The sequence below is a fragment of the Burkholderia sp. BCC0397 genome, from assembly GCF_902832865.1.
Lineage (GTDB): Bacteria > Pseudomonadota > Gammaproteobacteria > Burkholderiales > Burkholderiaceae > Burkholderia.
In genome coordinates this window covers 1-56690 of record NZ_CADFDL010000019.1, presented here as the reverse complement: position 1 = coordinate 56690, position 56690 = coordinate 1, and the positions used below count along the sequence as shown (strand labels likewise).

Sequence of the window (56690 nt, the reverse complement as noted above, 5' to 3'; positions counted from 1 at the left end):
AGATCGGGTTGCCGAAGCGCAGCACCATCAGGTTCTGCACGGTTTCCTTGCCGAGATAGTGGTCGATCCGATAGATCTGCGATTCCCCGAAGTGCTTGCCGACCGCGTTGTTGATCGCCTGCGCCGACGCGAGATCGTGGCCCAGCGGCTTTTCGAGGACGACGCGCGAGTGCGCGTCGACGAGATGCGCGGCCGACAGGTTGTCGCAGATCGTCGTGAACAGCTCCGGCGACGTCGACAGGTAGAACACGCGGACCGCGTCGCCGCGCGCCGCTTCGGCGAGCCGCAGGTAGTCGTCCGGCGCGTTCACGTCGATCAGCACGTACTTGAACAGGTCGAGGAAGCGGCTCCACGCGTCGGCGTCGAACGCCTTCTCGTCGATGAACGGGCGCGACTGCTCGTCCATGAACTTGCGATAGCCGTCGATGCCCCAGTCGCGGCGGCCGACGGCGATGATGCGCGTCTCGGGCGGAAGATTGCAGTGCAGGTGCGCCATGTACAGCGCGGGCAACAGCTTGCGGGCGGCCAGGTCGCCACCGCCGCCGAAAATGATCATGTCGACGGGCCGGGCGGCCGCGGTTTGGGAAGGCTGATTCGTCATGGGAGGTTCGCGGTTTGAAACGGTGAACGTGAAACGAACGTCGAGGGCAATCGGGCGCCGGATGGCCGGCGCCGGTACGGCAAAACGCAATAGTGCACCGTTTTGATGGATTGCGTATGCGTTCGCCGGATGTAACAGGGCTTGCATGCCTCCTCTTCGCTCGATTATGATTGAGCACTCACTCATTAAAGGAGTCGAACGTGGCCCGACCGCGCAGTCCCGACAAGCACGAAGCCATCCTTGCCGCGGCCGCACGCGCGCTCGCCGAGGACGGTGCGACCGCGACGACCTCGCGCATCGCGAGGCTCGCCGGCGTGGCGGAAGGCACGGTGTTCACGTACTTCGAGACCAAGGATGCGTTGCTGAACGCGCTGTACCTGAGTCTGAAGGCCGAGCTGCGCGAGGCGATGATGACCGGGTTTCCGGAACATGCGCCGGCCGAGCAGGCCGTGCGGCATGCGTGGAACGGCTATGTATCGTGGGGCGTCGCGAATCCGGACGGCCGGCGCGCGCTGCAGCAGCTTGGCGTGAGCGGGCGCATCGACGACGCGCATCGCGCGGCCGGCGCCGAAGGCTTCGGCGGGATCGGCACGCTGCTGCACGAACAGGTCGCCGCGTCGGGCGCGCTGGACCGCGACGAAGCGCATGCGTTCTGCGCGGCGTTGTTTACGTCGATCGCGGAAACCGCGATGGAGTCGATCGCACGCGATCCGGCGCGGGCCGATGCATACCGGGAAGCGGGGTTTCGCGCGTTGTGGGCCGTGTTGCACGCGGTGTGAGTGAAGGATTGCCGTTGTGGCGGCGCATGCCGCGACGACGGGCAGGGCGTGTCAGGCAGGGCGATGCAGGTCACGAAGGATCGATCCATCGCCCAAATTAATGAGTGAGTAATCATTCATTTTCATCGTTTCACCACGATCAAGGAGTGGAAAATGTCGAAAGTCTGGTTGGTAACGGGGGCCGCACGCGGCCTGGGTCGCGCGATTTCGGAAGCGGTGCTGGCAGCGGGCGACCGGCTGGTGGCCGGGGTGCGCGATCCGGCGCGACTGGCCGATCTGGCCGAACGGTATGGCGACCGGCTGCTGCCGGTCGAGCTCGAAGTCACCGACGAAGCGGCGGCCGCGCAAGCCGTCGCGGCGGCACGCGCCGCGTTCGGTCGCATCGACGTGCTGGTGAACAACGCGGGCTACGGCCATACGGCGCCGTTCGAGCAGATGGGCGCCGACGCTTTCCGCGACCAGATCGAAACGAACCTGTTCGGCGTGATCAATCTGACGCGCGCGGTGCTGCCGACGATGCGCACGCAGCGCGCGGGGCACATCTTCCAGGTGTCGTCGGTCGGCGGGCGGACGTCGACGCCGGGGTTGTCCGCGTATCAGGCCGCGAAGTGGGCGGTCGGCGGATTCAGCGATGTGCTCGCGAAGGAAGTCGCGCCGTTCGGCGTGCGCGTGTGCACGCTCGAACCGGGCGGGATGCGCACCGAATGGGCCGCGCAGGCGAAGCGCGACGTCGACGATCTGCTGCCCGACTATCAGCCGTCGGTCGGCAAGATCCTCGACCTGCTCGGCGCGTATGGCGGCCAGGAGATCGGCGATCCCGCGCGGATCGCGGCACTGATCGTCGACCTGTCGCGCCGCGACGACGTGCCGATGCGCCTGCTGCTCGGCGGCGATGCGCTGTTCGTCTGCGAGCAGGCGGAACGGCAGCGGGCGGAAGAGGCGGCGCGGTGGCGGGACGCCACGCTGTCCACGCAGTTTCCGGACGCGAAGCTGCCGGCCGGGCTGGACGCGCTGAAGGCGGTCGAGTAACGGCGGCCGTCGTCGCGGGCGGCGCGTCCCATGCCGTTCAGTCGTTCGACTGAACGGCATCAGTTCTCGCGTCACTGCGCAATTCGCCGCGCATGTATCGCAGACAGGAAGCCGGTGTCTGCGTCGACACGCGGACGTACTACCGGCCGTCGGGAGCGGCCCTGTACCCGAGCTCGCCGCTGATCAGCCCGGCCTCGTGGCGCAGCGCCGTCGCGACCGGCCCGTCGATCGACGCGTCGAAGCCGCCGGTCGCGCCCAGCGCGGTGATCGCCGCGCACATATGTCCGTTCGCATCGAATAGCGGCGCCGACACGGCGCTGATGCCCTTCAGGTTCGTGTCGCAGACGGTCGCGAGGCCGGACGCGCGGATCTCGCGCTGCAATGTGCCAACCGGATCGCGTCGATCGAGCTGGGCGCGCAACTCGGCCGGCGCCGACGCGAGCTCGTCTTCCGCAAGCTGTCGCACACGGGGCTCGTCGAGCAGCGCGAGGAACAGCCGCCCGGTTGCGGACCATAGCAACGACATCACCGAGCCGGCGCGAACGTTGACCGTGACCGGCAGGCCGGGCTCTTCGAAGCGCATGATCGTCGGCCCGCGGTTGCCCATGATCGCGACGAAGCACGTGACCTCCAGACGCTCGCGCACGCGCACGAGCGACGGTTCGGCGAGCCGTATCGGGTCGGCCATCCGGATCGCCGCGAGCCCGATCGAGATGCACTGGGGCCCGAGCACGTACTGCTGGGTGGCGCGCTCCTGCGTGACGAACGATTCCTCCATCAGGCTCGCCAGATAGCGGTGAACCTTCGCGGGATTCTCGTCGAGCCGCGCCGCGAGCGCGGTCAGCGTAGCGCGGCCGCCGCACGCGGCGAGTTCCTTCAGCACGAGCAGGCCGGTCGAGGCGGACTGGACGCGTTGCCGGCGGTCGCGCTCGGGCGGCGCGGTCTTCTTCGTTCTGGCGATTTTTTCCATAAGCCGGATTCTAGCCGGACGACCGACGGCGCCCGGCCACCAAGGTTTACCCCAGTCGTTTGATTACGCATTGCGTATTAGATTTACGCAAAATCATAGCACGGGAGTGAATCATGTCCGTCACGGAGCGCCACGCGTCATCGTCGAAGTGTCCGTTTCATCCTGCGCCGGCCGCCGCGACCGCGCCGAACGGCTGTCCGGTCAGCGCCGCCGCAGCCGCGTTCGATCCGTTCGACGACGGCTACCAGCAGGATCCGCCCGAGTACGTGCGCTGGGCACGCGAGCAGGAGCCCGTGTTCTACAGCCCCCAACTCGGCTACTGGGTCGTCACGCGCTACGACGACATCAAGGCGATCTTTCGCGACAACCTCACGTTCAGCCCGTCGATCGCATTGGAGAAGATCACGCCCACCGGCCCCGAGGCGAACGCGGTGCTCGCGTCGTACGGCTTTGCGCTGAACCGCACGCTCGTCAACGAGGACGAGCCCGCGCACATGCCGCGCCGCCGCGCGCTGCTCGACCCGTTCACGCCTGACGCGCTGAAGCATCACGAACCGATGGTGCGCCGGCTCGCACGCGAATACGTGGACCGCTTCATCGACGACGGTCGAGCGGATCTGGTCGACCAGATGCTGTGGGAAGTGCCGCTCACCGTCGCGCTGCACTTTCTCGGCGTGCCCGAAGAGGACATGGACACGCTGCGCGAATACTCGATCGCGCACACGATCAACACGTGGGGCCGCCCGAAACCGGAGGAGCAGGTCGCGGTTGCGCATGCGGTCGGCAAGTTCTGGCAGTTCGCGGGCAAGGTGCTCGACAAGATGCGCGAGCATCCGTCCGGGCCCGGCTGGATGCAGTACGGGATCCGCAAGCAGAAGGAACTGCCGGACGTGATCACCGATTCGTATCTGCATTCGATGATGATGGCGGGCATCGTCGCCGCGCACGAGACGACCGCGAACGCGACGGCCAACGCGATGAAGTTGCTGCTGCAGCATCCCGACGCGTGGCGCGACATCTGCGAGGATCCGTCGCTGATCCCGAACGCGGTCGAGGAGTGCCTGCGCCACAACGGCTCGGTCGCCGCATGGCGACGGCTCGCGACGAAGGACGTGACGATCGGCGGCATCGACATTCCGGCGGGCTCGAAGCTGCTGATCGTCACGTCGTCCGCGAATCACGACGAAGCGCGCTTCGCGGACGCCGACTTGTTCGACATCCGCCGCGAGAACGCGAATGATCAGCTGACGTTCGGCTATGGGTCGCATCAGTGCATGGGCAAGAATCTCGCACGCATGGAGATGCAGGTCTTCCTCGACGAGTTCACGCGCCGTCTGCCGCACATGAAGCTTGCCGAGCAGCGCTTCACGTATGTGCCGAACACGTCGTTCCGCGGCCCCGAACATCTGTACGTCGAATGGGATCCGGCGCTGAATCCCGAGCGCCGCGACCCGTCGGTGCTGCGCCCGCGCGCGGCGGTGCGCATCGGCGAGCCGTCGTCGCACGCGGTGAGCCGCGCGGTCACGGTCGAACGCGTGTCGATGTGCGCGGATCGCATCGCCCACATCCGGCTCGTGTCCGCCGACGGCCGCCCGCTGCCGCGCTGGACGCCGGGCTCGCATATCGACGTGATCTGCGGCGATACCGGCATCACGCGCCAGTACTCGCTGTGCGGCGACCCGGCCGAGCGCGACGCGTATGAGATCGCGGTATTGCACGAAGCACAGAGCCGCGGCGGATCGGCGTGGGTGCATGCGAATCTGCGCGCCGGCGATGGGCTGAAGATCCGCGGCGTGCGCAATCATTTCCGCTTCGCAGCCGACACCCACAAGGCAATCTTCGTCGCGGGCGGCATCGGCATTACGCCGATCAGTGCGATGGCGCGCGAAGCGAAGGCGCGCGGCATCGATTACGCCATCCACTACAGCGGCTCGCGACGCGCGTCGATGGCGATGCTGGACACGCTCGCCGCGCTGCATGGGGAGCGTCTGCACGTGTACGTGTCGGAAGAAGGCTCGCGTAACGACTTTCGTGCGCTGTTCGCGCAGCCGGCCGACGACACGCACATCTACGCGTGCGGCCCCGCGCGGATGCTCGATGCGCTCGAAGCGAGCTGCGCGCACTGGCCGCGCGATGCGCTGCGGGTCGAGCATTTCGTGTCGACGAAGGCGGCGCTCGATCCGTCGAAGGAGCGGCCGTTCGAAGTCGAACTGAAGGATTCGGGCATCACGCTGACGGTCTCGGCGAACCAGACCGTGCTCGACGCGTTGCAGCACGCGAACATCGACGTGCAGAGCGACTGCCGCGAAGGGCTGTGCGGATCGTGCGAAGTCCGCGTGCTGGCCGGTCGAGTCGATCATCGCGACAGCGTGCTCACGCGCGCGGAGCGCGACGCGCACGACCGCATGATGACCTGCTGTTCGCGCGCGTGCGGCGGCGAGCGGCTCGTTCTCGAACTCTGAATGCGCGGTGGCGCCGCCGCGCCGCTCGCCCCCCATAAACCACAAAAAAGACCGGAGACATGCGCGATGAAAAAGCGTGCCAACCTGATGTTCGCCTGCACTGTCGGCACCACGCTCGAGTGGTACGACTTCTTCGCGTTCGCCGCGTGTGCGGTGCTCGTGTTCGACAAGCAGTTCTTCGTCGTCGGCAATCCGCTCGCGGCCACGCTGCTCGCGCTCGCGACGTTCGCGGTCGGCTTCGTCGCGCGGCCGCTCGGCGGCATCGTGTTCGGGATGATCGGCGACCGCATCGGCCGCCGCAAGACGCTCGTCGTCAGTCTGCTGATGATGGGCATCAGCACGTTCTGCGTCGGCCTGCTGCCGACCTATGCGTCGATCGGTATCGCGGCGCCGCTGCTGCTCGTGCTGCTGCGGATCGTGCAGGGGATCGCGGTCGGCGGCGAAGCGACCGGGGCGATCCTGATGATCGCCGAATCGATGCCCGCCGCGCAGCGCGGCTTCTGGACCAGCTTCACGATGTTCGCCGGTCCGCTCGCGAATGTGCTGACCGCGTTCGTGATCGGGCTGGTGCAGCGGTTCTACGGCGATACCGCGTTCGTCGACTGGGCGTGGCGGATCCCGTTCTTCGTGTCCGCGCTGCTCGTGATCGTCGGCTTCTGGACGCGCCGGCGCGTCGAGGAATCGGCGGCATTCGCCGAGCTGGCCGCCGCGCATCGGACGGTCGAGCGCGCGTCGCTGCGCGAAACGTGTGCGGGCAACTGGCGGCAGATGGCGCGTGCGTTCTTCGTGAAGGCCGCGGAAAACACGTTCCTGTATCTGTTCTCGACGTTCGCACTCGGACTCGCGACCGGCTATCTGCACTTCAGCCGGCCGCAGGCGCTGTCCGCGCTGATGTGGGCGTCGGCGATCGAGGTCGTCGTCATCCTGATTGCCGCGCACGTGTCGGACCGGGTCGGACGGCGCCCGGTGCTGATCGCCGGCTTGCTCGGCGCGGCGGTCGCCGGTTGTTCGTTGTTCACGTTGTCGCCGGGCAGCGATTATGCGCATCTGCAACTCGCGTTGATCGCGTGCCTGGCCTGCCACGGCATCATTCTCGGACCGATGGCCGCGTACATGGCCGAACTGTTTCCGACGCGTGTGCGCTTTACCGCACTGTCGACCAGCTATCAGCTCGCATCGGTGCTCGGCGGATCGATCGCCCCGATCGTCGGCACGCTGCTCGTCAGCTACACGGGCTCGGCGATCTTCGTCGCGGGTTACGCGATGCTGATGGCGCTTCCCGCGTTCGTCGCGGTGATCGCGTCGCGCGAATCGCGCGGTGAGGACATCGACTCACAGTCGATGTCCGCCGGCCATGCGGTTGTGCGGACGAACGACCGGCCGCGCTCGACGCATGCGTAAGGAATGCTGCCCGCGTCATGCGAGCGAAGAAGCGGGTTGCGTGCGTGCCGGCCCGACCGGTCCGTACTCACCCGGATTAAAAACGCTTACCACGGTGAAAAATTCCGCATAGGAAGCCACGCCGTTCGGCGTGCGCGCGTGCACGTTCGTGGCGTTGGGCGAACGTGTCCGCCGTCAGGCGACGAACGGCTCGCCGACCTGAACCCTGCCTGTGTCGAAGCGGCGATCAGGTGCCGTAGACGTTCTCGCAGAGCGCGACACTCGCCCCCAGCTTCCGGGATAGATCGGCCGCCGCATCCAGTTGCGGTCGATCGAGTTCGCCCGACTCGTGCGCGACGCTGAGGCGAGACGCATGACCTGAAAGCGTCAGCGCCGCCATGAACTTGTCGCCGGCGCAGAAGATCGGCACCGCGAACGCTGCCGTGTGCACGTCGCGCGCACCGGCGGTGAAGAGGGGCAGTGCCGGCGGCTTGTCATAGATCGGTTCGCCGAGTCCCCAGAAACGGATCACCTGGCTGATGGCCGTGTCATCGAGCGGCAGCATCGTTCCCGCGAGCCGCGTTTCACGCAGCCCTTCGGACGGCTCGGCCCGAAACAGGCGAAGCCGCTGCCCGTTGTCGTGCACGTAGTACGATGCGCTTTCTTTCGTCAGCGCGGCCAGCGCGTGTAGCGCCGGTTCAACCACCGTGGACAGATGGAAGGACTGCTCGTACAGCTTGCCGAGGTACAGCACGCGATGTCCGAGCGAATAGTTGCCGGATTGAGCGCGTACGACATAACCCATTCGCTCCAGCGAATGCGTTCCTGCCGGCGAACCCTATTTCGCTGGCGTAGTGCCAGCTGGATTCCCGCGCCGTCGTCGGTCGCGCACCGAGCAGTTTTGTCCGGTCGACGAGTCTGCTTCGATCAGATGCCGCTGCTCGTCAATGGTCTGCCGCATACGAAGCAAACACCTTTTTCAGGTATGCCAAGAATACTTTGACGTTCGGGCTACTACGGCGACTCTCCGGCCAAAGCGCAGTGATAGTGGAGCGCGGTTCGACGAACTCGGTGAGGACCGGCACGAGTTCCCCGCGCCGAACGTACGATGCAGCGACATACGTCGGTGAAATTCCCACGCCTCCACCAGCCGCCATGACAGCCGCCACCGCATCGCTGGTATCGACAACGATGCCCGCATCCGGCATGAGGCTGAGCGGCCCTTCGCTCGTGGCAAAGGTCCAGCGAAAAACTTGTCCCGAACTTTGAAAACGAAAATTCACGCAATCATGATCCACGAGGTCGTCAGGATGTCTGGGAACACCGCGTTTGGCGAGGTAGTCCGGAGACGCATAGGCGCCGATGTAGTGAGGCGAAAGCGCTCGCGAGACCAAACGAGAGCCCGCGAGATCCCCCACGCGAACAGCCACATCGATACCTTCACCGACGAGGTCGACGAAATGATCACCCAGGCGCAGGTCGATCGACAGCTTTGGAAAGCGCTCGCGAAACGCGGGTAGGGCGGGCGCGATGAGATGAACCCCGATGGGGAGCGGCGCGGTCACTTTCAGGATGCCCGCAGGCTCGGATCGCGCCGAGGCAGCAGCCTGTTCGATCGCCTCCATTTCCGACAGCAGGCGCAGCGTGCGTTCATGCAGGTCGCGCCCCTCCTGAGTCAGCGTCAATGGCGGATCGATTCCGAATCGGCTCCGGCTTCTCATCGAGGCGACCCGGGCTGTCGCGGATGTAGTCGGTCCCGGCCGTACCAGCGTTCGCCTGTCTCCCAACGGCGAAACCCAGGGCGTGCGTGACAGCGATCCCTTGCCGTTGTTTATCGCGGCCGCCGAGGCGCTATCTACAGTAGGGATCGGGTTCCTGGAACTGCGCGAGCCTCCGCTGAACGGCAGTTTCGGCGTTGGCTACCTCGATCCACTCGCCGCGAAAATTCGGCCGGCTTTCAAAGGGCCGCTGGTGCTCAACTCGGATTTCGACGCAACTCGAGCTCAGGCAGAACTCGATGCAGGCGTTGGCGACGCTGTTACGTTCGGGCGCCCGTTCATCTCCAATCCGGACTTCCCTCGGCGTCTGGCTGAAGCGATTCCTCTCGCGTCGGACGACCCGGCAACATGGTTCACGCAAGACGCGGAGGGTTACATCGATTACCCGTTCGCGCCGTCGACGTAACCATGCCTTCCTGAAGCGGGCTCGAGATCAGACGGCGCCCGCGGACGTTCTTTTCGCCTGCCAGCCGCATTCCGGCGACAACCACTCGACCACTCGAGATCGCCTTGGCCGCGACGACTGCTTCCGCAGCAAAAGTTACTTCCCTGCAACCGTACGAAAGGAACACGATCATGTCATTCATTACAACGCGAGACGGCGTAGACATTTTCTACAAAGACTGGGGACCCAAGGACGCTCAGCCGATCGTGTTCCATCACGGCTGGCCGCTCTCCGCGGATGACTGGGATGCCCAAATGCTCTTCTTCCTGTCGAACGGGTATCGCGTCATTGCCCACGACCGGCGCGGACACGGGCGCTCGTCGCAGGTCGCTGAAGGTCACGACATGGATCATTACGCAGCGGATGCGTTTGCTCTCGTCGAGACGCTGGACCTCAGGAATGCAGTGCATATCGGCCATTCCACCGGCGGGGGCGAAGTGGCTCGCTATGTTGCAAGGCACGGCGAGCCGGCGGGGCGTGTCGCAAAGGTAATTCTCGTGAGCGCCGTGACGCCGCTGATGCTGAAGACGCAATCGAATCCCGAAGGCCTGCCGCTGGATGTCTTCGACGGGCTACGCAAGGGGCTCGCTGAAAATCGCGCACAGTTCTTCGTAGACGTGCCCGCGGGCCCGTTCTACGGGTTCAACCGTCCGGACGCGATCGTTCATCAGGGCGTGATTCAGAACTGGTGGCGCCAAGGAATGATGGGTAGCGCGCAAGCCCACTACGAGGGTATCAAGGCGTTTTCGGAAACAGACCAGACCGAAGATCTCCAGTTGATCGGCGTGCCGACGCTGGTTCTTCACGGCGAAGATGACCAGATCGTCCCATACAAAGACGCGGCGCTCAAGGCAATCAAACTGTTGAAGAACAGCAAGCTGAAAACCTTCCCGGGCTTCTCCCATGGGATGTTGACCGTCAACGCAGGTGTCTTGAACGCGGAACTGCTGGCATTCGTTCAAGGCTAGGACTGGCGGTACATGGAGCACCTGCTTGTGCTTCATGTACCGCGCCTGCTTGTCACCCCTATCCGACGGAGCCGAGATGACTACCGATGTTTTGGCCGTGGCGTTTCGATTCTTTTCGCTTTGGACTGAGAACCGCATCGACGACGCACTGTCGATGCTTTCTGACGAGGTCCTCTACGATAACGTTCCGTTCCCTGACATCGTTGGACGGGACAATGTTCGCAAATTCCACAGCGACTTCGGGATCGGTACGACGTTCAAGGTCGACTGGACGGTGACCCATATCGCCGCAGTGGGAAACGTTGTCCTCAATGAGCGGATCGACGTCTTTCAACACGAATCAGGAGGAAAAATCACGCTTCCCGTGATGGGTACCCTCACCATCGTCGATGATCGAATCACGGTTTGGCGAGACTACTTTGATCCCGCGGACTTCGATCGGCAGTTGAGCGCAATCAAGAAGTAGTCTTGCACCGCAGCCGCGGATCATGCAATCCATTGCCGAAGCGAGGATCATCTCGGCGCTATTCCCCGGCCGTTTCGAGCCACGCCACTGCGGCTTGTAGACATCGTCGCCAAATTGTACAAGTTCGCCACTCAGTGCACAGCGCCCCTTAGACCGTGATTTCGCGTTGACCCAACGCTGCTCATCATAGCGACAGCGTGTCGAGTCGCTCCACGAGACGAGGACCGTCGTCGCATTCAGTCGCTCGACGGCGACGATGGCCTCGGCGACTTCGCCAATACCGCTTGCCGGGACGCCGGTTCTGTTCGGCTCGCGCGCTGTGACCACATTGCCGCACCTCTGCTCCGGTACACGGGTTCCACCGTCGAGAATGGCAGCAAGCTCCGCGATCATCTGTTCCCAAGGACTGAAGTCGTTCATACCCTGCATCTTCGAAAATGGTGTGAGAGATGCATCCCCTCAACTAGCGGCCGGGATATTGCCGCCACCCGCAGACGGCGCATCGAACAAGCCTCGTCGCAACATTTCAACAATGTGTGGTTTCCACCATATTCATCGGTCAAAGCAGAGCGCAGGTATTCAGATTTTCAGTGATGCGGGAGGTATCCAACCCGGTAGATTGGCGCATAACAGGTATTGTTTTCGATTAAGGACGTTAACGACAGCGTGGAGGATACGACGTCTATTTTTGCTTGAAAATTGGAGTGGGACTCCGATGTGTAATTCCACGATGGAACAAGTCGTGGGTGACCGCTCGCATGTTTGCACAAGGTCTCTGATGAGAGGGATACAGAATGGCCCACGCCAACCCCATCGGCAGCCCGCCGGAAAATTACGCGCGCCACGGGCGGGTACCCAATCAAATCGAAAGCTACCAGCCGGACCAGCGCATCCGTACTAACCCTGATTAAAAACACTTATCACGGTGAAAAATTCCGCATCTTATTGAGCGGATATCGGCTCGCTATAGTGGCTCGCTTTCCCGCACGCCATCGCTCGCGTGCGGCCGATACGCAGACGAACGGCAGGAGCCCCTTGATGACCACCGCTACCCGCTTCACCGAAGTCGAGGATCTGATGCCCGCCGCCGGCGGGCTGCGCGAGATCCGTCACCACATCCATCACCATCCCGAACTCGCGTACGAAGAGCACGACACGGCCGCGCTCGTCGCGGACAAGCTCGAGCAATGGGGCTGGCAGGTGACGCGCGGGGTCGGCAAGACGGGCGTCGTCGGCACGCTGCGGGTGGGCGACGGCGCGCGCAGCATCGGCATTCGCGCCGACATGGATGCGCTGCCGATCGTCGAGGCGACCGGCCTGCCGTATGCGAGCGGTACGCACGGCAAGATGCACGCATGCGGCCACGACGGCCACACGACGATGCTGCTCGGCGCCGCGCAGCATCTCGCGAAGACACGCAACTTCTCGGGCACCGTGCACCTGTATTTCCAGCCGGCGGAAGAGCACGGCGTCGACAGCGGCGCGAAGAAGATGATCGACGACGGCCTGTTCGAGCGCTTCCCGTGCGACGCCGTGTTCGGCATGCACAACCATCCGGGCGCGGCGCCCGGCGTGTTCCTCACGCGGCGCGGCCCGTTCATGTCGGCGGGCGACAAGGCGATCATCACGATCGAGGGCGTCGGCGGCCACGCGGCGCGGCCACACCTGACGGTCGATCCGGTCGTCGTCGCGGCGAGCATCGTGATGGCGCTGCAGACGATCGTCGCGCGCAACGTCGACCCGTCGCAGCCGGCGGTCGTCACGGTCGGCTCGATGCACGCGGGCACCGCGAACAACGTGATTCCGAACGGCGCGCGCCTCGAACTCAGCGTGCGTTCGTTCAGCCCGGACGTGCGCGCGCTGCTCAAGCGCCGCATCACCGAGCTGGCCGAAACGCAGGCCGCGAGCTACGGCGCGACCGCGAACGTCGAGTACATCGAGGGCTATCCGGTCGTCGTCAATACGGATACCGAAACGGATTTCGCCGCGCAGGTCGCACGCGAACTCGTCGGCGATGCGCACGTGGTCGAGCAGACCGACCTGCTGATGGGCAGCGAGGATTTCGCGTTCATGCTGCAGCAGCGGCCGGGCTCGTTCGTGCGGCTCGGCAACGGCGAAGGCGAGGACGGCTGCATGGTGCACAACCCGAAATACGACTTCAACGATCGCAACCTGCCGATCGGTGCGGCGTTCTGGACGCGCCTCGTGGAGCGTTACCTGGGGCAGTGAGCGCGGCGGCGGGGCGACCGGCGGCCGGCGCTTCCGACCGCATTGAGAGGACACACGAACCATGCAGAAAGACCATCTCGCGCTGCACGCTGCATCGACGGGCACCGCCGAAGCTGGCGCGCCCGGTGCACCGGCGGTCACGCGGCGCGGCGCGATCGCCGCGGCCGTGATCGGCAACTGGCTGGAATTCTTCGATTTCACCGTGTACGGCTTCTTCGCGGTGCTGATCGGCAAGCTGTTCTTCCCGTCGAGCGACCCGACCACGTCGCTGCTGCTGTCGGTCGCGACGTTCGCCGCCGGCTTCTTCACGCGGCCGCTCGGCAGCGTCGTGCTCGGCGTCTACGCGGACCGCAAGGGGCGCAAGGCCGCGCTGAACCTGACGATCATGCTGATGGCGCTCGGCACCGGCCTGATCGCGATCGCGCCGACCTATGCGCAGGCCGGCGTGGCCGCGCCGCTGCTCGTCGTATTCGCGCGGTTGCTGCAGGGCTTCTCGCAGGGCGGCGAATTCGGCGCGGCGACGTCGACGCTGCTCGAACAGGGCGGCACGTCGCGCCGCGGTTTCCGCGCGAGCTGGCAGCTCGCGACGCAGGGCGGCGCCGCGCTGATGGGCTCGGGCTTCGCGGCGCTGCTGTCGAACACGATGACGAAGGACGCGCTGGAAAGCTGGGGCTGGCGGCTGCCGTTCCTCGTCGGCGTGCTGATCGCGCCGGTCGGCATGTACCTGCGCCGCCGGCTCGCGGACGACGCGCCCGGTGACCGCCATCACGGCATCGAGCGCGGCGTGCTGCACGCGCTGTTCTCGAAGCACACGCGCACGGTGCTGCTGCTGATGCTCACGGTGATGGGCGGCACGGTGTCGACCTACATCCTGACGTTCTATATGCCGACCTACGCGATCCACACGCTCGGCTTGCCGATGAAGCTGTCGATGTTCGTCGGCGTCGCGTCGGGCTGCGTGATGCTGGTCACGTGCCCGCTGTTCGGCTGGCTGTCGGACAGGCTCGGTAGCCGCCGCCTGCCGATCTTCGTCGGCCGCGGCGTGCTGGTCGTGCTGCTGCTCCCGGCGTTCTGGCTGATGAACCATCATCCGACGCTGTCGGTGATCCTGCCGCTGACCGCGCTGATGCTGCTGTTCTATTCGCTCGGCTCGGCATCGGAAATGGCGCTGATGTGCGAGTCGCTGCCGCGCCACGTGCGTGCGACGGGCATCTCGATCGCGTATGCGCTCGCGGTGACGATCTTCGGCGGCACCGCGCAACTGATCGCGACCTGGCTTGTGAAGACGACCGGCAGCAAGCTCGCGCCGGCCGGCTACGTGGCCGCGTGCGTGGTGCTGTCGCTGATCGCGGTCGCGATGTTGCGCGAGACGGCGCGGGAATCGCTGGACTGACGCGCGCGATGCGCGAGGCGGGCGGCGGCGCGGCCCCATGCGCTTACCGCCCGCGCACCACCCTCAGATACGACGCGAGCATCGTCGCGAGTTCCTGCGCGGCCGGCGTCAGCGGCACGGCCGCGCGCTGCAGGAGGCAGACGTCCTGCGCTTCGGCCTGCTCGCGCACCGGCACCTTCGCGAGCGCGCCGGCGAACGGCCCGTGCCGCGTGATCGCCTCGGTTTCGAGCGCGAGGGAATCGGTCTGCGTGACGATCTGCAGCGTCTCGAACATCCCTTCGACGGTTGCGAGAATCTTTGGCGGCGGCTGGCCGTGCGCGTCGAAGTACGCGAGCAGCCGGTTGACGACCGGGTCGGCGCTCAGGTTCGGCGAGCGCGTGGACACCCATGCATGATCGGCCAGCTCGGCGAGCGATTGCGCATGCATCGCCGGATGCCCGTTGCGGCAGACGACCACCGGCGCCGACGTGCGCAGCGGCGTGACCGCGAGATCGGTCGTGTCGGTCTGCTTCGCGACCAGCGCGATCGCGAAATCGACTGCGCGCTCGCGAAGCCAGCCGATCATCATCCGCGACGTGCCGGTTCGCAGGTGCACGTCCACCTTGTCGAAGCGCGCGCGGAACGCGGTCAGCACGGGCGCGAACGCGTCGATCAGCGGCTCGGTCACGAGGCCGAGCGTGACGGTGCCTTCGTAGGCGCCGCTCAACTGACGGATTTCCCGCTCGACCTGCTCGCATTCGCCGAGGATCGAACCGGAACGCGCGAGCAGCCGCTGGCCGACGGCGGTCGGCACGATCCCGCGATTGGTGCGCGTGAACAGCGTCGCGCCGAGCGTCGCCTCGAGGCCCTGCAGTTGCTGCGTGACGCCGCTTTGTGCGAGATCGAGCGCGCGGGCGGCCGCGCGCAGGCTGCCGTGCTCGACGACGGCCTGGAAGATGCGGAGCTGGGACAGCGTGAACGCCATGGCAAGCAGCGAGGCCGGTGATCGGAAATACCGATCATGATAAGTCAGCCGATGGTTCCGGCGGCAGTCCGCGGCGCCTACGATCGCAGGCAGTCCGGCTCATGCCGTTTGTCCCGCTTCCTGCCCATCGTCGACCATGAAACGCTTCCTCGTCCCGCTCGTTTCCCTGTGCATTGGCCTGGCGGCCACATCCGCGTTTGCGCTCGACGCGCACGTGGTGCGGCTCGGCATCGACCCGACCTATCCGCCGATGGATGCGAAGGCGCCCGACGGCAGCCTGAAGGGCTTCGACGTCGATCTCGGCAACGAGATCTGCCGCCGCGCGCAGTTGCGCTGCCAGTGGGTCGAGCTTGAATTCTCCGGGATGATCCCCGCGTTGCAGGCGCGCAAGATCGACGCGATCCTGTCGTCGATGGCGATCACCGCGAAGCGCGAGAAGCAGATCCTGTTCTCGTCGAAGCTGTTCCGCTTCAAGTCGCGTCTCGTCGCGCGGCCCGGCAGCGGGCTCGACGGCACGGCGGCGTCGCTGGCCGGCAAGCGCGTCGGCGTGCAGTCGGGCACGCAGTTCGAATCGTGGGCGCTCGCGCACTGGGCGCCGGCCGGCGTCGGCGTGGTGCCGTACAAGAGCCAGGACGACGTGTTCGCCGATCTCGTGAACGGCCGCCTCGACGCGGCGCTGCTCGGCACCGTGGAAGCCGACTACGGGTTCCTGCGCCAGCCGCGCGGCAAGGGTTTCGCGTTCGTCGGCGCGCCGCTCGACATGGGCGATCGCGGCGTCGGCATCGGCATGCGGCAGTCGGATACCGCGCTGAAGGCGTCGATCGACGGCGCGATCGCGTCGATGCTGAAGGACGGCACGTACGACCGGATCGCGAAGCAGTATTTCGATTTCAACCCGTACGGCGACTGAGCGCCGGGCCGGCCGATTCCGCAGATTCCTCCGATTCCCCGTTTCATCCGTTCGAGATCATCGATGCAGATTCGCACCACGCCGCTCCTGTCGCCGTCGATCGGCACGCAGCGCACGCTGACGAGCTTTCATTTCGGGCCGGCCGACAGCGGCCGCAAGATCTACCTGCAGGCCGCGCTGCACGCGGACGAGACGCCCGCGATGCTCGCGGCGGTCGTGCTGAAGCAGCGCCTCGCGCAGTTCGACGCCGCAGGCCGGCTCGCGGCCGAGATCGTGCTCGTGCCGGTGTCGAATCCGGTCGGCCTCAATCATCATCTGCTCGGGCAGTTCATCGGCCGTTTCGACCTCGCGAGCGGCCGCAACTTCAATCGCGGCTTCCTGCCGCTCGCGGAGATCGCCGCGCGTGCGCGCGATCGGCTGGGCGACGACGGCGCACGCAATCGCGCGATCGTGCGCGAATGCGTCGGCGCGGCGCTCGACGACATCGCGCCGCGCACCGAATTCGATGCGCTGCAGCTTGCGCTGCTGAAGCTGTCGCACGACGCCGATGTGGTGATCGACCTGCATTGTTCGCTCGAAGCGGTGATGCACGTGTATACGAGCGATACCGCGTGGCCGGAGGTCGAGCCGCTCGCGCGTTATCTCGGGGCGGAGGTGTCGCTGCTCGCCGAGGATTCCGGCGGCCATGCGTTCGACGATGCGCATCATCTGCTGTGGTCGCAGTTGCGCGCGCATTTGCCGGACGGCACGCCGATGGCGGCCGGCACCGTGGCCGTGACGGTCGAGTGTCGCGGCCAGCGCGACGTGACGTACGAATACGCGCAACGCGACGCCGACGCGCTGGTCGACTATCTCGTGTGGTGCGGCGCGGTGCGCGGCGAGCGTGCGCCGCTGCCGCCGCTGGCCGCGCCGGCCACGCCGCTCGCGGGCAGCGAGCAGTTTTACGCACCGGTGAGCGGGATCCTCGTGCACCGCGCGGCGATCGGTGCGACGATCCGAGCGGGCGATCCGCTGTTCGACATCGTCGATCCGCTGACGGATGCGGTCACGACGATTGCGAGCGCGACCGATGGCGTGTTCTACATGCGCCGCGCGATCCGTTTCGTGACGGCCGGCGTGCCGCTCGGCCGCGTGACGGGCACGGTGCCGGTGCGAAAGGGGATGCTGCTGGGCGCGTGAGCGGCGCCGGGCGCGCACGCTGTCCGAGATGCGCCGTGCAATTTCGTTCTCGTCAAATTGACCGGGCGTTGCCGCGCCCCTAAATTGGGTGATGCGGAGCGCGCTCCGTGTTCCGTGAGAAGGACGTTGCAAGCAGAGTCAGAGAGTTGAGCGGGCGGCGCATGCCGCCCGTCTTTTTATCCGCGCTACCCGCGAATGGCCGTCGCGCTTATCCCGCGAGCGAAGTAACCGCTCACCCGCGCCGCGCCACCAGTTCCGAAACCGTCTGCGCGGCCTGCTGCAGCGGCCCGAGAAACTCCTTCACCATCTGCTTCGCGGTATGCCGCTGCGCGTTGCCGCTGATGTTCATCGCGGCGATGATCTGCCCGCGCCGGTTGCGGATCGGCGCGGACAGCGACATCAGCCCCACTTCGAGTTCCTGGTCGACCACGGCCCAGCCCTGCTGGCGCGCCTGCGCGATCGCCGCCTTCAGCTCGCCGAGGTCGGTGATCGTGCGCGGCGTATGCGCACGGATGCCGCTCTGCGCGAGCGTGTCGTCGAGCGCCGCGTCGTCGAGCGCGGACAGCAGCACGCGGCCCATCGACGTGCAGTACGCGGGCAGCCGGCTGCCGATCGACAGGTTGATCGTCATGATCTTCCGGGTCGGCACGCGCAGCACGTAGACGATCTCGGTGCGGTCGAGCACCGCGGCCGAGCAGCTTTCGTGGATCTGCGCGGACAGTTGCTCCATCACCGGATCGGCGAGATTCCAGAACGGCATCGATGTGAGATACGCGAAGCCGAGCTCGAGGATCTTCGGCGTGAGCCGGAACAGCCGGCCGTCGGCCTCTACGTAGCCGAGCGTCTGCAGCGTGAGCAGGATCCGGCGCGCGCCCGCGCGCGTGAGGCCGGTGGCCGACGCGACCTCGGTGAGCGTCTGCTCCGGGCGTGCCGCGTCGAACGCGCGGATCACCGCGAGGCCGCGTGCGAACGACTGCACATAGGAGTCGCCGGGTTTCGTCTGAATATCGTCGGTTGTCATGAGCGCCTGGAATGTCGTGCAGCCGAGAAGATAGCGTATGGGGCCCGACACGCCAACCACCCGGCGGGCCGTGCCCTTGACAGGTCGTCCCTGCACTCCCTATGATGCGTTGAACGTTCGATACACGATCTTATGTTCGTATATAGAACATTTAAGCGCATCCCGGCGGGCAATGCAAGGGGCGCGCCCTGTTCATTTCCCTGCCTTTCACGGGACCGGAGACACTGATGACCGAAGCTTTTCTGTGTGATGCGATCCGTACGCCGATCGGGCGTTACGGCGGTGCACTGTCCGGCGTGCGCGCCGACGATCTGGGCGCGGTGCCGCTCAAGGCGCTCGTCGAGCGCAACCGCGACGTCGACTGGACGGCGATCGACGACGTGATCTACGGCTGCGCGAACCAGGCCGGCGAAGACAACCGCAACGTCGCGCGCATGTCCGCGCTGCTCGCCGGTTTGCCGGAAGGCGTGCCGGGTTCGACGATCAATCGCCTGTGCGGTTCCGGGATGGACGCGGTCGGCGTGGCCGCGCGCGCGATCAAGTCGGGCGAAGCCGCGCTGATGGTCGCGGGCGGCGTCGAGAGCATGACGCGCGCGCCGTTCGTGATGGGCAAGGCCGCGAGCGCGTTCGCGCGCCAGGCCGACATCTACGACACGACGATCGGCTGGCGCTTCGTCAATCCGTTGATGAAACAGCTGCACGGTGTCGATTCGATGCCGGAAACCGCCGAGAACGTCGCGGTCGACTACCACATCAGCCGCGCCGACCAGGATCTGTTCGCGCTGCGCAGCCAGCAGAAGGCCGCGCGGGCGCAGCAGGACGGCACGCTGGCCGAAGAAATCGTGTCGGTCACGATTGCGCAGAAGAAAGGCGATCCGGTGGTCGTGTCGCGCGACGAGCATCCGCGCGAAACGTCGCTCGAGACGCTCGCGAAGCTGAAGGGCGTCGTGCGCCCGGACGGCTCGGTGACGGCCGGCAACGCGTCGGGCGTGAACGACGGCGCCGCCGCGCTGCTGCTCGCGAACGAAGCAACCGCGAAGCGCTTCGGCCTGACGCCGCGCGCCCGCGTGCTCGGGATCGCGACGGCCGGCGTCGCGCCGCGCGTGATGGGCATCGGCCCCGCGCCGGCCACGCAGAAGCTGCTCGCGCGGCTCGGGATGACGATCGACCAGTTCGACGTGATCGAGCTGAACGAGGCGTTCGCGTCTCAGGGCCTCGCGGTGCTGCGCATGCTCGGCGTCGCCGACGACGATCCGCGCGTGAACCCGAACGGCGGCGCGATCGCGCTCGGCCACCCGCTCGGCGCATCGGGTGCGCGCCTCGTGACGACCGCGATGTACCAGTTGCATCGCACGAACGGCCGTTTTGCGCTGTGCACGATGTGCATCGGCGTCGGTCAGGGCATCGCGATCGCGATCGAACGCGTCTGAGCGGCGTGATGCGGTGAAGCGGCGGATACGCGCCGCTTTGCCGCTACGCTGTGTCCGCCGCGATGGGCGGCACGAGGTGTCTCGTGCTGCCCATCGTCGTTAACCGGCCTGCGACAGTTGCCTGAGGCGCGCGTCGAGCGCGTCGATCTCGGTATCCGCGAACACCTCGATGCCATGCTCGCGCAGCAGCGCCGCGGTGACACCGGCGCCCGCGTGCCGCCGGCTTTCGAAACTTCCGTCGTAAATGAATGTGCTGCCGCACGACGGGCTGCCGTCGGCGAGGATCGCGAAGCGGCAGTCGTGTGCCTGCGCGAGGGCCAGCGCGGTTTGCGCGCCGGCAACGAACGGCGCCGTCACGTCAGCGCCGTTCACGTCGACGATGCGTGCGTGCCCCGCCAGAACCTGCTGCCCCGATGCGCCACCGGCGATCTCGGCAGGCGGGCGCGGCACGCTGAAGCCGCCCGCGAGTTCCGGGCAGACCGCCACGAGACGCCCTTCGCGCTGCCACCGTTCGAGTGCCTCGTGCGCGGCGGTTTTCGCCGAGCCGTTGTAACGGACCGGATGGCCGACCACGCACATGCTGACGAGGATCTTCGGCGTGGCGGGCGGTGGCGGGTCATTGTTCAATGTCGCGCTCCGTGACGGCTGATGGCCGCTGTGGCAGAGCGGAAAATTCTACGCTTCATCCGCGTGCCAGGCCGTCAGGCCGTCGGCCCTTCCAGGTGAATGTCCTCGGGTTCCAGCGCGTAAAGCTCGGGATCGGGCGCTGTGCTGACCGTGAAGCCGAGCCGCAGGTAGAAGTCGATCGTGCGCTGCGACGGTGTGGCCGACACGTACAGGCGCTCGGCGCCCATCGCGCGCGCCTGCGCGCGGGCCGCGTGGTAGAGCTGTTCGCCGAGCCCGCAGCCGCGCCAGTCGTGGCTCACGTGCAGGAACTTCAGTTGCAGCATGTCGCGCTGCGGGCCGAGCGGCCGGCTGTCGACGATCGCTGCCGCGACGAGCCGCGCACCGTCGAACCTGCCGAGAAACCAGCCGCCGCGGTCGTGGCAGTCGAGCAGGATCGGCGTGTAGTGATCGGCTTCGCCGTCGGGCCAGCCGGCCACGTCGTAGAACTCGGGCACGAGATGCAGCGCACCGTCGCGCAGCACGTACAGGTGTTCGATGATTTCGCGCCGGTCGATGGTCCACACGAGCGGTACGTCATCGCGGGCAAGCGGGCGGGCCGACAGCGCGTCGCGGTCGGCGGCGGTGCGGCGCGTCATGCGGCCACCCGGTGCGCGGCGATTGCGTACGTCAACGGCAGGCGCGGCATGCCTTCGGGCGGCGCCATCCGGCGGCCGTCCGGTTCGCGTTGTTCCCGAAACCGCGTGGTGCTGCCATTACGGAAAAACGCGGCCTGATCGCCTTGATGGCGGTCATGCGCGACCGTCGCCGTATTCCGGGACAGCCGATTCAGTTCATGCAATGCCTTTTTCATCGAATTTGAATTCAGGTGGAATGGATCAGGATAGGCCAATCGTTTCGCCGCACGCAACGGCTGCGGGCATTGTCGATGCCGTGCGGCGTTTCGTGACAGGCAGATAAACGCGCGCAGTGATTATCGCCGGATTATTTGATCGAAATCATGGTAATGGCCAAGTTGCCTATTTCATGCGCAACGGAATTAAGGTTTTCCGGTGAATTGCCGACAGTAAGGACGAGAGTGTCGTAAAGCGATCAACCGTTTTTCGGCTACTGAGCGCAATTTCAGCGCGGCGCGGACGACAGATCCGCCTTTCGGAGCCTTGCATGCGCAACAACCAGCCCGTTACCCAACAGGAATTCGATTTTCCCGACGACGTCACGCTGATGTCGACGACCGATGCCGACAGCATCATCACCTACGCGAACACGACGTTCGCGCAGGTGAGCGGCTTCTCGAACGAGGAGCTCGTCGGCCAGCCGCACAACGTGGTGCGTCATCCGGACATGCCGAAGGAAGCGTTCGCCGACATGTGGGCGACGCTGCGGCGCGGCGAGCCGTGGACCGCGCTCGTGAAGAACCGCCGCAAGAACGGCGATCACTACTGGGTGCGCGCGAATGCGATTCCGGTGATGCGCAACGGCGCGCCGCAAGGCTACATGTCGGTGCGCACGAAGGCGCCGCACGACGAGAGCCAGGCCGCGGACGCGCTGTATCGCGCGTTTCGCGAAGGCAAGGCCGGCCAGCGCCGGTTCCACAAAGGGCTCGTCATCCGCACCGGGCTGCTGCGGATCGCATCGCTGTCGCAGACGATGTCGGTGCGTGCGCGCGTTCATTCGGCACTGTGCGTGCTGGCGCCGGCGGTCGTCGGCGCGGGTTGGGCCTGCGGGCTGGCCGGCGGCGGGCTCGCGGCGTTTGCCGGCGTGACGGTCGGCGTGGCGGCCGCGGCCGGCTGGTGGCTCGACGCACAGATCGTGCAACCGCTGAAGCGGCTGCATGAACAGGCGCTGAACGTCGCGACCGGCGAGAGCCGGCGCGGCGTGCGGATGAATCGCGTCGACGAGATCGGCATGACGCTGCGCACGCTCAACCAGCTCGGGCTGATGTTCCGTTGGCTCGTCGACGACGTCAGCGAACAGGTGCACAACGTGCAGCGTGCGAGCAACGAGATCGCGCAGGGCAACAGCGACCTGAGCGCGCGCACCGAACAGGCCGCCTCGAGCGTGCAGCAGACGGCCGCGTCGATGGCGGAAATGACGGCGACCGTATCGAGCAATGCGGAGACGGCGCTGCAGGCGAATCAGCTGTCGGTGTCCGCGAGCGATGCGGCCGAGCGCGGCGGGCAGGCGGTGAGCGAGGTCGTCACGACGATGAGCGAGATCACCGACAGCTCGCGCAGGATTGCCGACATCATCGGCGTGATCGACGGCATCGCGTTCCAGACCAACATCCTCGCGCTGAACGCGGCGGTCGAGGCCGCCCGCGCGGGCGAACAGGGGCGCGGTTTCGCGGTGGTGGCCGGCGAAGTGCGGGCACTCGCGCAGCGCAGCGCGAACGCGGCGAAGGAGATCAAGACGCTGATCGGTGCGAGTGTCGAGCGGGTCGAATCGGGCGCGCGGATCGTCGACGGTGCGGGGAAGACGATGGAGGACATCGTCACGCAGGTGAAGCGCGTGTCGGATCTGATTGCCGAGATCAGCTCGTCGACGGCCGAGCAGAGCACGGGTGTCGAGCAGGTCGACCAGGCGGTCGTGCATCTGGACAACATCACGCAGCAGAACGCGGCGCTCGTCGAACAGAGCACGGCGGCATCGGAAAGCCTGAAGCAGCAGGCGACGCGGCTGGTGGATGCGGTGAACGTGTTCAGGTGATGGTTGCAAGAGTGCGCGACGTGCGGGTTCGATCGATGAATCCGGAATGTCGCGCACAGCGCTTATTCAATTTGGCAGATTCAATCGAATGGCGATAAACGAGAAATATTCGTATTCCATATTTTGTCGTTGCGCGTTAAATCGCACCGAAATCATGGTGCGCAATGATCAGACGAATCGCCGGAAAACCGTTGCCCGGCAAGGCATTTCGTTTTATCCGTGAACAAATTATTCGGCAAAAATACGATGATGCATGTTTAATGAATATTTACCCGAATACGGCATAATGTTTTCGCCGAATTTGCCGAAAGCGCAGGAGCCGACTCACACGCATGCGAATCGATCGCCATGCGCGGGGTCTCGAATCAATCGACGAGCGGACGCAAGATCCGTCACCCGGAGCTCCACACCATGCGCAACAACCAGCCCGTCACGCAACGCGAATTCGAATTTGCCGATGATGCGACGCTGATGTCGACGACCGATGCCGACAGCTATATCACGTACGCGAACGCGGCATTCATCCAGGTCAGCGGCTTTTCGCCCGAGGAGATCGAAGGCCAGCCGCACAACGTGGTGCGGCATCCGGACATGCCGAAGGAGGCGTTCGCCGACATGTGGGCGACGCTCAAGGGCGGCGAGCCGTGGACCGCACTCGTAAAGAATCGCCGCAAGAACGGCGATCACTACTGGGTGCGCGCGAACGCGATTCCGGTGATGCGCAACGGGCAGCCGAAGGGTTACATGTCGGTGCGCACGAAGGCGACGCGCGACGAGATCGCGGCCGCCGAGGCGCTGTATCGCGATTTCCGCGAAGGCAAGGCCGGCAGCCGCCGGTTCCACAAGGGATTGATCATCCGCACGGGCGCGATGCGCGTCGTGTCGCTATTCCAGACGATGTCGGTGCGGGCCCGGCTGGTGTCGACGCTGTGCGTGCTGGCGCCGGCCGTCATCGGCGCGGGCTGGGCGGCCGGGTTGACCGGCGGGGCGCTCGCGGCGTTTGCCGGTGCGGCGGTCGGCGTGACGGCCGCGGCCGGGCTGTGGCTCGACGCGCAGATCGTGCGGCCGCTCCGGCAGCTGCGCGACGAGGCGTTGCGCGTGGCGACCGGCGAGAGCCGCAGCGGCGTGCGAATGAACCGTGTCGACGAGATCGGCATGACGCTGCGCACGATCAACCAGCTCGGGCTGATGTTCCGCTGGCTCGTCGACGACGTCAGCGAACAGGTGCTGAACGTGCAGCGTGCGAGCAACGAGATCGCGCAAGGCAACAGCGACCTGAGCGCGCGCACCGAACAGGCCGCCTCGAGCGTGCAGCAGACGGCCGCGTCGATGGCCGAGATGACGGCGACCGTATCGAGCAATGCGGAGACGGCGCTGCAGGCGAATCAGTTGTCCGTTTCCGCGAGCGAGGCGGCCGGGCGCGGCGGGCAGGCGGTGAACGAAGTCGTCGCGACGATGAACGACATCACCGACAGCTCGCGCAAGATCGCGGACATCATCGGCGTGATCGACGGTATCGCGTTCCAGACCAACATCCTCGCGCTGAATGCGGCCGTCGAGGCGGCGCGCGCGGGCGATCAGGGGCGCGGTTTCGCGGTGGTGGCCGGCGAAGTGCGGGCACTCGCGCAGCGCAGCGCGAACGCGGCGAAGGAGATCAAGACGCTGATCGGTGCGAGTGTCGAGCGGGTCGAGTCGGGCGCGCGGATCGTCGATGGTGCGGGGAAGACGATGGAGGACATCGTCACGCAGGTGAAGCGTGTGTCGGATCTGATCGCGGAGATCAGTTCATCGACGGCCGAGCAGAGCACGGGTGTCGAGCAGGTCGACCAGGCGGTCGTGCATCTGGACAACATCACGCAGCAGAACGCGGCGCTCGTCGAACAGAGCACGGCGGCGTCGGAAAGCCTGAAGCAGCAGGCGACGCGGCTGGTCGAGGCGGTGAACGTGTTTCGTTGAGCGGGGGAGGGAAGATGACGCGGGCGCGACGGAGAGGGACGCCGGCCCGCGTCGGGCCGCCCGGTTCCGGCCGGGCGGCCAGGGCCCGCCGCCGAAGCGGCAGGCCCCGAACCGTCAGACGGCGAGGCAGAGGTACTTGATCACGACGTAGTCGTCGATGCCGTAGTGCGAGCCTTCGCGGCCGAGGCCCGACTGCTTGACGCCGCCGAACGGCGCGACTTCGTTCGAGATCAGGCCCGTGTTCACGCCGACCATTCCGTATTCGAGCGCTTCGGCCACCTTCCATACGCGGCCGATGTCGCGGCTGTAGAAGTACGCGGCGAGGCCGAACTCGGTATCGTTCGCGAGGCGGATCACCTCGTCGTCGCTGCCGAACTTGAACAGCGGCGCGAGCGGCCCGAACGTCTCTTCCTTCGCGACCTTCATCGCCGGCGTGACGCCCGTCAGCACGGTCGGCTCGAAGAAGCCGTGGCCGAGCGCGTGGCGCTTGCCGCCCGTCACGACGGTCGCGCCCTTCGCGAGCGCGTCCTCGATGTGCGCCTCGACCTTCAGCACGGCCGCTTCGTTGATCAGCGGGCCCTGCGTGACGCCTGGCTCCGTGCCGCGGCCGACCTTCAGCTCGCCGACCGCCGCCGCGAGCTTCTGCGCGAACTGGTCGTACACGGCTTCATGCACGTAGAAGCGGTTCGTGCACACGCACGTCTGGCCGCTGTTGCGGTACTTCGACGCGATCGCGCCCTGCACGGCCGCATCGAGATCGGCGTCGTCGAACACGATGAACGGCGCGTTGCCGCCGAGCTCCAGCGACACCTTCTTCACCGTCGCCGCGCATTGCGCCATCAGCAGGCGGCCGACCGGCGTCGAGCCCGTGAACGACAGCTTGCGCACGATCGGGTTCGACGTCAGTTCGCCACCGATTGCCTTCGGGTCGCCCGTGACGACGCTGAACACGCCGGCCGGCACGCCCGCGCGCTCGGCCAGCACGGCCATCGCGAGCGCGGAGAACGGCGTCGCTTCCGCCGGCTTCACGACGATCGGGCAGCCTGCCGCGAGCGCAGGGCCGACCTTGCGGGTGATCATCGCCGCCGGGAAATTCCACGGCGTGATCGCCGCGCACACGCCGATCGCTTCCTTCGTCACGACGATGCGCTTGTCGCTCGCCGGCGTCGGGATCGTGTCGCCGTACACGCGCTTGCCTTCTTCCGCGAACCACTCGAGGAACGACGCCGCGTAGCCGATCTCGCCCTTCGCTTCGGCCAGCGACTTGCCCTGCTCGGTGGTGAGGATCAGCGCGAGGTCGTCGGCGTTCTCCATCATCAGGTCGTGCCACTTGCGCAGGATGACCGCGCGTTCCTTCGCGGTCTTCTTGCGCCACGCCGGCCATGCGGCGTTCGCGGCGTCGATCGCGTGGCGCGTTTCCGCCGCGCCCATCGCCGGCACGGTGCCGAGCAGGCCGCCCGTCGCCGGGTTGCGGACGTCGAACGTCTCGCCGTTCGTGGCGCCTTGCCATTCGCCGTTGACGTACGCCTGCTGGCGGAACAGCGACGGATCTTTCAGTGCCAGGGTTTCCTGAACCGTGCTCATATGAATCACCTGCTTTGAAAAGGACGGATGAAAACGGCCGCCGCCGTCTTCACGACGGCGGCGGCGCATTCAGTTGAAGCGGACGGGCACTCAGGCCGGCACGCCGACCGTTTCCTTCAGCACTTCCTCGAGGATCACCAGCGCTTCGTCGAACACGGCTTGCGTGATCGTCAGCGGGAACAGGAAGCGCACGACGTTCGAGTACACGCCGCACACGAGCAGCAGCAGGCCGCGCTCGAGCGCACGCGTCTGCACGCGCTTCGTGAATTCGGCATCCGGCTCGCCCGAACCCGGCTTCAGGAACTCGACCGCGATCATCGCGCCCGGGCCGCGCACGTCGGCAATCTGCGGCACGTCGGCCTGCAGCGAGGTCAGCTTCGCCTTCAGCACGTCGCCGAGCTGCGTCGCGCGCTCGCACAGCTTCTCTTCGTCGATGATCTCGAGCACTGCGTGTGCCGAGGCGACTGCCAGCGGGTTGCCCGCATACGTGCCGCCGAGCCCGCCGGGCGCGGCCGCGTCCATCACATCCGCACGGCCGACGACGCCCGACAGCGGCATGCCGCCCGCGAGGCTCTTCGCCATCGTGATCAGGTCGGCCAGCACGTCGTAGTGCTGCATCGCGAACAGCTTGCCGGTGCGCGCGAAGCCGGTCTGCACTTCGTCGGCGATCAGCAGGATGCCGTGTTCGTTACAGATCTTGCGCAGCGCGCGCACGAATTCGGCCGGCGCCGGGTAGAAACCGCCTTCGCCCTGGACCGGTTCGAAGATGATCGCGGCGACGCGCTTCGGATCGATGTCGGCCTTGAACAGCATCTCGATCGCCTTGATCGAGTCGGCGGTCGTCACGCCGTGCAGCGCGTTCGGGTACGGCGCGTGGAACACGTCGCCCGGGAACGGGCCGAAGTTCAGCTTGTACGGGGCGACCTTGCCGGTCAGCGCCATGCCCATCATCGTGCGGCCGTGGAAGCCGCCCGAGAATGCGATCACGCCCGGACGGCCGGTCGCGGCGCGCGCGATCTTGATCGCGTTCTCGACGGCTTCGGCGCCGGTCGTGAAGAACGCGGTCTTCTTCGGGAAGTCGCCCGGCGCGCGTGCGTTGATCTTTTCCGCCAGCTCGACGTACGACGCGTACGGGACGATCTGGTAAGCGGTGTGCGTGAAGCTGTTCAGCTGATCCGCGATCGCCTTGACGATCTTCGGGTGGCGGTGGCCCGTGTTCAGCACCGCGATGCCGGCGGCGAAATCGATGAAGCGGCGGCCTTCGACATCCCACAGCTCCGCGTTCTCGGCGCGGGCTGCGTAGAAATCGCACATCACGCCGACGCCGCGCGGGGTGGCGGCGTTCTTGCGGGCCTGCAGGTCGGCATTCTTCACGGTCATCTCCTTGACGTTCTTTCCGGTGAGTAGAAATCGGGCGCGTTGGCAGCCCATGGAGGCGACTATAATCACATTTGGCTCTGGCAATCAGAGCCATTTCAATAAATATTCAGGAGCCAATCATGCGCGCGAGCGTGTTGTCGGACTGGCTGGCGCAGCGCCTCGTGCGCGGCGGCGAACAGCCGATCTACCGGCAGCTTCACCGGCTGCTGCAACAGGCGATCCTGTCGCGCGAACTGCCGGCCGGCACGCGCGTGCCGTCGTCGCGGCTGCTGGCCGCCGAGCTCAGGATCGCCCGCAACACGGTCACGCAGGTTTACGAACAGCTTGCGCTTGAAGGCTATGTGAACTCGGCGACGGGCCGCGGCACGTTCGTCGCCGACAGCGCGCCGGACGAGATCGTCGGCGTGCCGCCCGACGCGGCGGCCAGGCCGGCCGTCGCGACGCCGTCCGTGCGGCGGCTGTCCGCGCGCGGCACGCGGCTCGTCGAAGGCGCCGGCGTGTCGAAGCGTCAGGGCGGCGCGTTCATGCCGGGCGTGCCCGATGTGTCGCGATTTCCGGCGCGCGTGTGGACGCGGCTGCACAACAAGTACTGGCGGCGCCTGCGCCCCGACCTGCTGACCTACGCGCCCGGCGGCGGGCTCGCACTGCTGCGCGAGGCGCTGGCCGACTATCTGCGCACGTCGCGTTCGGTGCGCTGCACGCCCGAGCAGATCGTGATCACGACGGGGATCCACCAGTCGATCGACCTCGCGGTGCGGTTGCTGACCGATCCGGGCGACGCGATCTGGACCGAGGACCCGTGCTACTGGGGTGTGCGCAGCGTGCTGAACGTGTCGGGGCTGACCACGCGGCCGATTCCGGTCGACGACGAAGGCATCGCGCCGTCGGCCGCCGATCTCGCCGCGCCGCCGAAGCTGATGCTCGTCACGCCGTCGCACCAGTATCCGCTCGGGATGGTGATGAGCCTCGCGCGCCGCCGGATGCTGCTCGAATACGCACGCCAGCACGGCTGCTGGATCATCGAGGACGACTACGACAGCGAATTCCGCTACGGCAGCCGGCCGCTCGCGTCGCTGCAGGGGCTCGACACGGCCGGGCAGGTGATCTACGTCGGGAGTTTCGGCAAGACGCTGTTCCCGGGGCTGCGGGTCGGCTATCTGGTCGCGCCGGAGCCGCTCGCGGAAAGCTTCGCGACCGCGAGCGCCGAGCTGTATCGCGAAGGGCAGTTGCTGCAGCAGGCCGTGCTCGCCGAATTCATCGCGGAAGGGCACTTCGTGTCGCATATCCGCAAGATGCGCACGCTGTACGGGCAACGCCGCGAGGTGCTGCTCGAGGCGGTCGCGCGCCGCTACGGCGATACGCTGAGCGCGCTCGGCAGCGACGCGGGGCTGCATCTCGTCACGCAATTGCCGGAGGGCGTCGACGATCGCGCGGTCGCGCAGGCCGCGCTCGAACGCAACATCGTCGTGCGGCCGCTGTCCGGGTATTACGCGGACCGCTCGCGGGCTGCGTCGGGCTTGCTGCTCGGCTATGCGTGCGTGCCGGAAGACGAGATCGCGACCGCGTTCGCGACGCTCGCCGAGGCGATCGACGAGCGGGCGTTCGGCGGGGCTGTTGCGCTGGCTTGACGTGTGAGCACAGCAATATCGACTCGTTGCGATTCCGTCAAAGACTGGTCGAGGCTCAATTCTCTCCGCGACGTGGAGAGCGTATCGGGCGCGCTCGCGCGGAATTGTCGATAATAGAACGTTGTTATTCACCGGATGCCGACGATGACCGAAGCCACCCAAGCCCAGCCTGCCGTTCCGCGCCTCACGAGCCTGTCGCACGGGGGCGGCTGCGGCTGCAAGATCGCGCCGGGCGTGCTGTCCGAGCTGCTCAAGCGCGCGACGCCGCCCGCGCTGTTCCCGGACCTGCTGGTCGGCACCGAAACCTCCGACGACGCGGCCGTCTACCGGCTCAACGACGAGCAGGCGATCGTCGCGACCACCGATTTCTTCATGCCGATCGTCGACGATCCGTTCGACTTCGGCCGCATCGCGGCGACCAACGCGCTGTCCGACGTTTATGCGATGGGCGGCAAGCCGATCCTCGCGCTTGCGCTGGTCGGCATGCCGATCAACGTGCTGCCGCACGAGACGATCGCGGCCGTGCTGCGCGGCGGCGAATCGGTGTGCGCGGATGCCGGCATTCCGGTCGCGGGCGGCCATTCGATCGATTCGGTCGAGCCGATCTACGGGCTCGCGGCGATCGGCGTCGTGCATCCGTCGCGCGTGAAGCGCAACGCGGCCGCGCGGGCGGGCGACGTGCTCGTGCTCGGCAAGCCGCTCGGCGTCGGCGTGCTGTCGGCCGCGCTGAAGAAGAACCAGCTCGATGCCGACGGTTACGCGCAAATGGTCGCGACGACCACCAAGCTGAACCGGCCGGGCGCCGAGCTTGCCGCGCTGCCGGGCGTGCATGCGCTGACCGACGTCACGGGCTTCGGGCTGCTCGGCCATACGCTCGAACTGGCGCGCGGCGCGCAGCTCACCGCGCGCGTGCACTATGCGTCGCTGCCGTGGCTCGCGGGCGTCGAGACGTTCGTTGCCGACGGCGTGTTCACCGGTGCGTCGGGCCGCAACTGGGCCGCGTACGGCACCGATGTACGGCTCGCCGACGGGCTGCCGCCCGTTGCGCAGGCGCTGCTGACCGATCCGCAGACGTCGGGCGGGCTGCTGGTCGCGTGTGCGCCCGAGACCGTCGATGAAGTGCTCGCCTGCTTCCGCGCCGACGGTTTCGACCGCGCGGCCGTGATCGGCGAGATGGTGGACGGGCCCGCACGCGTCGACGTCGCCTGACGCGATTTTTCTCACGCTGGCGTGCCGTCGGTCGATAGAATCGATGCCTTCCGTTGAAGGCATCGACGACCGATGAACGACTTCCTGTTCGGGCTGATGATCGCGCTGTCGGTCGGGCCCGTCGCGCTGATGATGGCGAACTACGGCATGCGTGCCGGCACCATGACCGGCGTGCGCGCGGCGATCGGCGTGGCCGCTGCCGACGGCTGCTATGCGATCGTGGCCTTCACGATCGGCGCGATGCTCACGAGCACGCTCGCGTCGCATCTGTCGCTGTTCCGCATGGTCGGTGCGTTCGTGCTGCTTGCAATGGGCGCGCGGATGCTGTGGCAGGCGCTGCGTGACCGGCGCCGCACGCTCGACGGCGACGTCCCGACGCCGCCGGGCGATCGCCCGTTCATGTCGATGTTCGTCGTCACGCTCGCGAACCCGCTGACCATCCTGCTGTTCTACGGCTATGCGACCGCTGCCGCCGGTGCGCACCGGCACTGGCTGCTCGGCGCCGCGTGCGTGTTTGCGGGCAGCCTCGCGGGGCAGCTCGTGTTCGCGTTCGGCGGCAGCGCGATCGGGCGCTTCGTGAAATCGCCCGGGTGGCTCGCCGCGAGCCATGTGGTCGCCGCACTCGTCGTGCTCGGTTACGGCGTCGCGGGGCTGATGCGCGTGTAGCGCGGCGAGAAGCGGCTGCCCTCGCACGCGTGGCGGCGAATCCAATAGCATTCCTGATGTTTTCAAGGCGGCGACGAACGCTCGATTTTCCGTCACGCAACACGCGTCCGTTCGCACGAAACATCGCCAGCCGTTTCGTAGTCGGGTTCCGCATCGCGCACGCCCGTTCTATACTCGTCGCGCAGTCTCCGTGAGCCGTTCTCACCCAACATCACCGAAACAAGGAACGCCGATGCTGACTCGCTCCATTCTTTCCGCCGCCGCATTCTCGCTTGCCGCCTGTGCGACCGCGCCGTCGATCGCGCAGGACAACCAGGGCAACGATGCAGGCAACGCAGCATTCGCCGAGACCGGCTCGCATGGCCGCCCGGTCAAGGTCATGATCATCACGATGTTCGGGCCGGAGGGCCAGGCGTGGCTCGACCGGCTCGGCCCGTGGCGCGACATCAGCGTGCCCGGCCTGTCGCCCGACTACCCGGCCGTCCACTGCAACAAGCAGGACGTGTGCGTGGTCACGACCGGCATGGGCTATGCGAACGCGTCGGCGACGATCATGGCGCTCACGTTCTCGCAACGCTTCGATCTGCGCCGCACGTATTTCCTGGTCTCGGGCATCGCGGGCGTCGACCCCGCGCAAGGCACGGTCGGCTCTGCCGCGTGGTCGAAATACCTCGTCGATTTCAGCCTGCAGTGGGAGCTCGATGCGCGCGAGATTCCGGCCGGCTGGAACACCGGCTATCTCGGCATCAATACGAAGAGCCCGAACGACAAGCCGCCGCTCGACTATCGCACCGAAGTGTTCCAGCTCAACCCGCAGCTGACCGACGCCGCCTACGCGCTGTCGCGCAACGTCGTGCTGGCAGACAGCGCACAGGCGCAGGCCGCACGTGCGAAGTTCACGTATGCGCCGGCAAACCGGCCGCCGACGGTGATCCAGTGCGATACGTCGTCGGGCAATACGTGGTTCTCGGGCACGCTGATCGGCGAGCGCGCACGCCAATGGACCAAGATCCTGACGGACGGCAAGGGCACCTACTGCATGACCGCGCAGGAAGACAACGCGACGTATGAAGCGCTCAAGCGCGCGGCGAGCGTGAAGCGGGTCGACCTGTCGCGCGTTGCCGTGCTGCGCACGGGGTCCGATTTCGATCGGCCGTACGCGGGGCAGACGAGCACCGACAACCTGCTGAACTACGCGGACCAGGGCGGTTTCGCACCGGCGACCGAAAACCTGTACCGCGCGGGCAATCCGCTGGTGCAGGACATCGTCACGCATTGGGGCGAATGGCGCGACGGCGTGCCGCGCCGTTGATCTGACGGCAAGACGCGCGGGCGTAATCCGAGCCCGCGCGTGGAGTCGGGCTCCGGGCGACTCATGGTCGCCCGGAGTGATCGGACCCGCGGGCGGATGATCGGGCGCCATGCTTTACGGCTGAGGCAGTGGTGCGAGCTTGAGTTCGATTCGTGTGTATTCAGGTCCCAACAACTGGATGATCCTGGTCTGACCTTGCTCGTCCGTCATGCCGACATACTGCATTGCGCTGGTGCTGATCCGATAGCAGACGTGCGCCAACGGCTTCTTGTGCTCATTTCGCAGAAACAAGGTTTGATTTCGTGTGCGTTCAGTCCAGCGTTCAGTTGTCACGAAGCGTGCGAGTGTCGGTTCCCGGCTGTCGCCGCACGTAAATCGAGCGGAGTCGAGCCGAGGCCCCGGCGTGTCCGGTGTCAGCGCATAGCTGACCACGCCCGATGTGCTCGGGGAGTTGCAGAGGCTCTGACACCCGGCAGGCGGGCATTTTGGAACGAACTGAACCCACAGCTGTTTTGCGTCGTCACGATCGAGCTTGCCGTTCGTGCGCGAGATGACCCGCTCGCTGACGTAGACGTCGTCGGGCGCCATGCCGAGTTGCACAAGAAAGGACTTCATCTGCGTGCCGCGTTGGCGAGCCAGTTGCATGGGCCGGTTTTCCCGGTCGTAGGCCGCCGCGTCGACCGATGCCATCGTGCCTTCGAGCGTCCACTCCTTGGCGGTCAGGTAGTGTCTGACGACGGAGAGCCTTTCAGCGTTGCTGATTTCGATTGAGTTCAGCGGCAATTGCATGCTGTCGGTCAGCATGATCTTGCACGCATCGGCCTGTATCGGAAGGGTGAGGAGGGCGATCAGTATCGCGGAGAAAGCACGTCGCATGAATTTCTCCGATCTACCGCGCCAGAATGAACCAGGCGATGTTGTCCGCATTGTTGATGGCTTTATCCGGGTAACGTCTTGCGAACTGAACACAAGCCGAGCGCCCGTACGCCCCCGAATGATCGTCTGCGTTGAATGTATCCGCGAAGTGCGCGCATTCGTGCACGATCGTCAGTTGCTGCGACGAGAGATTACCGGCCGATCGCTCGGGCAGTGAGCAAAAAGGGAGATTGATGGCGATGGTATGGGTAGACGTGTCCGGGCGACAGACGTGCGCGACTTCTGCGCCACGATGACTTATGTTCGGCAGACATCCCGTGGCGCGATCGGCCTCGGAATCGATGCGGACGAAGTTTCGCGGGCCAAGCGCCCCCATCACGCTGACGAGGGCGCCCAGTCCCCGGATCAGCTTGCGCGTCGTATCGATACTCGCTGAACCGAACCATTCGATGACCCGTGCTTCCGTGGCGGGACTCCATCGCATCAAATCCCGGCGGCGCTGCTCGGTGATCGCAACTGCTTCGTCTCGCAATTCGAGCATCCGCTTCCTGAACGTCGAATCCGTCATGTTTGGACATATTGGCGGTCCGTCGAGCGATACGCTGAATTCTTGTGATGCTGTCATCGGTGCGCTCCATATGGGCATCGTTGGGAGTCCCGATGCTAGACATATGAAGCCGATCAGCCATGCGTCAAATTGCAGGTGACGAGGCGAGTAAGTGTGGGGAAACGTGAATGGATAGCGCGCAAGCCCCCGGTTTCTTTCGGAGAAGAGGGATCGTTCGCGGGCTCGACCGGCATGAGCGGGACGGTCGGGGCGGGCCTGGACATGCGATTTGCGTTCGCCGGACCCCGAAGGATGGCGGCGAACGCGATCTGACAGACGAATCTGTCCGTGTCAATTGATGTATCCAGCGTGCGGCCGACTCGGCTGGGCGGATTTTCCTCGGATAACGTCACGAATCGTGTCACTTCGACGTGCACTCAATGACGATATCCATTGCCTGTCGCTCCCCGGCGACCGAAAACCTGTACCGCGCGGGCAATCCGCTGGTGCAGGACATCGTCACGCACTGGGGCGAATGGCGCGACGGGGTGCCGCGCCGTTGACGGCCGGACGATGATTCAGCCGGCGGTCAATGCGATTGCGGGGCCGAACGGAACGGCGTCCACACCGGCGTGGTGTCGTCCCAATGATCGAGCGGCGAAGGAAGTTGATCGTTCATCATGTGCTCCTGCAACTAACTGACTCAGCGAGTCGTCGACAAGGTGATTCGAGACGCCGCGCACGGGGCAATCCGCTGCGCGGCGTTGCGCGTTTACCGGCCCCCGCCGGCAAGCTGGTTACCTTCCGGCATCGGGCGATACGGGCCTTGGGCGAGTTCGAGCCCTTGCGGATACGAAGTCGCCTTGCGCAGGTACGCGAGCGTGCCGTCCTTGCGTGCCTGCTCGACTTCCGCGCTCACTTCGGCGCGCGTACGCGGGCCGTTGTGTTGCGAGTACCACGACGTGTTGCCGTAGTCGCCGGCGTGCGGGGTGCCCGAATCGGCGAAGGCCGGTGCGGACACGGCAAGTGTGAGAGCAAGGGCCGAGAGAAGATGGCGGCGGTTCATGGCGTCACTCCTAGAGATGTCGGAGCTGGCGCCTGAGCGCTGACTCCGGTCCCGCGAGGCGGGATCTGTTCGATGCGCAACGAGGTGCGCGACAGGGTTTACTCTAGGTGTCCGTTCCGGCGCGATAAATGCGGCTGCCGCGAATTGAATTGTCGCCGTACAGGAACAATTGGAATCCGCACGCGCAGTGAGGGCATCCGCACAGCCTTGCCCGGCGGCGCCGACAGCGGGATACAGCGGGTCGGACGGCGCGCGTCGCGACGATCGGTGCGCGTGCAGCAACAGTCCATTGCGTGCGGTGTCAGGATGCCGCAGCGCGTGCCGTTCATCGCGCGTCGTGCCGACGGGAACGGCCGGCTGCGCCGCACGGGGGCGGACGGCGTGTCAGATCGCTTCGAGCCGGTAGCCCAGTGTGTACACCGCGCTGAGCCGCACGCCGTTCGACGGCTGCAGCGCGAGCTTCATGCGCAACCGGTAGATATGCGTGTCGAGGCTGCGCGACACGCCGGCCATGTCGCGGCCCCACAGCGAGCGAATCAGCGCATCGCGCGGCATGATGCGGCCGGGATTGCGGAACAGCAGCACCGCGAGGTCGAATTCCCGCGGGGTCAGCTTGATCGGCGCGTCATGCAGCAGCACGGTTCGCGTCCGCGTGTCGATCAGGTAGCCGCCGAGCCTGAGCGCGTCGTGCCGGCCGCTACCGCTGCGATACGCACGCCTGAGCAGCGCGTTGGCACGCGCCAGCAGCTCGAATTGATTGATCGGCTTGACCATGTAGTCGTCCGCGCCCGCGTTGATCGCGGAGAAGACTGCGTCGTCGCGCGCGCGTTGGGTCAGGAACAGGATCGGCAGATGGCCGCCGATCCGTTCGCGGGTCCATTGAAGCACTTCGAAGCCGGACATACCGGGCACCAGCCAGTCGAGAATCAGCAGATCGACCACCGAACTTTCCAGATGACGAATCGCCTGGTGTCCGTTGCCGACCGCATGCACGCGATAGCCGGACGTTTCCAGTATCGAGGTGATCAGTTCGACATAGGCGGGATCGTCCTCGAGATAGAGAACGTTCATGTTACGTACTCCTTCGATATCGATCGTGGCGATCACGACATATCGAGCATCCAGGCGGGAGCGGGCGGATCCACGCAGGCACACGGCAATCGGCGGCACGCAATGTGTCGCGATGTTCGCATCGATGCGTCGCAAAAATTGTCAACGATTTTGAACGCAATGAATCCGTGAAATTAGACGTATTAATCAATTTTGCAGAGTTTATGACGAGTGTGAGGGCTGAGTTTTGTTGACAAAGGTTGTCAATCTGCGCGAGGGGCGCGATTACGCTTGGCCATGGTGTCGGATGGTCGGCGCAACGACAGAAACAAGCGGTTCGGGGAGCACGTCATGTTGATTTACAAGTCCTTTGTCGAAAAAAAAGCGTTGCTCGAGGCGCAGCTGGAGCGGGAGCGTCTCGCCATCGCGGCGACGGTGTTGATCGAAGTGCGGCGCTGCGTCGAAGAGTTCGGCTTCACGGCGCGCGACATCTTCCCCGCCGATGGCGGACTGTCGACGAGAAAGCGCCGCGTCAAGTACTTCAATCCGCAGACCGGGCAGACGTGGTCCGGCGTCGGTCGTGAACCGGCGTGGATGCGGGGTCAGGATCGAAGCCGATTCGCCATCGACGCCGTGCCCGCCGATTCGGATCAATCTGAGGAATCCTGATTATGTGGTTGCATCGAATCACGATGGGAGTAGGGGGGGCGAGCCGCGCAGGCGCTTGCTGCTTCCGGGCATCTTGCCTGCACGGCCCAGCGCCGGCCGCACGATGCATTCAACGAACGGCTGGCGGTGCGATGGCCATGCGGAGGACGCCCTCGCAACCGGAACCGGTTCCAATACGACTATATTACATCTTCATTATGACAATTCTGGTAACCGACCGCGGCCCCGGCCGCCATGGGGCGGGCGACGTGGCCGACGCCGAGGGGAAGCGGGCATGAACGACGAAATGGCGGCTCGGGACAACGACGCGGCGGCGCCCGAGCCCGTGTACGTCGGCATCGGCGTGACGCGCGAGACGCTCGAGGTGTGCATTTCCTCGCTGAGCGTGATTCTCGGCTACCGCAACGAGACGTTCGGCATCGAATCTCTCGCGGATGCGATCGCCGAATGGGCGCCGGCGCTTGTCATGGTGGAGTCGGCCGGCGGGGCCGAATGCGAGGTGGCGTGCGTGCTGCAGGCGCTGCGATTGCCGCTGGCCATCGCCAAGCCGCATCAGGCCCGGGACTGGCTTCCGGACCGCGCCGGCGGCCCGCTAGAGGGGAAGGGCGCACGCGCGCGCCTGCTGGCGGCGCTGGCCGGGGCGCTCGATCGGCATCCGCGTGGCGGGCGGCTCGTCGAGCCGTTGCCCGATCCGCAGCTGGAATATGTGCAGGCGCTGGTGCAGCGCCGCCGCCAGCTGGCGCGCATGCAGATCGCCGAATATCAACTCCTGACCTGGTGCCACGCGAGCGTGCGCAACGGCATCGTCCGGACGATCGCGTTCCTGAAACACCAGATCGGGGTGATCGATCACCATTGTGCGCGGCACGTGAATCTGCAGCGCGACGAGTTTGCGCGGATCCTGGCGCGCGAGGCGCAGCCCGGCCGCGTCGTGCAGCGCGGCCAGGTCGGCGAGTTCATTCGCGGGTGGCGGCCGAAGTAATGGGGGCGGGTCGCGCTCCGCTCAGGCGACCCACTCGTTGATGACCGGCGTATCGAGCACCGGCGCGCGTTCGGCTTCCTCGAACGTGCGCTTGCTGCACGTCGCGTCGAGGCTGCCCTTGCCGCTCAGCAGCGGGCAGCGGTCGAATACTTCGGCAATCCAGTCGACGAACACGCGCACCTTCGGCGACAGGTGGCGGCTGTGCGGATACACGACCGAGATCGGCATCGGCAGCGGCTTGACGCCCGGCAGCACTTCCTTGAGCCGGCCTTCGCGCAGGTGCGGCAGCACCATGAACAGCGGCGGCTGGATCAGGCCGAAGCCCTCGACCCCGCACGTCACGTACGCATCCGCGTCGTTCACCGACACGATGCCCTCCATCTTCATCTCGACTTCCTTGCCTTCGATCAGGAAGGTCCAGTCGATCGTGCGGCCGGTGCGGCTCGAGAAGTAGTTGACGGCCTTGTGCTGGCTCAGGTCGTCGATCGTCTGCGGCTCGCCGTGGCGCTCGAGATAGTCGGGCGACGCGACCGTCACGCATTCGAACAGGCCGACGCGGCGTGCGACGAGCGACGAATCCTGCAGCGCACCGACGCGGATCACGCAGTCGACGCCCTCCTGCAGCAGGTCGACCGGCCGATCGGACAGGCCGAGTTGCAGGTCGATGTCCGGATAACGCGTATGAAACTCGCACAGCGACGGGATCACGAGCAACCGCCCGATCGAGCCCGGCATGTCGATACGCAACTTTCCGTGCGGCTTCCGGTTGTTGGCCTGGAAGCTTGCTTCGGTTTCCTCGACGTCCGCGAGGATCCGCACGCATCGTTCGTAGTAGGCGGCGCCGTCCGGCGTGAGCGAGAGCCGGCGCGTGGTCCGGTGCATCAGCCGCACGCCGAGGAATGCTTCGAGATTCTGGATGATCGTCGTGACGGACGCCCGCGGCAAGCTGAGCGTTTCTGCTGCCTTGGTGAAGCTGCTTGTATCGACGACGCGAGTAAACACCTGCATGGCCTGAAGCCGGTCCATCACTACCTCCGCAATCTAATTTGCCGCCGGAACAAAGAGGCTGCGCTACCTCGTGGGTAAACGCAGCCTCGGATTGTTCGGGGGCGTTGAATTGTGTTGCCGGATTATAGGCATTTATCCCAATGTCTGCCGGACCCAGAATTCGTTCCATCTCGAAATGGATGCTGCATCGTCATGGACGCTTCTGAATTCAGCAAATTCCTGAAAGCCGCGTTGCCCGCGCAAGCCATAGCAGGCGCGGCGTTGACGGTCGCCGAAGTGGAAATTCCCGGCTACGCACAGGACATCGTGCTGCGCCTCTACCGCCGCCCGGACAAGACCGGGCTGCCAGTAGTGCTTTATTTCCACGGCGGCGGCTTCGTCCGCGGTTCGCTCGAAGACGCGGATTTCGCCGCGCGTTTTTTAGCAGAACGCTTACCAGCTCTCGTAGTGTCGGTCGATTATTCGCTCGCGCCGGCCTTTCCTTTTCCGGCCGCGCCGGAGGATGCGTATCGCGCCGCCGTATGGGCCGCGACGCGTGCCCGCGCGTTCGGCGGCAACCCGAAGAAGATCGGGGTCGCGGGGCACGACGCGGGCGGCCAGCTCGCGAACTGCCTGGCCTTCATCGCACGGGACCGCGGTGAAGTGTCGATCGTCGCGCAGGCGCTGTTCGGGCCGATGCTCGACCCAAGCATGACGCGCATCGGCGACGCCGAGCGCCTCGCGTCCGACATCACCGCGCGCGAATGCGCGGCCTGTTATCGCGCGTACCTGCCGCAGGCGGCGCAGCGCATGCACCCGTACGCGGCGCCGATCGAATCGGTGCGCCTCGCGGGGCTGCCGCCGACGCTGGTCGTCACCGCGCAGAACGACGTGCTGCACGTCGAAGCGGAGAAATATGCGGGCTGCCTGATTTCGTCGGGCGTGCTCACGCAGGTGATCCGCTATCCGGACATCACGCACGCCGCGCTCGCCACGCACGAAGCCGCGTTCGAGGAAGCCGTGCGCTTCTTCCAGTGCCGCTTCCAGGCGCGCCAGCCGAACCGTACCGAATAACCAAGACCAATCCACGCTTACTGGAGATCCACATGGCCATCCTACGCACCTCCCGTTCCCGAATCGCGACCGCGGTGATCGTCACGCTCGCCGTCGTCGGCCTCGGCACGTTCGGCGCGATGCGCGTGAACGCGAACGCGCCCGAAAAAGCGGCGGCGCCGCTGCCCGAAGTCGACGTCGCGACCGTCGTGCCGCAGACCGTGACCGACTGGCAAAGCTATTCGGGCCGCCTCGAAGCGGTCGAGAAAGTCGACGTGCGCCCGCAGGTGGCGGGCACGATCGTCGCGGTGAACTTCAAGGACGGCGCGCTCGTGAAGAAGGGCGACGTGCTGTTCGTGATCGACCCGCGCCCGTACCAGGCGGAAGTCGACCGCGCCGCCGCGCAGCTCGCGGGCGCGCAGGCGCGCAACGGCTATGCGCAGAGCGACTGGCAGCGCGCGCAGCGGCTGATCGGCGACAACGCGATCGCGAAGCGCGACTACGACGAGAAGCAGAACGCGGCACGCGAAGCGAACGCGAACCTGAAGGCCGCCGAAGCCGCGCTGGAAACGGCGCGCATCAACCTCGGCTATACGCGCATCACCGCGCCGGTATCGGGCCGCGTGTCGCGCGCGGAAATCACGCTCGGCAACGTCGTGTCGGCCGGCGCGTCGGCCGCGCCGCTGACGACGCTGGTGTCGGTGTCGCCGATCTACGCATCGTTCGACGCGGACGAGCAGACCTACCTGCAATACATCAACGGCGCGCGCAGCGGCCGCAAGGTGCCGGTCGAGCTCGGCCTCGCGAACGAAGCCGGCTACTCGCGCAGCGGCGAGATCGATTCGGTCGACAACCGGCTCGACACGTCGTCCGGCACGATCCGCGTGCGCGCGCGCTTCGACAATGCGGACGGCACGCTCGTCCCGGGCCTCTATGCACGCGTGAAGGTGGGCGGCAGCGCGCCGCACGAGGCGCTGCTCGTCGACGACGCGGCGATCAACACCGACCAGGACAAGAAGTTCGTGTTCGTCGTCGACCAGCAGGGCCGCGTGTCGTATCGCGAAGTGCAGCCGGGGATGCAGCACGGCAACCGGCGCGTGATCGTGAGCGGCCTCGCCGCCGGCGATCGCGTGGTCGTGAACGGCACGCAGCGCGTGCGCCCCGGCGCGCAGGTGAAGCCGCACATGGTCCCGATGACGGGCGGCGACGAGCCGTCCGCGCCGCTCGCGAGCACCGCGAAGCCGGCCGCACCGGCGAAGGCGGATTCGTAAGCGGCGCGCCGCTTCGCATCCGCGTTCAACCAGACAGAGCAACCCATGAACATTTCCAAATTCTTTATCGACCGGCCGATCTTTGCAGGAGTCCTATCGGTGATCATCCTGCTTGGCGGGGTGATCGCGATGTTCCTGCTGCCGATTTCGGAATATCCGGAAGTCGTGCCGCCTTCCGTGATCGTGAAGGCGCAGTACCCGGGCGCGAACCCGAAAGTGATCGCCGAGACGGTCGCGTCGCCGCTTGAAGAGCAGATCAACGGCGTCGAGGACATGCTCTACATGCAGTCGCAGGCGAACAGCGACGGCAACATGACGATCACCGTCACGTTCAAGCTCGGCACCGATCCGGACAAGGCCACGCAGCTCGTGCAGAACCGCGTGAACCAGGCGCTGCCGCGTTTGCCGGAAGACGTGCAGCGGCTCGGCATCACGACGGTGAAGAGCTCGCCGACGCTGACGATGGTGGTCCACCTGATCTCGCCGGACAACCGCTACGACATGACCTACCTGCGCAACTACGCGCTGATCAACGTGAAGGATCGCCTGTCGCGGATCCAGGGCGTCGGCCAGGTGCAGCTGTGGGGTTCGGGCGACTACGCGATGCGCGTGTGGCTCGATCCGCAGAAGGTCGCGCAGCGCGGGCTGTCCGCCGAGGACGTCGTGCAGGCGATCCGCGAGCAGAACGTGCAGGTCGCGGCCGGCGTGATCGGCGCATCGCCGTCGCTGCCCGGCACGCCGCTGCAGTTGTCGGTGAACGCGCGCGGCCGTCTGCAGACGGAAGACGAATTCGGCGACATCGTCGTGAAGACGACGCCGGACGGCGGCGTCACGCACCTGCGCGACATCGCGCGGGTCCAGCTCGACGCATCCGAATACGGGCTGCGCTCGCTGCTCGACAACAAGCCGGCCGTCGCGATGGCGATCAACCAGTCGCCGGGTGCGAACTCGCTGCAGATCTCGGACGAAGTGCGCAAGACGATGGCCGAGCTGAAGCAGGACATGCCGGCGGGCGTCGACTTCAAGATCGTCTATGACCCGACGCAGTTCGTGCGTTCGTCGATCAAGGCCGTCGTGCACACGCTGCTCGAAGCGATCGCGCTGGTCGTGATCGTCGTGATCGTGTTCCTGCAGACCTGGCGTGCGTCGCTGATTCCGCTGATCGCGGTGCCGGTGTCGATCATCGGCACGTTCTCGCTGCTGCTGGCGTTCGGGTATTCGATCAATGCGTTGTCATTGTTCGGGATGGTGCTCGCGATCGGGATCGTGGTCGACGATGCGATCGTCGTCGTCGAGAACGTCGAGCGCAACATCGAAAGCGGGATGAATGCGCGGCAGGCGACCTACAAGGCGATGCAGGAAGTGAGCGGGCCGATCATCGCGATCGCGCTGACGCTCGTCGCCGTGTTCGTGCCGCTCGCGTTCATGTCGGGCCTGACCGGTCAGTTCTACAAGCAGTTCGCGATGACCATCGCGATCTCGACGGTGATCTCGGCGTTCAACTCGCTGACGCTGTCGCCGGCGCTGTCCGCGATCCTGCTGAAGGGGCATGGCGACAAGGAGGACTGGCTCACGCGCGTGATGAACCGCGTGCTCGGCGGCTTCTTCCGCGGCTTCAACAAGGTGTTCCATCGCGGCGCGGAGAACTACGGCCGCGGCGTGCGCGGCGTGCTGTCGCGCAAGACGCTGATGCTCGGCGTGTACCTCGTGCTGGTGGGCGCGACCGTGCTCGTGTCGAAGGTCGTGCCGGGCGGCTTCGTGCCCGCGCAGGACAAGGAATACCTGATCGCGTTCGCGCAGCTGCCGAACGGTGCGTCGCTCGACCGCACCGAGAAGGTGATCCGCGACATGGGTTCGATCGCGCTGAAGCAGCCGGGCGTCGAGAGCGCGGTCGCGTTCCCGGGGCTGTCGGTGAACGGCTTCACCAACAGCTCGAGCGCGGGCATCGTGTTCGTCACGCTGAAGCCGTTCTCGGAGCGGCACGGCAAGGCGCTGTCGGCGGGTGCGATCGCGGGTGCGCTAAACCAGCAATACAGCGCGATGAAGGATTCGTTCGTCGCGGTGTTCCCGCCGCCGCCGGTGCTCGGCCTCGGTACGCTCGGCGGGTTCAAGATGCAAATCGAGGATCGCGGCGCGGTCGGTTACGCGAAGCTGTCGGATGCGACCAACGACTTCATCAAGCGCGCGCAGCAGGCGCCTGAACTTGGCCCGCTGTTCACGAGCTACCAGATCAACGTGCCGCAGCTCAACGTCGATCTCGATCGCGTGAAGGCGAAGCAGCTCGGCGTGCCGGTGACCGACGTGTTCAACACGATGCAGGTGTATCTCGGTTCGCTGTACGTGAACGACTTCAACCGCTTCGGGCGCGTGTACCAGGTGCGCGTGCAGGCCGATGCGCCGTTCCGTCAGCGCGCGGACGACATCCTGCAACTGAAGACGCGCAACGACAAGGGCGAGATGGTGCCGCTGTCGTCGCTCGTCACGGTGACGCCGACGTTCGGCCCGGAAATGGTCGTGCGCTACAACGGCTACACGGCGGCCGACATCAACGGCGGGCCGGCGCCCGGCTTCTCGTCGGGGCAGGCGCAAGCCGCGGTCGAGCGCATCGCGCACGAAACGCTGCCGCGCGGCGTGCGCTTCGAGTGGACCGACCTCACGTACCAGCAGATCCTCGCGGGCGATTCGGCGATGTATGTGTTCCCGATCAGCGTGCTGCTCGTGTTCCTCGTGCTCGCTGCGCTGTATGAAAGCCTGACGCTGCCGCTCGCGGTGATCCTGATCGTGCCGATGAGCATTCTGTCGGCGCTGACGGGCGTGTGGCTCACGCAGGGCGACAACAACATCTTCACGCAGATCGGCCTGATGGTGCTGGTGGGGCTGTCGGCGAAGAACGCGATCCTGATCGTCGAATTCGCGCGCGAGCTCGAGCACGACGGCAGGACGCCGCTCGAGGCCGCGATCGAGGCGAGCCGGCTGCGGCTGCGCCCGATCCTGATGACGTCGATCGCCTTCATCATGGGTGTGGTGCCGCTCGTCACGTCGACGGGCGCCGGTTCGGAAATGCGCCATGCGATGGGTGTCGCGGTGTTCTTCGGGATGCTCGGCGTGACGCTGTTCGGGCTGATGTTGACGCCGGTGTTCTACGTCGTGCTGCGCACGCTCGCGGGCGGCAAGATCCACGTCGCCGGCAAGGATTCGACGGGGTACGGTGTGCCGGCGCCCGATGCTTGAGGACCAGAAAATGAATAACTTGCACAACACGAACGGCCTGATGCGCTTCGCGAAGGTGGCGGCCGCGAGCACCCTGCTCGCGACGCTGCTCGCCGCGTGCGCGGTCGGCCCCGACTACAAGCGGCCGGATGCGGCGGCGCCCGCCGCGTTCAAGGAAGCGCCGACCCTCGCCGCCGGCGAGCAGGCCGGCACGTGGAAGACGGCCGAGCCGTCGGACGGCGAACATCGCGGCGAATGGTGGAGGGTGTTCGGCGACCCGATGCTCGATTCGCTCGAGACGCAGGCGCTCGCCGCGAACCAGAACCTGAAGGCCGCGGCCGCGCGGGTCGAGGAAGCGCGTGCGGCGACCCGTTCGGCGCGCTCGCAATGGTTCCCGCAGGTCGGCGCCGGGTTCGGGCCGACGCGCGAGGGGCTGTCGTCGGCGTCGCAGTTCCAGCCGCAGGGCACCGGCCCGACCAACGCGACGCTGTGGCGCGCGCAGGGCACGGTGTCGTACGAAGCAGACCTGTTCGGCCGTGTGGGCCGCAACGTCGAGGCGTCGCGTGCCGACCAGGCGCAGAGCGAGGCGCTGTTCCGTTCGGTGCAGCTCGCGCTGCAGGCGGATGTTGCGCAGAACTACTTCGAACTGCGTCAGCTCGACTCGGACCAGGATCTGTACCGCCGCACCGTCGAACTGCGCGACCAGGCATTGAAGCTCGTGCAGCGCCGCTTCAACGAAGGCGACATCAGCGAGCTCGACGTGTCGCGCGCGAAGAACGAACTGGCGAGCGCGCAGGCCGATGCGGTCGGCGTCGCGCGCCGGCGTGCGGCGTCCGAGCATGCGCTGGCCATCCTGCTCGGCAAGGCGCCCGCGGATTTCGCGTTCAAGGAAACGCCGATCGTGCCGGTCGCGGTGAAGATTCCGCCGGGCCTGCCGTCCGCGCTGCTCGAACGCCGCCCGGACGTGTCGGCAGCCGAGCGCGCGATGGCGGCCGCGAACGCGCGGATCGGGCTCGCGAAGTCGGCGTACTTCCCGAAGCTCGATATCACGGGGGCGTTCGGCTATGAGGCGTCGACGCTCGGCAACCTGTTCCTGTGGTCGAGCCGTACGTTCCTGCTCGGGCCGTTCGCCGGCACCGCGCTGACGCTGCCGCTGTTCGACGGCGGGCGGCGTGCGGCCGGCGTGCAGCAGGCACGCGCGCAGTACGACGAGCAGGTCGCGAACTACCGGCAGCAGGTGCTCGTCGCGTTCCGCGAGGTCGAGGACAATCTTGCTGACCTGCGTCTGCTCGATGATCAGATCCGCGCGCAGGATGCGGCCGTCAACGCGTCGCGGCGTGCGGCGACGCTGTCGCGGACGCAGTATCAGGAAGGCGAGGTCGCGTATCTGGATGTGATCGACAGTGAGCGGTCGGTGTTGCAGTCGCAGTTGCAGGCGAACCAGTTGACGGGGGCGCAGGCGGTGTCGACCGTCAACCTGATTCGTGCGCTCGGTGGCGGGTGGGGCGCGGCGCCGACAGCGGTTGGGGATGCGGCGTCCGTCAAGGCGGAAGTGGCCGCGCGGTGAGCGCGGACGGCGGGCGGGTCGTCGCTCGCCAGTCATGAAGCGAAGAACCCCGGCATGCAGGCTCAGGTCTGCATGCCGGGGTTTTTTTATGGTTCAGCGCAAATTTCAAGGGGGAACGTTGGCGATCGACCGTTAAGCATCATTCAAAGCCGGCCTGAATGCGACGTCCGCATGCCTGTTCGAGCGCTGAAATCAGCCTCTTGGAATGCACGTCGACACCTGTCCGATGCCCGTTCATCGACCGCGTGTCATGCGATTCCCCTCGGTCTGCGCAGAAACTCGCCGAGAAAGTCAATAAACGTCCTGAGCTTGACCGAAAGCTGATTGCGCTCCAGATAGATCGCGTGGATATCGGCATCCGGTAAAGCCCAGTCGTCCAGCAGCGTCACGAGTTCGCCGCGCGCCACATGCCGTTCCACTTCCCACTGCGAACGCACGACGATCCCGTGGCCTTCGAGCGCCCAATGCAGGACGACGCTGCCGTCGTTGCTGGATACGGCGCCGTCGACCTTGACCGTTTCCGCGCGTTTGCCGCGCGAAAAATGCCAGGTGCCATAGGCCGATTCGTTCTCGCGCAATACGATGCAAGTGTGCCGCGTCAGATCGTGCGGCACGGACGGTCGACCATGCCGCGCCACATAGCCGGGGGATGCGCACACCATGCGCCGGTTTTTGAGCAGGAGGCGCGCGTTGATGCGCGCATCCGGCACTTCGCCGAAACGAATGCCGAGATCGAAACCTTCGTCCTGAAGACTCATCGGACGGTCCGTCAGATGCAGCAGGATTTTTATCGCGGGATAGCGCGCGACGAATTCGGACACCGCCGGCGCGATGTGGGCCCGCCCGAATCCGAACGAAGCGTTGACGCGCAGCAGGCCGGTCGGCTCGCCCCGGCTCTGCGTGACGAGATGCTCCAGTTCCGACAACTCGTCCAGAATGCGCGAGCCGTTCGACAGATAAAGCTCGCCTTCGGGCGTGAGGCTCAGACGCCGCGTCGTGCGATTCATCAGCCGCACGCCGAGGCGCCGTTCCAGTTGCGCGAGCCGTTTGCTGACTGCGGGTGGTGTCACGCCCAACTCGCGCGCGGCCGCCGCCAGATTTCGGTGCCGCGCCACGAGCGCAAATAAATTCAGATCCGAAAAGCCATCCATCTCGAAGCTCCGTCGTGTTCAATCGATTCGTTCCTGTGGGTTACTGCCGGATTGCTTTTCAGGAAACCAAATCGTCCAAGTCATCAATTAGACTCGGATCACGATCAGGAGACAACCATGTTCGAAGGCTTCAGCGACGCATCGGCAACCGTGGATCGCGTGCGCATTCATGCAATCCAGGGCGGGCGCGGCCCCGCGCTTTTGCTCTTGCACGGGCATCCGCAAACGCACGCGATCTGGCATAAAGTCGCGCCCGTGCTGGCGGAGCGTTTCACGGTGGTGGCGACGGACTTGCGCGGTTACGGCGACAGCGGCAAACCGCCCGGCGCAGCCGATCACGCGAACTATGCCAAGCGGCGCATGGCGCTCGATCAGGTCGAACTGATGCGCGGTCTCGGCCATGAGACCTTCGCGGTGATCGGCCACGATCGCGGCGGGCGGGTCGCCGCGCGCATGGCGCTCGACCATCCGGAAGCGGTGACGCGCCTCGTCACGCTCGATGTCGCGCCCACGCTCGCGATGTACGAACAGACCTCGTTTGACTTCGCGCGCGCCTATTGGCACTGGTTCATGCTGGTGCGCCCCGCGCCATTCCCCGAGACGCTGATCCGCGCGGCCCCCGACCTCTATCTCAAGCAGACCATCGGCGCGCGCAGCGCCGGCCTCGCGCCGTTCACGGCGGCGGCTTACGCGGAATATCTGCGTTGTCTCTCCGATCCCGATACGGCGCACGGCATCTGCGAGGACTATCGCGCCAGCGTGACGATCGACCTCGAACACGACCGCGCGACGCTCGCTTCGCGGCAGAGGATCGGCTGCCCGTTCATGGCGTTGTGGGGCGCGCAGGGCGTGATCGAACAATGCTTCGATCCGCTCGCCGAGTGGCGGGCGTATGCGCCGAACGTGCAGGGCGAGGCGCTGCGTTGCGGCCACTACATCCCCGAGGAAGCGCCGGAGCAGTTGCTCGAGCGCGTGCTGCCTTTTCTCAGCGAGTAATCCCATGTCCGCCCGAACCCTTTACCAGAAGCTCGTCGATTCGCACACGGTGACGCGTATCGACGAGCATAACGTGCTGCTGTACGCCGATCTGCATCTGATGAACGAGTACACGAGCCCGCAGGCGTTCAGCGCGCTCGATGCACGCGGCCGCGCGGTGCGCCGTCCGCGGCAGCAACTCGCCGTCGTGAGCCACATCATTCCGACGCATGCGGAATCGCCGCGCGTGATTCGCGATGCGGCGTCACTGTTGCAGGCGCAGAACCTGGCGCGCAATTGCGAACGCGCCGGCATCCGGCTCTTTGCCGCGAACGATCCGCTGCAAGGCATCGAACATATCGTCGCGCCGGAACTCGGGCTGATCCGGCCCGGCATGGTCGTGCTGTGCGGCGACAGTCATACCACCACGTACGGCGCGCTCGGCGCATTGGGCTTCGGCATCGGCACGTCGGAAGTCGAGCACGTGCTTGCAACGCAAACGCTCGTGTACCGGCTCGCGCAGACCATGCGCATCACGATTGACGGTGCACTGCCGTACGGCACGTCGTCGAAGGACGTCGTCATCTGGATCATCAGCCAGATCGGCGCGCAGGGCGCGCGCGGCTATGCGGTGGAATTCGCCGGTTCGACGATCGCGTCGCTGTCGGCCGAGGCGCGCATGACCTTGTGCAACATGACCGTCGAAGCCGGTGCGCGCGCCGCGCTGATCGCGCCGGACGCGACCACGATCGACTACGTGCGCGCCCACACGCCTTCACTCGACGATACGACGTGGCAAGCGGCGCTCGAAGACTGGCGCGATTTGCATTCCGACTTCGGCGCGCATTTCGATGCCGAGCACCGCTTCGACGCGCGGAACATCGCCCCGTTCGTCACTTGGGGCACGAGTCCCGATCAGGCCGTCGCGATCGATCAGCCGATTCCCGACGAAGCCGCGCAAACGACGCCCGAAGCCGCCGCATCGCTGCGCCGCGCGCTCGACTACATGGGGCTCACGGCCAATCGGCTCATTGCTGGCACGCGCATCGACCGTGTGTTCATTGGCTCATGCACCAACGGGCGCATCGAAGACTTGCGCACGGTGGCCGCGATCGTGCGCGGCAAGCGCGTCGCGCCGGGCGTGCGCGCGATGGTCGTGCCGGGCTCGGGCAGCGTACGCCGGGCGGCCGAACAGGAAGGCATCGCGACGACGCTGATCGATGCGGGCTTCGAATGGCGCGAGCCGGGCTGCTCGATGTGTCTCGCGATGAACGACGACGTGCTCGAAGCAGGAGAACGGTGTGCGTCCACCACCAACCGCAATTTCGAAGGCCGCCAGGGACGCGGCGGCCGCACGCATCTGATGAGTCCGGCGATGGCGGCGGCGGCCGCGCTGACCGGCTGCATCACCGATGTCCGCACGCTGGAGGCACTCACATCATGACGCGACTCACGACCATTCAAGGCAGCGGCGTGCCGTTGCCGATCGACAACCTCGACACCGACCAGATCATGCCGAAGCAATTCCTGCGCATCATCGACAAGGCTGGTCTCGCCGATGGTCTGCTATACGACCTGCGCTTCGACGAGCGAGGTGCGCGTCGCGCGGACTGCGTGCTCAACCAGCGCGCTTACGAGAACGCGCGCGTGCTGATCGGCGGCGCGAACTTCGGTTGCGGATCGAGCCGCGAGCATGCGGTGTGGGGCTTGCAGCAATACGGTTTTCAGGCGGTGCTCGCGCCGAGCTTCGCGGAGATCTTCTACTCGAACGCAATGAATAACCGCCTGCTGCTCGTGCAACTGGAGCGCGGCGCGATCGATGCGCTGATGCGCGACGCAATCGAGTCGCCCGGCACATCGATCTCGATCGATCTCGAACAGCAGACGGTGAGGACCGCGTCGGGCGTTCGGTACGCGTATCCGATTGGCGCGCGCCACAAGCGCATGGTGATCGAAGGTATGGATACCGTCGATCTGACGCTCGACGCCCTCGCCGCGATTGAAGCATTCGAACGGTTGCATTTTGCGCGGCATCCCTGGGCGCAAGTGATGTAACCGCACATCCGTCGCGCGGCGCGCCGCGGCGACTTCCCTGTTTTAGCCAGGCCGATTTCCTTCCGATCGAAGAAGGGAAGGGCATCTCTTTGCCTCGAAAATGGAGGAGACACATGAAGCGCAAACCGTTCTACACGATTCTCTATGTCCAGGTGCTGGCAGCCATCATCGCCGGTGTGCTGCTCGGCCATTTCGCACCGCAAGCAGCGGTTGCGTTGAAGCCTCTCGGCGATCTGTTCATCAGGCTAGTGCGAATGATCATCGGGCCGGTGATCTTCTGCACGGTCGTGACCGGAATCGCCGGCATGCAGGACATGAAGAAGGTCGGGCGTGTCGGCGGCAAGGCGCTGCTGTATTTCGAGGCGGCATCCACGTTCGCGCTGGCGATCGGCTTGCTTGCCGCGCACGTGCTCGCGCCAGGCAAGGGCTTCAATGTCGATCCGTCGACGCTCGACGCGCGCGCCGTGACGGGCTATGCGGCGCAGGCGGCGCATGGCGAAGGCATCGCCGGCTTCATCATGCATGTGGTACCCGAAACGTTTGTTGGCGCGCTGGTTCAGGGCGACATCCTTCCCGTGCTGCTGATCGCGATGCTGTTCGGCACGGCACTGGCGCTGATGGGCGAGCCCGCCGCGCCCGCCACGCAGTTGATCGAGACCTTGTCGAAAGCGTTCTTTCGTATCGTCCGGATGGTCACGAGTCTCGCGCCGATCGGTGCTTTCGGGGCGATGGCCTTCACGATCGGCCGTTACGGCATCGTCTCGCTGTTGCCGATGCTGAAGCTGATCGGCGCGTTCTATCTCACCGCGTTTCTGTTCGTGGCTGTCGTGCTCGGCATCGTCGCGCGTCTGTGCGGGTTCAGTCTCTGGCGCTTTCTTGCCTATATCCGCGACGAACTGCTGATCGTGCTCGGCACGTCGACGTCCGAAGCGGCGTTGCCGCAACTGATGGACAAGCTCGAACGCCTGGGTTGCCCGCGCGGCGTCGTCGGGCTCGTCGTGCCGACCGGTTACTCGTTCAATCTCGATGGCACCAACATCTACATGACGCTCGCGGTGCTGTTTCTCGCGCAGGCGACCAATACGCATTTGACCTTCGGGCAGGAAATCACGCTGTTGCTCGTCACGATGCTGACCTCGAAGGGATCGACGGGCGTGACGGGCGCGGGCTTCATCACGCTCGCTGCAAGCCTGTCCGTTGTACCGACCGTTCCCGTCAGTGCGATGGTGCTGATTCTCGGCATCGATCGATTCATGTCGGAATGCCGGGCGTTGACCAATATCGTCGGCAATGGCGTTGCGGCGATCGTGGTGTCGGCGTGGGAAGGTGGGCTCGATCGAAAGAAACTCGAGACGGCGTTAGGGGGCGGAAAGCGGCTGGCAGGCGGTTCGGGCTCATCGGTGATCAGAGAGACGGCCGCCATTGATCGCGAGCCCGTCATTGAAAAATGACTTCGTCCGGCGACCGGTTCGGAGCGATGCGCGCCGTCGACTTCGCGCGCAGGGCATCGTTCGATGCGCGTCACGGACGGGGCCGCACCGATAGACGCAAGCGTTGACTCCCGGTCTCGGTCGAAACAGCGGCCGTCTGATCGTGGAGTAGTATTCCCCCATGTTCAGGTTATTGCCCGGCCTCTACGGCGCACAGCCGACCCGTCCGTAACGACGGCGGCAAGCTCGCTAAAGCGTTTGGAAACTGCTTCAACGATACGTGTGGTGGCGCCGGCCGGGGCGACGGCATTGATGGGAACGCATCATGTCAACCGAGTGGAAGCACCGCGTCAGACTATTCGTCCAGCGTTTCTGGCAGCCGACCAGTGCGTGCATGACCTGCATGCCGGGGAGCTGGGGAAACATCATGAGCCTTGCCCACTGGACTATCGCATTTCATACCGGTCTGCTGACCGGACTCCTGGCTGTACTTTTGACTTTCACGCCTGTGGCGAAACTCTTCGCGCATCGATACGGCAATGCGCTGGTCGTTGGCGTCCTGACGACGTTGGGCGACGCCTACTCGCACACGAGTCATTACCGTATCCCCTATGTCGAGCACATCGTGACCGGTGCAATTTCAGGTCTCTTGACGCTTGCGGCCTCATATCTCTTCGAAGACCGCGCGCGGCGCCTTCGGGCGATGTGGGCCCGGGTTGTCGGACAGCCTATCCGCTGACTTTCTGAGCAACGTGTCGATAAGTGACCACTTCGGGTCGAAAGGTCACGTCCACGGAGATCCACGAAGAATCTTTTTATCGGCCGTCCGTCATGCCTGCTGCTCGGGCCGTACGTCGGTGCGTTCGGCGATCACGACCGCGTAACGGCCGACCGCATCGGCGATGCGCTGGGCGAGTTCGGGATCGCGCACCGCACGCGCGAGCGTGACGCCGCCCGACAGCAGCGCGAGGAACGCGATCGCGCGATCGTCGTCGGGCGATTCGCCGAGCCCGGACGACACTTCGTCGACGATCTGCTGCAACGCCTGTTCGTACGCGTCGCGCGTGTCGTCGTCGGCGCGCATCACTTCGGGCGACAGGCTCGGCAGCGCACAGCTCTCGCCGAGTGCGCAGGTGCGTCGCGGCCCGAGGTAGAACGCCACGAACGGGCGCCGCCAGCGCGCGCCATGCTCGGCCTTGAGCGCCGCGACGCCTTGCCGGAGCTGGTCGAGGCCGTCGAGCACGATCTGGCGGAATGCTTCGCCCTTCGACTTGAAATGCCCATAGAACGCGCCGTTGGTGACGCCTGCCGCCTTCGTCAACGGACCGATGCCGGAGCCGCCATACCCTTCCTGGCGGAACAGGCGGCTCGCGGCCTCGAGGATACGGGTGCGGGTTTCGTTCTTGTGCTCGACGGAATAACGCATGACAGGCTCGCTTCAGAGGGATCGCTCTTTATTGCTTGCATAGAGAGCGATTAGTGTCTAATGTATAGAGAGTGACTGATACTTATATCACGTCACGATTCCGATGACCTGACCTGGAGAAAGTGCGATGCCGATTACGCTGACCGTATCAGAAGGGGTTTTCACGCAGGAAAACGAAGGGCCGGTGTTTGCCGAACTGACCGATGCGCTGCTGGAAGTCGAGGGATTGACCGGGAACGCGTTCCTGGCGCCGAACCTGATCGGCACGCTGAACGTGCTGCCGCGTGACAGGACCTTCGTGCAGGGCCGCGCGGAGCCGGCGGCGTTCGTCGAACTGAAGCTGCCGGCCGTCGCGCTCGCCGCGCCCGACACGCAGCGGCGATTCGTCGAACGGGCAACCGAGATCGTGTTGCGCCGAGCGGGCGGACGGCTCACGCCCAGGCAGGTCTGGGTCAACGTCGTTCACGCGGTCGATGGCGGGTGGGGGATCGCCGGCCGCCGTTACGACAACGCGGCGCTGGTCGATTCCATCCAGAGCGCGGTGGCGGCGCATTGACCGCAACTAACGGTCAAGCCGTCGCACGTTGACGGACGGTGCGGCGATTCCATCGCCGCACCGCTCAATGCTGACCGTCTTCAGCCCGCAACGCCCGCACCAGTTCGCTCGCCGCCTTGCCGAGCCCCGTATGTTTCGGCCGCCGCAAATACACGGGCAGCGGCAGCCCGTTGCGGATGTTCGCGAACACGAGCGATACGAGTTCGCCGTCGGCCACATACCGGCCGATGACCGATTCCGGCAAATTCGCCCAGCCATGACCGGCCTTCACGAGCGCGATCGCGGTCGCCATGTCGGTCACCTTCCACGTGCGATTGCCGATCAGCGGCCGCACGTCGGTGAGCGGCCGCTCCGGGTCGGCGATCACGATCTGCCGGAACCCCGACAACCGCTCGATCGCCTCCGGATGCGCGGCGTCGGCAATCGCAGGATGATCGGGCGCGGCGACCGCGATCAGCGTCTCGGTCCACAGCGCGTGAATCTGTTCCTGCGGATGAAGATCGAGCCCGCCGTACGCGACGCAAAGATCGACGGCGCCGCGATGCAGCGCGTCGACGATCGCATCCTGCGGCGCCGTGACGAGGCTGACCGCGAGCGCCGGATATTTTGCGGCGACGGCCGTCAGCGCGCGCGCAATCGGCGCGCCGTCGATTTCGGCCGCGAGCCCGAGCTGCAGCGTGTCCTCGACACCTTCCGACAGATGCTGCGCATGCGCACGTAGCGCATGCAGCCGTTCGGCGATCGAGCGCGCGTCGGGCAGCAACGCGGCCATCGCGGCGGTCGGCGTCGGCTCGCGCGTGCCGCGGTCGAACAGCACGAGATCGAGCTCGGCCTCGAGGTTCGCGATCGCCATGCTGACTGCCGACGGCGTGCGGCCGAGCGCACGTGCGGCGGCCGAGAACGAGCCTTTGTCGATGACGGTCAGCAGCATGTCGATGTGGTCGCTGGTCAGCATGCGCGCCTCCTGTCAGAAAAATTGAAAGGACCTGACTTTTGCGGACGACATGCCCGCTGTAGTCTCGCCACCTGGTTCGAAACGAAGGTGGTCGGTCATGCAAGGATGGAAGAGACGCATAGTCTACGTCGTGATGTTCGAGGTGCTCGGCATCCTCGTCGCATCGTCGGTGCTCGGCATGCTGAGCGGCGCGAGCGCGGCGACGAGCGGCCTGCTCGGCGTGATGATCTCGACGACGGGCGTCACCGTCAATTTTCTGTACAACCTCGGGTTCGAGGCATGGGAGCGGCGGCGCGCGGCGACCACGCGCACCGTCGGGCGGCGCGTCGTGCATGCGATCGGATTCCAGATCGCGCTCGTGACGTTCCTGATTCCGCTGATCGCGTGGTGGCTCGACGTGTCGCTGTTGCAGGCGTTCCTGTACGACGCGGTGCTGATCGTGTTCTTCCCGATCTTCACGTTCGCGTACAACTGGGCGTTCGACAGTGTGTTCGGATTGCCGGATGCGGTGACGCGCAAGGCGGCGTCGGTGGCATGACGCAGAGGGATGCGAAACGATGCGGACAGCCTGCGCCGTTTCGCTTCTGCAAGAGAGAGGAAGGCCGGGCGGCGCGCATGCCGCCCGCGACGTTACGCGGCGACGAACTCGTGCACGTAACGGTTGAACACCGCCGGGCTCGCTGCATTCATCCCATGCGATGCGCCGGCGACGGTTTGCCGTTGCGCATTGCCGATCCACTGCGACAGCGTGTCGACGTTGTGGCGGAACATCTTCGGGCTGCGCTGGCCGTCGATCAGCAGCGTGCGGCACGCGATATCGCCGGCCGTGTGCTGCGAATACGCGGGCAGCGGGTCGCGCAGTTGCTTCGGCAGTGTGCTCGCATTGTCGATCGCCATCGTGCGGAAGCGCGACGTGCTCTTCTTCCATGCGCCGGGCAGGCTCACGGAATCGACGAACATCTCGAGACCGGCTTCGACGTCGCCGTGCCCGATCAGGTTCACGGCCTTCGTGCGCAGAGCGAGTGCGGCGGCCGGCAGCGCGGCTTCGCGCACGCCCGGCTGCTGGAGCGGGCCGCCCGGATCGGCGAGCGTCAGCGACTCCACGAGGTGCGGATGCTGGCGCGCGACGTTGAACGCGACGCTGCCGCCGCGCGAATGGCCGACCAGATGCACGGGGCCGAGATCGAGCGCGTCGATGAATTCGGCGAGCTCGTCGACGTGGTTCTGCCAGCTGAACTCGTCCTGGATGCCCGCTTCGACGGCCGGCCAGTAGTGGCTCAGGCTCGGCGCGATGCAGCGGTAGTGGGCCGACAGCGCTGCAAGCTGCGGATCCCAGTAGCGGTAGTCGCACAGCGAGCCGTGCACGAACACCATCGGCGCACCGCTGCCCCGCTCGACATACGGCAGGCTGATGCCTGACGAAAGCGTCGCAAATTGCAGGTCGGGGTTCGCGAGCACGGACGGCTCGATTCGCATGTTCATGACTGAAAGACTCAAAGGTGCGTCAACACGACGCAACTATGCATCACGGCGACCTGCAAGGAAAACGCATAATTTTCATCGTGACGATCAATTTTATTGATGGCTCCGCCGGAAACCCTTGTCGGACTGAGAGGTGGCTGACGATTCGCATACGACTCGGCTGCCTCCGTGTTCGGTCTCTATATAAAGGATCTCGGCGACCCATTGGCCGAGCATAGAGGTGGCCGCGCGAATTCAGACAACCGGATAAGTGGAACGGCCAGGGCCTGAGCCGGCGATAATGCAGGCAAAGGAATCCGAGAAATGACGA

Annotated in this window: 50 protein-coding genes and 3 pseudogenes (1 of these 53 running past the window's edge); 32 read left to right on the top strand and 21 right to left on the bottom strand. The window is 65.8% G+C overall.

Features of this window, described 5'->3' with window-relative positions:
* Positions 1-601: the 5' portion of a glucose-6-phosphate dehydrogenase gene (gene zwf / locus HWX03_RS34115; protein ID WP_175874315.1), read on the bottom strand. It extends 875 nt beyond the left edge of the window; 601 of the gene's 1476 nt are visible here — the first part of the coding sequence; the start codon lies at positions 599-601; its stop codon lies off the left edge, out of view.
* Between the two features lie 200 nt (positions 602-801).
* Here zwf and HWX03_RS34110 point away from each other — a divergent pair, with 200 nt between their 5' ends.
* Positions 802-1380 (top strand): TetR/AcrR family transcriptional regulator, encoded by a 579-nt coding sequence (locus tag HWX03_RS34110; protein WP_175874314.1) that lies wholly within the window; start codon positions 802-804, stop codon positions 1378-1380.
* A gap of 153 nt (positions 1381-1533) precedes the next feature.
* A complete protein-coding gene (locus tag HWX03_RS34105; protein WP_175874313.1) occupies positions 1534-2409 on the top strand; it encodes an SDR family NAD(P)-dependent oxidoreductase in 876 nt (291 codons plus the stop codon).
* A 139-nt stretch (positions 2410-2548) separates the two neighbouring features.
* On the opposite strand, the gene HWX03_RS34100 is transcribed toward HWX03_RS34105, so the two are convergent.
* A complete protein-coding gene (locus tag HWX03_RS34100; RefSeq protein WP_174429361.1) occupies positions 2549-3379 on the bottom strand; it encodes an IclR family transcriptional regulator in 831 nt (276 codons plus the stop codon).
* 113 nt (positions 3380-3492) lie between these two features.
* Between HWX03_RS34100 and HWX03_RS34095 the strand changes: the two genes are divergently transcribed.
* Together HWX03_RS34095 and HWX03_RS34090 are read left to right on the top strand one after the other, a co-directional pair.
* Positions 3493-5841: a cytochrome P450/oxidoreductase gene (locus HWX03_RS34095; protein WP_175874312.1), complete on the top strand. Its 2349-nt coding sequence runs from the start codon at positions 3493-3495 to the stop codon at positions 5839-5841.
* A 66-nt stretch (positions 5842-5907) separates the two neighbouring features.
* Positions 5908-7242, top strand: coding sequence for an MFS transporter (locus HWX03_RS34090; RefSeq protein WP_175823537.1), 1335 nt, complete (start codon positions 5908-5910; stop codon positions 7240-7242).
* Positions 7243-7468: 226 nt separating this feature from the next.
* On the opposite strand, the pseudogene HWX03_RS34085 reads toward HWX03_RS34090, so the two are convergent.
* A pseudogene (locus HWX03_RS34085) lies at positions 7469-8038 on the bottom strand (IclR family transcriptional regulator); the annotation flags it as partial.
* A gap of 127 nt (positions 8039-8165) precedes the next feature.
* Entirely contained in the window at positions 8166-8906 is a 741-nt protein-coding gene (locus HWX03_RS34080) for a substrate binding domain-containing protein (protein ID WP_244132846.1), read from the bottom strand.
* 10 nt (positions 8907-8916) lie between these two features.
* Here HWX03_RS34080 and HWX03_RS34075 point away from each other — a divergent pair, with 10 nt between their 5' ends.
* From HWX03_RS34075 to HWX03_RS34065, 3 genes are all read left to right on the top strand, one after another.
* On the top strand, positions 8917-9405 hold the full coding sequence (locus HWX03_RS34075; RefSeq protein WP_279612263.1) for a hypothetical protein: 489 nt from the start codon (positions 8917-8919) through the stop codon (positions 9403-9405).
* 170 nt (positions 9406-9575) lie between these two features.
* Positions 9576-10412, top strand: a complete 837-nt coding sequence (locus HWX03_RS34070; RefSeq protein WP_175874311.1) for an alpha/beta hydrolase — start codon at positions 9576-9578, stop codon at positions 10410-10412.
* A 76-nt stretch (positions 10413-10488) separates the two neighbouring features.
* Positions 10489-10878 carry a limonene-1,2-epoxide hydrolase family protein gene (locus HWX03_RS34065; protein ID WP_175874310.1) on the top strand — a complete coding sequence of 130 codons (390 nt, stop codon included), beginning with the start codon at positions 10489-10491 and terminating at the stop codon, positions 10876-10878.
* Positions 10879-10914: 36 nt separating this feature from the next.
* On the opposite strand, the pseudogene HWX03_RS34060 reads toward HWX03_RS34065, so the two are convergent.
* Positions 10915-11271 (bottom strand): annotated as a pseudogene (locus HWX03_RS34060) (DUF3331 domain-containing protein); the annotation flags it as partial.
* Between the two features lie 645 nt (positions 11272-11916).
* On the opposite strand from HWX03_RS34060, the gene HWX03_RS34055 reads away from it, so the two are divergent.
* Together HWX03_RS34055 and HWX03_RS34050 are read left to right on the top strand one after the other, a co-directional pair.
* Positions 11917-13107 carry a M20 aminoacylase family protein gene (locus HWX03_RS34055; protein ID WP_175874309.1) on the top strand — a complete coding sequence of 397 codons (1191 nt, stop codon included), beginning with the start codon at positions 11917-11919 and terminating at the stop codon, positions 13105-13107.
* A 61-nt stretch (positions 13108-13168) separates the two neighbouring features.
* Positions 13169-14500: an MFS transporter gene (locus HWX03_RS34050; protein ID WP_175874308.1), complete on the top strand. Its 1332-nt coding sequence runs from the start codon at positions 13169-13171 to the stop codon at positions 14498-14500.
* A 43-nt stretch (positions 14501-14543) separates the two neighbouring features.
* On the opposite strand, the gene HWX03_RS34045 is transcribed toward HWX03_RS34050, so the two are convergent.
* Positions 14544-15464: a LysR family transcriptional regulator gene (locus HWX03_RS34045; protein WP_175874307.1), complete on the bottom strand. Its 921-nt coding sequence runs from the start codon at positions 15462-15464 to the stop codon at positions 14544-14546.
* Positions 15465-15600: 136 nt separating this feature from the next.
* On the opposite strand from HWX03_RS34045, the gene HWX03_RS34040 reads away from it, so the two are divergent.
* Both HWX03_RS34040 and HWX03_RS34035 read left to right on the top strand, forming a co-directional pair.
* The gene (locus tag HWX03_RS34040; RefSeq protein ID WP_175874306.1) at positions 15601-16374 is read left to right on the top strand and encodes a transporter substrate-binding domain-containing protein; all 774 of its coding nucleotides are present in this window, start codon (positions 15601-15603) and stop codon (positions 16372-16374) included.
* Between the two features lie 63 nt (positions 16375-16437).
* Positions 16438-17553 (top strand): succinylglutamate desuccinylase/aspartoacylase family protein, encoded by a 1116-nt coding sequence (locus HWX03_RS34035; RefSeq protein WP_175874305.1) that lies wholly within the window; start codon positions 16438-16440, stop codon positions 17551-17553.
* Positions 17554-17785: 232 nt separating this feature from the next.
* Here the strand turns inward: HWX03_RS34035 and HWX03_RS34030 are convergent, their stop codons facing one another.
* A complete protein-coding gene (locus HWX03_RS34030) occupies positions 17786-18574 on the bottom strand; it encodes an IclR family transcriptional regulator (RefSeq protein ID WP_174385707.1) in 789 nt (262 codons plus the stop codon).
* Positions 18575-18801: 227 nt separating this feature from the next.
* On the opposite strand from HWX03_RS34030, the gene pcaF reads away from it, so the two are divergent.
* Positions 18802-20004 carry a 3-oxoadipyl-CoA thiolase gene (gene pcaF, locus HWX03_RS34025; protein ID WP_175874304.1) on the top strand — a complete coding sequence of 401 codons (1203 nt, stop codon included), beginning with the start codon at positions 18802-18804 and terminating at the stop codon, positions 20002-20004.
* Positions 20005-20103: 99 nt separating this feature from the next.
* Here the strand turns inward: pcaF and HWX03_RS34020 are convergent, their stop codons facing one another.
* The 3 genes and pseudogenes from HWX03_RS34020 to HWX03_RS34010 all read right to left on the bottom strand — a co-directional run.
* Entirely contained in the window at positions 20104-20631 is a 528-nt protein-coding gene (locus tag HWX03_RS34020) for a DUF523 domain-containing protein (protein ID WP_175874303.1), read from the bottom strand.
* Between the two features lie 74 nt (positions 20632-20705).
* Positions 20706-21266, bottom strand: coding sequence for a GNAT family N-acetyltransferase (locus HWX03_RS34015; protein ID WP_175874302.1), 561 nt, complete (start codon positions 21264-21266; stop codon positions 20706-20708).
* Between the two features lie 83 nt (positions 21267-21349).
* Positions 21350-21481: pseudogene (locus HWX03_RS34010) on the bottom strand (SAM-dependent methyltransferase); the annotation flags it as partial.
* Positions 21482-21792: 311 nt separating this feature from the next.
* On the opposite strand from HWX03_RS34010, the gene HWX03_RS34005 reads away from it, so the two are divergent.
* A complete protein-coding gene (locus HWX03_RS34005; protein WP_175874301.1) occupies positions 21793-23337 on the top strand; it encodes a PAS domain-containing methyl-accepting chemotaxis protein in 1545 nt (514 codons plus the stop codon).
* Positions 23338-23748: 411 nt separating this feature from the next.
* Positions 23749-25293, top strand: a complete 1545-nt coding sequence (locus tag HWX03_RS34000) for a PAS domain-containing methyl-accepting chemotaxis protein (RefSeq protein ID WP_175874300.1) — start codon at positions 23749-23751, stop codon at positions 25291-25293.
* A gap of 114 nt (positions 25294-25407) precedes the next feature.
* Here the strand turns inward: HWX03_RS34000 and gabD are convergent, their stop codons facing one another.
* Positions 25408-26877, bottom strand: coding sequence for an NADP-dependent succinate-semialdehyde dehydrogenase (gabD, locus tag HWX03_RS33995; protein WP_175823519.1), 1470 nt, complete (start codon positions 26875-26877; stop codon positions 25408-25410).
* Between the two features lie 90 nt (positions 26878-26967).
* Positions 26968-28251, bottom strand: coding sequence for a 4-aminobutyrate--2-oxoglutarate transaminase (locus tag HWX03_RS33990; RefSeq protein ID WP_174433097.1), 1284 nt, complete (start codon positions 28249-28251; stop codon positions 26968-26970).
* 125 nt (positions 28252-28376) lie between these two features.
* Between HWX03_RS33990 and HWX03_RS33985 the strand changes: the two genes are divergently transcribed.
* The 4 genes from HWX03_RS33985 (at position 28377) to HWX03_RS33970 (ending at position 33072) form a co-directional block, all read left to right on the top strand.
* Positions 28377-29885, top strand: coding sequence for a PLP-dependent aminotransferase family protein (locus HWX03_RS33985; protein ID WP_175874299.1), 1509 nt, complete (start codon positions 28377-28379; stop codon positions 29883-29885).
* A gap of 144 nt (positions 29886-30029) precedes the next feature.
* Positions 30030-31094 carry a selenide, water dikinase SelD gene (gene selD, locus HWX03_RS33980; RefSeq protein WP_175874298.1) on the top strand — a complete coding sequence of 355 codons (1065 nt, stop codon included), beginning with the start codon at positions 30030-30032 and terminating at the stop codon, positions 31092-31094.
* Positions 31095-31166: 72 nt separating this feature from the next.
* A complete protein-coding gene (locus tag HWX03_RS33975; RefSeq protein WP_175874297.1) occupies positions 31167-31760 on the top strand; it encodes a LysE family transporter in 594 nt (197 codons plus the stop codon).
* Positions 31761-31992: 232 nt separating this feature from the next.
* Positions 31993-33072 carry a purine nucleoside permease gene (locus tag HWX03_RS33970; protein ID WP_175874296.1) on the top strand — a complete coding sequence of 360 codons (1080 nt, stop codon included), beginning with the start codon at positions 31993-31995 and terminating at the stop codon, positions 33070-33072.
* 114 nt (positions 33073-33186) lie between these two features.
* Here HWX03_RS33970 and HWX03_RS33965 read toward each other — a convergent pair whose 3' ends face one another.
* Both HWX03_RS33965 and HWX03_RS33960 read right to left on the bottom strand, forming a co-directional pair.
* The gene (locus HWX03_RS33965) at positions 33187-33948 is read right to left on the bottom strand and encodes a hypothetical protein (RefSeq protein ID WP_175874295.1); all 762 of its coding nucleotides are present in this window, start codon (positions 33946-33948) and stop codon (positions 33187-33189) included.
* 13 nt (positions 33949-33961) lie between these two features.
* Positions 33962-34573, bottom strand: coding sequence for a M35 family metallo-endopeptidase (locus HWX03_RS33960; RefSeq protein ID WP_244107370.1), 612 nt, complete (start codon positions 34571-34573; stop codon positions 33962-33964).
* A 362-nt stretch (positions 34574-34935) separates the two neighbouring features.
* Here HWX03_RS33960 and HWX03_RS33955 point away from each other — a divergent pair, with 362 nt between their 5' ends.
* The gene (locus tag HWX03_RS33955; RefSeq protein ID WP_175823511.1) at positions 34936-35058 is read left to right on the top strand and encodes a hypothetical protein; all 123 of its coding nucleotides are present in this window, start codon (positions 34936-34938) and stop codon (positions 35056-35058) included.
* A 209-nt stretch (positions 35059-35267) separates the two neighbouring features.
* Here the strand turns inward: HWX03_RS33955 and HWX03_RS33950 are convergent, their stop codons facing one another.
* Together HWX03_RS33950 and HWX03_RS33945 are read right to left on the bottom strand one after the other, a co-directional pair.
* A complete protein-coding gene (locus HWX03_RS33950; protein WP_027781548.1) occupies positions 35268-35561 on the bottom strand; it encodes a DUF4148 domain-containing protein in 294 nt (97 codons plus the stop codon).
* Between the two features lie 384 nt (positions 35562-35945).
* Complete coding sequence (locus HWX03_RS33945) at positions 35946-36632, bottom strand: response regulator transcription factor (RefSeq protein ID WP_175874294.1); 687 nt, start codon at positions 36630-36632, stop codon at positions 35946-35948.
* 330 nt (positions 36633-36962) lie between these two features.
* Between HWX03_RS33945 and HWX03_RS33940 the strand changes: the two genes are divergently transcribed.
* Together HWX03_RS33940 and HWX03_RS33935 are read left to right on the top strand one after the other, a co-directional pair.
* Positions 36963-37280 carry an H-NS histone family protein gene (locus HWX03_RS33940; protein ID WP_174433106.1) on the top strand — a complete coding sequence of 106 codons (318 nt, stop codon included), beginning with the start codon at positions 36963-36965 and terminating at the stop codon, positions 37278-37280.
* Positions 37281-37554: 274 nt separating this feature from the next.
* Entirely contained in the window at positions 37555-38262 is a 708-nt protein-coding gene (locus tag HWX03_RS33935) for a hypothetical protein (protein ID WP_175874293.1), read from the top strand.
* 21 nt (positions 38263-38283) lie between these two features.
* Here the strand turns inward: HWX03_RS33935 and ceoR are convergent, their stop codons facing one another.
* Positions 38284-39288: a putative multidrug efflux transcriptional regulator CeoR gene (ceoR, locus tag HWX03_RS33930; RefSeq protein WP_175823508.1), complete on the bottom strand. Its 1005-nt coding sequence runs from the start codon at positions 39286-39288 to the stop codon at positions 38284-38286.
* A 174-nt stretch (positions 39289-39462) separates the two neighbouring features.
* On the opposite strand from ceoR, the gene HWX03_RS33925 reads away from it, so the two are divergent.
* The 4 genes from HWX03_RS33925 to opcM are packed head-to-tail and all read left to right on the top strand — an operon-like array spanning position 39463 to position 46350.
* Positions 39463-40323: an alpha/beta hydrolase gene (locus HWX03_RS33925; RefSeq protein WP_175874292.1), complete on the top strand. Its 861-nt coding sequence runs from the start codon at positions 39463-39465 to the stop codon at positions 40321-40323.
* 32 nt (positions 40324-40355) lie between these two features.
* Positions 40356-41573: a multidrug efflux RND transporter periplasmic adaptor subunit CeoA gene (gene ceoA, locus HWX03_RS33920; RefSeq protein ID WP_175874291.1), complete on the top strand. Its 1218-nt coding sequence runs from the start codon at positions 40356-40358 to the stop codon at positions 41571-41573.
* Positions 41574-41618: 45 nt separating this feature from the next.
* Positions 41619-44804: a multidrug efflux RND transporter permease subunit CeoB gene (ceoB, locus tag HWX03_RS33915; protein WP_175874290.1), complete on the top strand. Its 3186-nt coding sequence runs from the start codon at positions 41619-41621 to the stop codon at positions 44802-44804.
* A 10-nt stretch (positions 44805-44814) separates the two neighbouring features.
* Entirely contained in the window at positions 44815-46350 is a 1536-nt protein-coding gene (gene opcM / locus HWX03_RS33910) for a multidrug efflux transporter outer membrane subunit OpcM (protein WP_175874289.1), read from the top strand.
* 248 nt (positions 46351-46598) lie between these two features.
* Here the strand turns inward: opcM and HWX03_RS33905 are convergent, their stop codons facing one another.
* Positions 46599-47501: a LysR family transcriptional regulator gene (locus HWX03_RS33905; protein ID WP_174433112.1), complete on the bottom strand. Its 903-nt coding sequence runs from the start codon at positions 47499-47501 to the stop codon at positions 46599-46601.
* Positions 47502-47618: 117 nt separating this feature from the next.
* On the opposite strand from HWX03_RS33905, the gene HWX03_RS33900 reads away from it, so the two are divergent.
* The 5 genes from HWX03_RS33900 to HWX03_RS33880 all read left to right on the top strand — a co-directional run bounded on the left by HWX03_RS33900 (position 47619) and on the right by HWX03_RS33880 (position 52700).
* Positions 47619-48497 carry an alpha/beta hydrolase gene (locus tag HWX03_RS33900; RefSeq protein ID WP_175874373.1) on the top strand — a complete coding sequence of 293 codons (879 nt, stop codon included), beginning with the start codon at positions 47619-47621 and terminating at the stop codon, positions 48495-48497.
* Between the two features lie 4 nt (positions 48498-48501).
* Positions 48502-49920, top strand: a complete 1419-nt coding sequence (gene leuC / locus HWX03_RS33895; protein WP_175874288.1) for a 3-isopropylmalate dehydratase large subunit — start codon at positions 48502-48504, stop codon at positions 49918-49920.
* The gene (gene leuD / locus HWX03_RS33890; protein ID WP_175874287.1) at positions 49917-50531 is read left to right on the top strand and encodes a 3-isopropylmalate dehydratase small subunit; all 615 of its coding nucleotides are present in this window, start codon (positions 49917-49919) and stop codon (positions 50529-50531) included. The genes leuC and leuD overlap by 4 nt, the downstream gene beginning before the upstream one ends.
* A gap of 113 nt (positions 50532-50644) precedes the next feature.
* A complete protein-coding gene (locus HWX03_RS33885) occupies positions 50645-51982 on the top strand; it encodes a dicarboxylate/amino acid:cation symporter (protein WP_175874286.1) in 1338 nt (445 codons plus the stop codon).
* Between the two features lie 304 nt (positions 51983-52286).
* Positions 52287-52700 carry a hypothetical protein gene (locus tag HWX03_RS33880; protein ID WP_175823503.1) on the top strand — a complete coding sequence of 138 codons (414 nt, stop codon included), beginning with the start codon at positions 52287-52289 and terminating at the stop codon, positions 52698-52700.
* 90 nt (positions 52701-52790) lie between these two features.
* Here HWX03_RS33880 and HWX03_RS33875 read toward each other — a convergent pair whose 3' ends face one another.
* A complete protein-coding gene (locus HWX03_RS33875; protein ID WP_175874285.1) occupies positions 52791-53387 on the bottom strand; it encodes a TetR/AcrR family transcriptional regulator in 597 nt (198 codons plus the stop codon).
* 127 nt (positions 53388-53514) lie between these two features.
* On the opposite strand from HWX03_RS33875, the gene HWX03_RS33870 reads away from it, so the two are divergent.
* The gene (locus HWX03_RS33870; RefSeq protein ID WP_175874284.1) at positions 53515-53943 is read left to right on the top strand and encodes a Tautomerase enzyme; all 429 of its coding nucleotides are present in this window, start codon (positions 53515-53517) and stop codon (positions 53941-53943) included.
* A 64-nt stretch (positions 53944-54007) separates the two neighbouring features.
* Here HWX03_RS33870 and HWX03_RS33865 read toward each other — a convergent pair whose 3' ends face one another.
* Complete coding sequence (locus HWX03_RS33865; RefSeq protein WP_175874283.1) at positions 54008-54898, bottom strand: LysR family transcriptional regulator; 891 nt, start codon at positions 54896-54898, stop codon at positions 54008-54010.
* Between the two features lie 97 nt (positions 54899-54995).
* Here HWX03_RS33865 and HWX03_RS33860 point away from each other — a divergent pair, with 97 nt between their 5' ends.
* The gene (locus HWX03_RS33860) at positions 54996-55436 is read left to right on the top strand and encodes a PACE efflux transporter (protein ID WP_175874282.1); all 441 of its coding nucleotides are present in this window, start codon (positions 54996-54998) and stop codon (positions 55434-55436) included.
* A 92-nt stretch (positions 55437-55528) separates the two neighbouring features.
* Here HWX03_RS33860 and HWX03_RS33855 read toward each other — a convergent pair whose 3' ends face one another.
* A complete protein-coding gene (locus tag HWX03_RS33855; protein ID WP_175874281.1) occupies positions 55529-56380 on the bottom strand; it encodes an alpha/beta hydrolase in 852 nt (283 codons plus the stop codon).
* Positions 56381-56690: the final 310 nt, after the last annotated feature.

Bases quoted from the DNA above. Each gene is read 5' to 3' on its own strand.
- HWX03_RS33855 (WP_175874281.1), bottom strand. From the start codon at position 56,380: ATGAACATGCGAATCGAGCCGTCCGTGCTCGCGAACCCCGACCTGCAA.
- HWX03_RS33975 (WP_175874297.1), top strand. From the start codon at position 31,167: ATGAACGACTTCCTGTTCGGGCTGATGATCGCGCTGTCGGTCGGGCCC.
- HWX03_RS33865 (WP_175874283.1), bottom strand. From the start codon at position 54,898: ATGCTGACCAGCGACCACATCGACATGCTGCTGACCGTCATCGACAAA.
- HWX03_RS33935 (WP_175874293.1), top strand. From the start codon at position 37,555: ATGAACGACGAAATGGCGGCTCGGGACAACGACGCGGCGGCGCCCGAG.
- HWX03_RS34005 (WP_175874301.1), top strand. From the start codon at position 21,793: ATGCGCAACAACCAGCCCGTTACCCAACAGGAATTCGATTTTCCCGAC.
- HWX03_RS34040 (WP_175874306.1), top strand. From the start codon at position 15,601: ATGAAACGCTTCCTCGTCCCGCTCGTTTCCCTGTGCATTGGCCTGGCG.
- HWX03_RS33870 (WP_175874284.1), top strand. From the start codon at position 53,515: ATGCCGATTACGCTGACCGTATCAGAAGGGGTTTTCACGCAGGAAAAC.
- HWX03_RS33860 (WP_175874282.1), top strand. From the start codon at position 54,996: ATGCAAGGATGGAAGAGACGCATAGTCTACGTCGTGATGTTCGAGGTG.
- HWX03_RS33970 (WP_175874296.1), top strand. From the start codon at position 31,993: ATGCTGACTCGCTCCATTCTTTCCGCCGCCGCATTCTCGCTTGCCGCC.
- HWX03_RS34095 (WP_175874312.1), top strand. From the start codon at position 3,493: ATGTCCGTCACGGAGCGCCACGCGTCATCGTCGAAGTGTCCGTTTCAT.
- pcaF (WP_175874304.1), top strand. From the start codon at position 18,802: ATGACCGAAGCTTTTCTGTGTGATGCGATCCGTACGCCGATCGGGCGT.
- selD (WP_175874298.1), top strand. From the start codon at position 30,030: ATGACCGAAGCCACCCAAGCCCAGCCTGCCGTTCCGCGCCTCACGAGC.
- HWX03_RS34030 (WP_174385707.1), bottom strand. From the start codon at position 18,574: ATGACAACCGACGATATTCAGACGAAACCCGGCGACTCCTATGTGCAG.
- leuD (WP_175874287.1), top strand. From the start codon at position 49,917: ATGACGCGACTCACGACCATTCAAGGCAGCGGCGTGCCGTTGCCGATC.
- HWX03_RS34055 (WP_175874309.1), top strand. From the start codon at position 11,917: ATGACCACCGCTACCCGCTTCACCGAAGTCGAGGATCTGATGCCCGCC.
- HWX03_RS33885 (WP_175874286.1), top strand. From the start codon at position 50,645: ATGAAGCGCAAACCGTTCTACACGATTCTCTATGTCCAGGTGCTGGCA.
- HWX03_RS34090 (WP_175823537.1), top strand. From the start codon at position 5,908: ATGAAAAAGCGTGCCAACCTGATGTTCGCCTGCACTGTCGGCACCACG.
- HWX03_RS33960 (WP_244107370.1), bottom strand. From the start codon at position 34,573: ATGACAGCATCACAAGAATTCAGCGTATCGCTCGACGGACCGCCAATA.
- HWX03_RS34050 (WP_175874308.1), top strand. From the start codon at position 13,169: ATGCAGAAAGACCATCTCGCGCTGCACGCTGCATCGACGGGCACCGCC.
- gabD (WP_175823519.1), bottom strand. From the start codon at position 26,877: ATGAGCACGGTTCAGGAAACCCTGGCACTGAAAGATCCGTCGCTGTTC.
- HWX03_RS34065 (WP_175874310.1), top strand. From the start codon at position 10,489: ATGACTACCGATGTTTTGGCCGTGGCGTTTCGATTCTTTTCGCTTTGG.
- HWX03_RS33875 (WP_175874285.1), bottom strand. From the start codon at position 53,387: ATGCGTTATTCCGTCGAGCACAAGAACGAAACCCGCACCCGTATCCTC.
- ceoA (WP_175874291.1), top strand. From the start codon at position 40,356: ATGGCCATCCTACGCACCTCCCGTTCCCGAATCGCGACCGCGGTGATC.
- HWX03_RS34100 (WP_174429361.1), bottom strand. From the start codon at position 3,379: ATGGAAAAAATCGCCAGAACGAAGAAGACCGCGCCGCCCGAGCGCGAC.
- opcM (WP_175874289.1), top strand. From the start codon at position 44,815: ATGAATAACTTGCACAACACGAACGGCCTGATGCGCTTCGCGAAGGTG.
- leuC (WP_175874288.1), top strand. From the start codon at position 48,502: ATGTCCGCCCGAACCCTTTACCAGAAGCTCGTCGATTCGCACACGGTG.
- HWX03_RS34045 (WP_175874307.1), bottom strand. From the start codon at position 15,464: ATGGCGTTCACGCTGTCCCAGCTCCGCATCTTCCAGGCCGTCGTCGAG.
- HWX03_RS33965 (WP_175874295.1), bottom strand. From the start codon at position 33,948: ATGCGACGTGCTTTCTCCGCGATACTGATCGCCCTCCTCACCCTTCCG.
- HWX03_RS34000 (WP_175874300.1), top strand. From the start codon at position 23,749: ATGCGCAACAACCAGCCCGTCACGCAACGCGAATTCGAATTTGCCGAT.
- ceoR (WP_175823508.1), bottom strand. From the start codon at position 39,288: ATGGACCGGCTTCAGGCCATGCAGGTGTTTACTCGCGTCGTCGATACA.
- HWX03_RS33945 (WP_175874294.1), bottom strand. From the start codon at position 36,632: ATGAACGTTCTCTATCTCGAGGACGATCCCGCCTATGTCGAACTGATC.
- HWX03_RS33880 (WP_175823503.1), top strand. From the start codon at position 52,287: ATGTCAACCGAGTGGAAGCACCGCGTCAGACTATTCGTCCAGCGTTTC.
- HWX03_RS34035 (WP_175874305.1), top strand. From the start codon at position 16,438: ATGCAGATTCGCACCACGCCGCTCCTGTCGCCGTCGATCGGCACGCAG.
- HWX03_RS34105 (WP_175874313.1), top strand. From the start codon at position 1,534: ATGTCGAAAGTCTGGTTGGTAACGGGGGCCGCACGCGGCCTGGGTCGC.
- HWX03_RS34070 (WP_175874311.1), top strand. From the start codon at position 9,576: ATGTCATTCATTACAACGCGAGACGGCGTAGACATTTTCTACAAAGAC.
- HWX03_RS33950 (WP_027781548.1), bottom strand. From the start codon at position 35,561: ATGAACCGCCGCCATCTTCTCTCGGCCCTTGCTCTCACACTTGCCGTG.
- HWX03_RS33955 (WP_175823511.1), top strand. From the start codon at position 34,936: ATGACGATATCCATTGCCTGTCGCTCCCCGGCGACCGAAAACCTGTAC.
- ceoB (WP_175874290.1), top strand. From the start codon at position 41,619: ATGAACATTTCCAAATTCTTTATCGACCGGCCGATCTTTGCAGGAGTC.
- HWX03_RS34015 (WP_175874302.1), bottom strand. From the start codon at position 21,266: ATGACGCGCCGCACCGCCGCCGACCGCGACGCGCTGTCGGCCCGCCCG.
- HWX03_RS33925 (WP_175874292.1), top strand. From the start codon at position 39,463: ATGGACGCTTCTGAATTCAGCAAATTCCTGAAAGCCGCGTTGCCCGCG.
- HWX03_RS33900 (WP_175874373.1), top strand. From the start codon at position 47,619: ATGTTCGAAGGCTTCAGCGACGCATCGGCAACCGTGGATCGCGTGCGC.
- HWX03_RS33905 (WP_174433112.1), bottom strand. From the start codon at position 47,501: ATGGATGGCTTTTCGGATCTGAATTTATTTGCGCTCGTGGCGCGGCAC.
- HWX03_RS33985 (WP_175874299.1), top strand. From the start codon at position 28,377: ATGCGCGCGAGCGTGTTGTCGGACTGGCTGGCGCAGCGCCTCGTGCGC.
- HWX03_RS33940 (WP_174433106.1), top strand. From the start codon at position 36,963: ATGTTGATTTACAAGTCCTTTGTCGAAAAAAAAGCGTTGCTCGAGGCG.